Genomic DNA, 56,542 nt, shown 5'->3' with positions numbered 1-56,542 from the left:
AGGGTGCCCAGGCCGAAGGCGGCCATGGCGGCCGCGCCATTCAGGGCCGAGCCTTGCATCATGGCCGTCAGCAAGGCGCTGTAGACCATGCCGCACGGCACCCAGCCCCACAGGCCGCCCACGGCCAGCGCCTTGAACGGCGTATCCATCGGCATCAGCGGTTTCAACAGGGGGCGCACGCGGCGCCAGACGACGTTGCCGGCCGCTTCCAGGCGGGCCAGGCCGCGCCAGGCATCCATCAGGTACAGGCCCAAAGCCACCAGCATCAGGTTGGCCAGCCAGTAGCCGGCCACTTGCAGGGACGCCAGGTGCAGCATGCCGGCGCCCGCCAGGCTGCCGGCCAGGGCGCCGGCCAGCATGTAGCTGGCGATGCGCCCGCCGTTGTAGGCCAGCACGCGCAGCACGTTCGATTGCGAGGTGGTCTGCGATGCCGGGCGCGCCACGGCGATGGCGATCACGGGGCGGGCCGGCGCACTGCCGCCGCTGATCGACAGGGCGCCGACGATGCCGCCGCACATGCCGATGCAGTGCACGCTGCCGGCCAGGCCGACCAGGAACATGGGCACGAGGCTGAGGGCGTTCATCGGGCGCGGTTACACCGTTTTCGAGTAGCGCAGCGGCTGCACGGCGTCCGGCGCCGCGTTGGCGCGCGCCATGGTCAGGTAGCGGTCGAAGACCATGCAGATATTGCGGATCAGCAAGCGCCCTTTCGGCGTCACCGTCAGCCAGTCTTCCTCGATGACGAGCAAGCCGTCGCGCGCCAGTTCGCGCAGCTTTTCCAGCTCGGCGGCGAAATAGCTGCGGAATTTGACGGGGTGCGCTTGCTCGATGGTGGCGATCGACAATTCGAAATTGCACATCAGCATCTGGATGATGATACGGCGCAACAAATCATCGGTATCGAGCTTGATGCCGCGCGCGATCGGCAGCACGCCTTCGTCGAGCTTTTCGTAGTAGGCGTCGAGCGTCTTTTCATTCTGGCTGTAGACGGCGCCGACGGAACTGATGGCCGACACGCCGCAGGCGATCAGGTCCGCCTCCGCGCGCGTCGAATAGCCCTGGAAGTTGCGGTGCAGGCGGCCCTGGCGCTGCGCCACGGCCAGGTCATCCGTCGGCTTGGCGAAATGGTCCATGCCGATGTAGACATAGCCGGCGGCCGTCAGGCGCGCGATGCACAGGCCCAGCATGGCCAGCTTGGTGGCGCTGTCGGGCATGTCGGCGTCGAGGATGCGGCGCTGCGGCTTGAACAGGTGCGGCATGTGCGCGTAGTGGTACAGGGCGATGCGGTCCGGGCTGGCGTTGATCACCTTGCGCAGGGTTTCCGTCATGGTGTCCAGGCTTTGCTTGGGCAAGCCGTAGATCAGATCGATGCTGATCGAGCGGAAACCCGCGTCGCGCGCCGCCTGCATGATGGCCACCGTTTCCGCTTCCGGCTGGATGCGGTTGACGGCCTTTTGCACGTCGGCGTCGAAATCCTGCACGCCCAGGCTGATGCGGTTGAACCCTTGCGCGCGCAGCGAAAACACGCGTTCGCGCGACACCGTGCGCGGATCAATCTCGATCGAGTATTCGCCGTCTTCATCGGAAGCGAACTCGAAATGCTGGCGCAGGTGCGCCATCAGTTCGTCCATCTGCTTTTCGCTCAGGTAAGTGGGTGTGCCGCCGCCGAAATGCAGCTGTTCGATCTGGTTCATGCCGGCAAACAGCTTGCCCTGCATGGCGATTTCCTGTTTCAGATAGCTGAGATAGGTGGCGGCCTTGCTGCGGTCTTTGGTGATGATCTTGTTGCAGGCGCAGTAGTAGCACAGGGTGTCGCAGAACGGCACGTGCACGTACAGCGACAGCGGCCGGCGGCCGCCGCGCATGCGCAGCGCGGCCAGCGCTTCGAGGAAGTTGCCGTAGCCAAAGTCGGCATTAAAACGGTCGGCGGTCGGATAGGACGTGTAGCGGGGGCCGGACTGGCTCATCTTGCCGATGATGACGGGGTCGAATTCGACGACGGCGTCCAGGTCGGCGGAAGCACTGCTGAGTAGTGTAGGCATGATGTGTGTAAAGTCTTGAAAGGTTTAGGCGGCCAGGCGTTTCAGAGCGGCGGGTTTGCCGGCATTCGCGGCGCCTCCCTTGCCGCCGGGCATGGCGACGCGGCGCGGTGGCGGCATCTTGCCGAAATTGAACAGGCTCACGGCTTGCGACAGGCTGGCCGCTTCTTCCGCCAGGCGCGTGGCGGCCGCGGCGGCTTCTTCCACCAGGGCCGCGTTTTGCTGCGTTACCTGGTCCATGTGGGCGATGGCCTGGTTGACCTGGTCGACGCCGATGCTCTGTTCGCGCGAGGCGATGGAAATTTCCTGCATGATGGCCGTCACCTGCTTGACCGAGCTGACCACCTGTTCCATGGTGGCGCCGGCGCGGTTCACCTGCAGCATGCCGGCGCCCACCTTGCCGACGGAAATTTCAATCAGTTGCTTGATGTCCTTGGCCGCCACGGACGAGCGCTGCGCCAGGTTGCGCACCTCGCCCGCCACCACCGCGAAGCCCCTGCCCTGCTCGCCGGCACGGGCCGCTTCCACGGCCGCGTTCAGGGCCAGGATGTTGGTCTGGAAGGCGATGCCTTCGATCAGGCCGATGATGTCGACGATCTTCTTCGACGAGGTGTTGATGTCGTCCATGGTGGTGATCACTTCGGCGACGATCTCGCCGCCCTGCACGGCCACTTTCGAGGCGGCCACTGCCAGCTCGTTCGCCTGCACCGAGTTGTCCGCGTTCTGTTTCACCGTCGACGAGAATTCCTCGATGCTCGAGGCTGTTTCTTCCAGGCTGGCCGCCTGCGATTCCGTGCGGCCCGACAGGTCCATATTGCCGACGGCGATTTGCTTGGTGGCCACGGCCATGGTTTCCACGTTGATGCGCACGTCGCGGATGGTGGCGATCAGGTTGCTGTTCATCTGTTGCAGCGCGCGCAGCAATTGCCCCACTTCATCCGTGCTTTCCGTCTCAAAACTGCCCGACAGGTCGCCGGCGGCAATCGCCCGGGCGCCGTTCAGGGCCTTGCCCAGCGGCTTGAGCACGGACATGCGCAAGGTGTACCAGAGGAAAACGTTGATCAGGAAGCCGAACAGGGTGGCGCCGAAGATGGCGTAATTGGTGATCTTGCCGCCGCTGGCGAACAGGCTGATGATGCACACCAGCAGTTGCAAGCAGTTGACGATGGAGGTGGCGGCCCAGATGCGCAGGTTGAGCGACATGTGCGTCAGGTTGTGCAGCAGGTGCGCCAGGCCCGGGCGCACGATTTGCCCGTTCTTGATGACGATGTTGCCGCCTTCCTTGTTGCGGATGGCCGCGTAGGCTTCCTCGGCCGCTTTCACCTGATCCTTGTCGGCCTTCACGCGCACCGACATGTAGCCGATGGTCTTGCCCGCTTCGCGGATGGGCGTGACGTTCGCGCGCACCCAGTAAAAGTCGCCGTTCTTGCAACGGTTCTTGACCAGGCCCGTCCACGGCGTGCCGGCCTGGATCGAGGCCCACAGGTCGGCGAACGCTTCGGCCGGCATGTCCGGGTGGCGCACGATGTTCTGGGGCGAACCGAGCAGCTCGGCCTCGCTGAAGCCGCTGACCTGACTGAAGTAGGGGTTCACATACACGATATTGCCGTTCATATCCGTTTTCGACACGATGGCCTGATCGTCCAAGACGAGGACTTCACGGTTAGTCACTGGCAAATTTTGTCGCATGGTCGCGGCTTCCTGATCAGTTAAATAGGCAATTGGTGAGTAAGACTTGCACGATTGCAAGAATGGAGATCAGTGTAAGGATTCGCCTGCGCAAATTTATTGATGTAGATCAAAATCCTCCAGATTGGTCGTGCTTGCGCGCATTTAGCGATAGCAATGCGGCATTGTTTTAAAGCTACTGGTTGTCGGCGGCGCTTAGAGCCTATCCCGGTAGGGAGCGTCTTCTGCTGGCAGCGCATCAGGAGCGCGGACAAGGCGTGAGGAGGACGCGTGGCGAGCCACGCGACGACGAGCAACGCAGTCCCCGCTTCTGACGGGCGCCAGCAGGGGATGTATTCATCTACCGGGATAGGCGCTTAATCCACGCCCGCCGTCAGCGGGCGCAGCTTGCCCACGGCGTAGCCTTGCGCGTAGTCGACGCCCAGTTCGCGGATGACGGCCAGGGTGGCGTCGTCTTCCACGTACTCGGCCACCGTTTTCAAGCCCATCACGTGGCCCACTTCATTGATGGCCTTGACCATGGCGCGGTTGATGGCGTTGGTGGCGATGTCGCGCACGAAGATGCCGTCGATCTTCAGGTAGTCGACGGGCAGCGCTTTCAGGTAGCCGAACGAGGAAAAGCCGCTGCCGAAGTCGTCGAGCGAGAAGCGGCAGCCCATGGCCTTGAGCTGGCGCATGAACACCTGCGCCTTCGGCAGGTTGGCGATGACGGCCGTTTCCGTGATTTCAAAGCAGATTTGCTCGGGCGCAATCGCAAATTGCACGAACTGTTCGGTGATGTAGTCGTGCAAGCCGGCATCGGCCAGCGACAGGCCCGACAGGTTGACGGAATACAGGGCCGGTGCGCGGCGCCGGCTTTCCGCCAGCGCATCGAGTGGCGGCAGGCTGTCGCGCACGCTCTGGATATGCGCGCAGACGGCGCGGATGACCCAGCGGTCGATGGACAGCATCATGTCGTAGCGTTCGGCGGCGGGGATGAAGGCGCCGGGCAGGATCAAATCGCCCTTGCTGTTGCGGATGCGGATCAGCACTTCGTCGTGGTGTTCCCGACCGTCGTTCAGGTGCACGATGGGCATGGCGTACAGGCGGAAATAATCGTGCGTGAACGCTTCCTTCAGGCGTGAAATCCACAGCATTTCGCCATGCCGCTGCGCCAGCATGACATCGGACTCCTGGTAGACGTGCAGGCGGTTGCGGCCCTGCTCCTTGGCCAGGTAGCAGGCCCGGTCGGCGGCGCTCAGCAGCTCGCTCATGGACTTGCTGTCCTGGTTGATTTCCACGATGCCGATGCTCACGCCGAGCTCGAAGCTGCGTTCGTCCCAGGCGAAACGGAATTCGCGCACGGACTGGCGCAGCTGGTCGCCGATCTGGCGCGCGTGCTCGAGCGCGCAGTGGGGCAGCAGCACCCCCAGTTCGTCGCCGCCGAGGCGCGCCAGGATGTCGCTGTCGCGCATCCGCCCCTGCAGCATCTTGGCCAGCAGCTGCAGCAGCACGTCGCCGGCGCCGTGGCCGCAGGTGTCGTTGATGACCTTGAACTGGTCCAGGTCCAGGTACAGCAGCGCATGCACGTGGCCGGCCTGCTTGGCCGTGTGCAGGGCGCCGGCTACCAGGTGTTCGAATTCGCGCCGGTTGATCAGGCCCGTCAGGGTGTCGTGCGAGGCTTGCCACGACAGTTCCTGGCTCAGCTTGCGCTCGTGGCTGACGTCGCGGAACACGACGACGGCGCCAAGGATGTCGCCGTCGCTCGACCAGATGGGCGCGGCCGATTCCTCGATGGCGATGCGCCGCCCTTCGCGCGTGATCAGCTGCGAGTGGGGGGAAATGCCGATGGCCTGGCGCTGTTGCAGGCAGCGCATGGCCACGTGTTCGAGCGCTGCGCCCGTGCGTTCATCGGCCAGCGGCATGGTCAGGCCGATGTCCAGGCCTTGCGCCATGTCGTTGCTCCAGCCCGTCAATTGCTCGGCCACCCGGTTCAGGTAACGCGTCTTGCCGTGCGGATCGGTGGTGATGACGCCGTCGGCGATGGAGCTGAGCGTCACTTCGGCCAGTTCCTTGCGCTCGGCGATCATCAGCTCGCGCGCCATGTGCTCGGTGATATCCCAGATCACGCCCAGGGTCCGCTCGGGCTGGCCGGCCGCATCCGTGAAGACCTGCGCCTTGGCCGACAGCCAGTGCTCGCTGCCGTCGGGCCAGACGACGCGGTATTGCAGCGCATAGCCGTCGCCGTGCCGCATGCCTTCCTGCAGCACGGCCACCACCTTGTCGCGGTCATCCGCATGCACGCAGTCGAGAAAGGCGTGGAAGGGCTGCGTCAGGGCGCGTTCTTCCAGGCCCAGCAGGGCGGCGCCCTTGGCCGACCAGCTGACGCTGCCGTCGATGACCTGGCCATCGACGATGCGCGAATCCCAGATCGCCATGTGCGCCGCTTCCAGCGCCATCTGTAACCGTCGCTGTAGATCGCTCATCACCGTTCCCCCGCATGCATACTCGGATAGACACGCACCCAGCGGTTAGGTTCCCGGCGCCTCGGCAGGCGTGGCGGCCGTGGCGCGCGCCACGTCGCGCACGTTCTTTTGCACGGCCACGGCGGCGAACAGGCTGAGTAAAAACGCCATCGCATAGAACCCTTTCTCGCTGTCTTGCAGATTAGCGTTCCATAGGCCGACAGTCAATAACAGCAAGGCCAGCAACACGGAGATCCAGCACAGGCCAAAGTAAATTCCCGTCACGGCGATGCCCTCGGCGCGGTCGCGCACGGACTTTTGCAGCGAGATGGCGGCGAACAGGCCATACATGAGGATGGTGAAGTAATAGCCCTTTTCGTTGAGCGCCATGGTGGCGTTCCACAGGCCGGACAGGTAGGTAAGGATGCCGATCAGCAATGCCGCCCAGGAGGCGCCGATGAAGGCGCTGCTGGGACGTGGGGCGGGGGAAGTCTGCATAGGGTCTCCATGGACGGACGGCGCCGCCGGCATGGCCGGGGCGGCAGGCACGGATGCGCCTGCCGCCCCATCAGACCAGAAAGCTTATTTGGGCGATTTGACCATGCGCAATAAAGCCGACACGGCCGTGACGCCGGCCAGCACCAGGCCACCGGCGATGAGGCCGGCCACCGCGTTGATCAGGCTGGGCGTGACGGCCGCCAGCACGGGGCCGATGGCGGCCACGCCGCCGACCGCTTCCTCGACGTGGTGCAGCATGGCGCTGGCCCACGGCCAGCCATGCGTCAAAATGCCGCCGCCGACCATGAACATGGCCAGGGTGCCGACGATGGAGAGGAATTTCATCAGTTTCGGCGCCGCCGACACGAGCATGCGGCCAAAGCCGCGCACGCCGTCCATCAGCGCGCCCGCGCCCTTGCGCGCCGCCAGGTAAAAGCCCGCGTCGTCGAGCTTGACGATGCCGGCCACCAGGCCATACACGCCCACCGTCATGATGATGGCGATGCCGACGACGACGGCTACCTGCTCGGCGAAGGTGGCGGCGGCCACCGTGCCCAGCGCGATGACGATGATTTCCGCCGACAAAATGAAGTCGGTGCGGATGGCGCCCTTGATCTTGTCCTTTTCCAGCGCCACCAGGTCCACCTTCGGGTCGCGCAGCGCCTGCGCCAGCTCGGCCTTGTGGCTGTCGTCCGGGTGCAGGTATTTGTGGGCGATCTTTTCGAAGCCCTCGAAGCACAGGTAGGCGCCGCCCACCATCAGCAGCGGCGTGATGGCCCATGGCGCAAACGCGCTGATGGCCAGCGCGGCGGGCACGAGGATGGCCTTGTTCTTCAGCGAACCGACGGCGACGGCCCACACGACGGGCAGTTCGCGCTCGGCGCGCACGCCGGCCACCTGCTGCGCGTTCAGGGCCAGGTCGTCACCGAGCACGCCGGCCGTCTTCTTGGCGGCCACCTTGGTCATCAGGGAAACGTCGTCGAGGATGCTGGCGATGTCGTCGAGCAGGGCCAGCAGGCTGGAGCCGGCCATCTCAGCGCACTCCCGCGGTGGTGGCAGGGAATCGTGGAGCGAGGAAAGTGTTGTTTTTCATGATGTTATTCTTGGTTGTACGGCAAGGGGTGACGTGGGTCAGGCATGACCGCGATCTTACCTCAGGCGGGGCCGGCAGGGCCGCACGGGCCGGGTTAAAATTGCCTCTCGTCCCCATTTTTGGAAACCGCATGCCCTTTGCCACCTGGATCACCTTTGTCGTCGCCGCCTCCATCATCGCCGTCTCGCCCGGCTCGGGCGCCGTGCTGTCGATGTCGCATGGCCTGTCGTACGGGGTGAAAAAGGCCAGCGCCACGATTCTCGGCCTGCAACTGGGCCTGCTGGTGGTGCTGGGCATCGCCGGCGCCGGCGTGGGCTCCCTGCTGCTCGCTTCCGAAGTGGCCTTCAATATCGTCAAGACGGTGGGCGCCTTGTACCTGATCTACCTGGGCCTGTCGCAATGGCGCGCCAAGGTGGCCGTGACGGGCGACCTGCATGCGGATGCCGTGGTGCCGTCCATGGGCCGGCGCATGCTGACGGGTTTTCTCACCAATGTGACGAATCCGAAGGGCATCATCTTCATGGTGGCGGTGTTGCCGCAATTCATCAGCCCGACGTCTCCGCTGCTGCCGCAATTGCTGATCCTGGCCGTCACCATGTGTACGATCGACCAGATCGTCATGCACAGCTACGCCTTTCTCGCCTCGTCGATGCAGCGCTTCTTCCGCGACGCGCGCGCCGTGAAAAAGCAGAACCGCTTCTTTGGCGGCTTGCTGATGGCCGTCGGCGCCGCCCTGTTCTTCGTCAAGCGCGGCGGCCAGGCGGCCTCCTGAAAGAAGTCAATATGCAAACATTTGTAAGCCCGCTTGCGATGTCCGCCCGATGCGGATGTAATCGATAGCAATCATTGTTGTCAGTCCTGCCTGGAGCGCTGCCATGCGTCCGACCCTGTCCTCCCCTTTTCTCAACACCGTGTGCGCCGTGCTGCTGTCGTCGGCGTGCACCCTGGCCCTGGCGCAGGATCCGCCCGCCCGCGTGGGTCGCATTTCCACCGTCGAAGGGCAGGTGCTGGTGCGCGCCGGCGACGGCGAGGCGCAAAACGCCTTGTTGAACTGGCCCGTCACGACGGATAACCGCTTGACCACCCGGCGCGGCGCGCTGGCGGAGTTCCGCGTGGGCGCTGCCGCCGTGCGCCTCGATGGCGATTCCGAGCTGGAAGTGAGCGAGCTCGATGACGACAGTTTCAAATTGCACCTCGGTTATGGCACGGTCAGCGTGCGCGTGCGCAATCCCGATGCGCTGCGCGGCTTTGAGCTGACCACCGCCCAGGCCCGCGTGATCCTGACCCAGCCGGGCTGGGTGCGCATCGAGGCGGGGCGCCAGCCGGGCACCAGCGTCGTCAGCGTGCTCGATGGCGCGGCCGATGTGGATGGCGCCACGGGCAGCGTGACCTTGCGTGCCGGCAAGCGCGCCGAGTTGACGGACGAGGAATTGCGCACGGGCGCCTTGCAGAGGATCGCCTTCGACAACTGGCCCGAAGCCTTGCCCGCCGCCGCGCCGGCCTTGCGCTATGTTACGGACGATACCACCGGCTATGAAGAGCTGGACCGCTACGGCGCCTGGCAGGACGATGCGGAATATGGCCCCCTGTGGCTGCCTGCCAGCGTGCCGCTGGGCTGGGCGCCGTACAGCGACGGGCGCTGGACGTGGATCGCGCCGTGGGGCTGGACCTGGGTCGACAATGCGCCGTGGGGCTATGCGCCCTCGCATTACGGCCGCTGGGTGCTGCTGGGCCAGCGTTGGGGCTGGGCCCCGGGCCGTGAGCGCGGTCGCGTGCCCTGGGCGCCGGCGCTGGTGGGCTGGGTGGGCGGCAATCACGCGACAAATCACGGCCAGCATCCCGGCGTGGGCTGGTTCCCCCTGTCGCCGCACGAGCGTTACGTGCCCGGCTACCGCGCCAGCGCGGAGTATGAACGCCGCATCAACCGCGTGGCCGAAGGCCGGCGTTCCGTGGCGGGCGAGCGCGAACGCCGTGAGGGCATGACGATGCTGCCGGGCGAGCGTTTTGGCGGCGCCCGCACGGTCGACGTGCCGCGCCGCAACCGCACCATCATGCCGGCCCCCGTGCTGCAAAGCATGCCCTTGAGCACGCCACCTGCGCCGGCGGGCAACTGGCAGCGTCTCGTCGATGCGCCGCGCCAGCAAGATGGTTTCCGGCGCGACTGGGTCAACCGCCCTGGCCGCTTGCAGACGGACGATGGCCAGACGCATCTGGCGCCGCGTCCCATGCAGCCGAACCGGCCGCCCGTGCCCCCACAGCCGCAACAGCCGCCAATGCCGCCGATACCGGCCCAGCCCCGGATGCCGGCGGTGCCGGCCTTGCCGCCCGTACAAGACCAGGTGGCCCATCCCGGCTGGCGCGGCGAGGAGCGGCACCGTGCCGAACGGCCGCAGCCGCGACCGGACGGCAGGGAGCATGCGGAGCGCGGCGGCCGTCGCGAAGTGCTGCAGACGGCGCCGCCGCCTGCCATGCCTGCGCCACCGCCCGTGGCTCAGCCACGGCCCGCGCCGCCGATGCCGGCCCCAGCGGCGCGTCCGGCACAGGAGGCGCGCGGTGGCGAACGCAGCGGGCCGCCACGTGAGCGGGGCAATGACAGGGCCAATGAGCGCGGCGGCCCCGGCCGCAATGGCCGGATGCAGGAAGTGGAGCGTTGAAGGGGGCGCTGGCGCTGGCCGCCTGTCCGTTCGGACATGGATTATCGACGTTCAAGCCGCCAAAGCGACCGTTCATCACATGCCGGAGGTAAAGTCGCCGTGTTTTGTCTACAGTGGCGTCATTGCAGCACAGCGCAATGCCTGACTGGCTGACAGCACCGATTTTCCGGCTATTTTGTCCAAACGAAATAGTTTTCGCCAGCTGACAAAGCTGGCTTTTTTTTTCGGCTATGTCACCGTCAGATGTGGAAATGCGCCCAATGTTGCTTTCAATAGCGTTTCGGGTGAACGGATGCGCTTGGCGTCGAGTATCCAGCGCCATCCCAGGTAGTTTGGCAGGTAGCGCGTGGCCACGCCGTGAAACGGCCTTAACCATTCGCGCAGGCGGCTGTGATATGCATTGACGTTCTGCACATGCGCGGCGCCCTGCACACGGATGCCGGCGCGCAGGTTGACGGCCTCGTGGCTGATACCCGCCTCGCTGGCAAACGCCCGGTAGGCGGCATGGCCATCCGTGACCAGCAGGATATCCTGGTCGATGACAGGCAATAAACAGCGGTGCAGTTGCGCCTTCGTCAGCGCGCCTTTGCCGGTGACGAAATCGAGGGTCTGGCCCGTGCGGTCGCGCGCCACCAGGATGCAGACCTGTTCATTGGAAATGCCGCGCCGTTGCGCATGGCCGCCGCGGCGGCGGGCCGGACGCGTCATCTGCCTGGATCCCTTTTCCGATTCCAGCACGTATAGCTCGTCGGCCTCGGCGATGCCATGCAGGCCATGCGGCCGGTCCGTTTTTGCCAACGATAAAAATCGGTGGCGCCAGCGAAACGTGGTGTTGCGGTGTACGCCCAGTTGTAGCGCCGCCTTGCGCACGGAATCCGATGCAAGCAGGCAATCGGCATATTCGAGCCACAGCGATTTATGGCGCAGGCGAGCCAGCGGCGTCCCCGTCAAGGCATTGAAGGTGCGCCCGCAAGGCACGCAGCGGTAGCGCTGCAAGCCGTGCGCATGGCCATGCCGATGCAGATGGCGCGAGCGGCAGGCGGGACAGGCCAAGCGCGGCTGCGCCACGCCCTCCAGCAGCGCGACGGTCGCGTCGTGTGGCGTGTTGCCACGCAGCAGGGCCATGCCTGCCTGCCGCTGGCGCCGGTTCAACTGCGCAAACTGCGCGATAAAACGGATCCATTCGGCTGGCTGCATGATCTGCTCCCTGTGTGGTGGGTATGCAGAGTCAGACAGCACCGCCAACGGAAGATTCCGGCATTTCCCCTATTTGTCGATGACAGAGCCTTTTTTTTCCGCGCCCCTGGCGCCATGGCAACGGCGCAGGCGCTGCCAAAGTTGGCTACAATACGTCTTTACGCAGCCGCCGCGCGCCATGCGCCGCGCCGTCTGTTCTGACCGGCACTGATAGGATTTCCCATGCAAACGACCCCATCCACCGAAGTGACGATTCCTCCCAGCGAATCGCTGATCGAATATCCGAGCGATTTTCCCATCAAGATCATGGGTCCGACGCATGTCGATTTCGCCCCCACCATGCTGGAACTGGTGATCAGCCACGATCCGACCTTCCACGTCGGCCGCATGGAAGAGCGCCCATCGGGCAAGGGCAATTACACGGGCCTGACCGTCACCGTGCGCGCCATCAGCCGCGAGCAGCTCGACGCCCTGTACATGGCGCTGTCGGGCCACCCGATGGTCAAGATCGTCATGTAAGGCTGGCTGCCGCCACGCTGGCCCGGCTCTTCGTGAGCAGCCAGACGGCGGCAAAGGCGCCACTAGCCGCCGCCGTCACCCACAGCAACGGCTTTGCGCTGCCATCCGTGATGGCCGCGATGACGGCGCCGCAGGCGGCCGTGATGAGCATTTGCACGAAGAAGAACAGGCCCGAGGCGCTGCCCGCCTGGTCGCCATACGGCTGCAGCACGGCCAGCTGGCAGGCGGGGATGGCCATGCCCACCGATACCATCACCAGCAGCATCGGCGCCACCAGCGACGCCACGTGGTGCGGCGCCAGAGTCCCCGCCAGCAACAGGCTGGCCGCACCCGCCACATTGATCAGCACCGCCATGCCCAGCATGTAGTCGGCACCCAGGCGCGGTCCCAGCGCGCGGAACAGGCTCGATCCCGCGATATAGCCGCTGACCGTCAGCGCGAACACCAGCGCATACTCGTGCGACGACAGGTGCATGCCCCTTTGCAATAGCACGGACGATTCCGCGATGAAGGGGAAATACGTGCAATACACGCAGCCGATGGCCAGCGCATAGCGCAGGAAATACGCGTCGCCCAGCAGGCGGCGGTACAGCGCCAGGGTATTTCCCTGTGGTACGACGCTGGCCGGTTTGGTTTCCGGCACCCAGGCGGCGATCAGCCCCAGCGACAGCGCGCCCAGCGCACACAGCACGCCAAACACGGCGCGCCAGCCGAACGCCGCGTCAATCACGCTGCCGGCCAGCGGCGCCAGGATCGGCGACAAACCCATCACCATCGAGATTTTCCCCAGCATGCGCGCCTGCGTGGCGGGGTCGAAGCGGTCGCGCACCATGACCCGGCCGATGATGGTGCCGCTGCAACCGCCGAACGCCTGCAGCACCCGCGCGGCGATCAGCACGTGGACGTCGGAGGTCACGCTGCAGACGATGCTGGCGAGCACATAAATGCCCGTGCCGGCCAGCAGCACGGGCCGGCGTCCGTAGCGGTCGGCCAGCGGCCCGCAGGCGAGCATCGAGGCGGCCGAGCCGGCCATGAACAGGCTCAGGGTCAGTTGCAACTGGGCATCGCTGGCATGCAGGGCATCGGCCATGGCCGGCAGCGAAGGCAAATAGATATCGATGCTGATGCGCGACAGGCAGACCAGCAGCAGCACGATGCCGCCCCAGGCCCATAAAGCGAGTTGTTTTTGCATGGTGTGACACGATCCCTTCAAGCTTCCTTGCCAGCGTGCGCCCCGCTGGCGCACCGGAACGCCGAGAGTAGAATGTTTGTGGTGTAATGCGAAGTGCCAGTCATCAGAAAATTCATTGGACCACTTGGACGATCATCATGCCGCGAGGAAAATCACCGCACGCCCTGGACTTGCCTCGTCCCACCAGCTGGCTCGACAAGGCGGGCGTCAACAAGCAGGATGGCGCATATGAAGCGCTGCGCTCGGCCATCCTGACGAAGATGCTGCCGGCGGGCAGCCGTTTGCCGTCCAGCCGCACCCTGGCCGAACGGTGGGAGCTGTCGCGCGGCACCATCGAAACCGTGTTCGACCGCCTGCACGCGGAAGCGTACGTGACGCGCGTGCCCGGTTCCGGCACGCGCGTGTGCGCCGTGGTGCCGGAACGCTTCCTGATGGCGGGATTTGGCGATACCACCCCGGCCGCACCGGCCAGCGTGCCCGCGCCTGCCTCGGACACGGGCGTGCGCGACGGCTTGCCCTTCGTGGCGCGGCGCGCCGACGCCAGCCTGTTTCCCATGGCCGCCTGGTCCAAGTGCGCCACGCGGGCGCTGGCGGCCGCCACGCCGGAGCAGCTGTGCAGCGCCGATCCGGCCGGCTTGCCCGCACTGCGCCAGCAGATCGCCGATTTTCTCGCCAAGTACCGCGGCATCCGCTGCGACCCGCACGACATCGTCGTCACGACCGGCATCCGCCACGCGATCGACTTGCTGGCGCGCAGCATCGTGCGCGATGGCGACAAGGTCTGCCTGGAAGAACCCGGCTACCCGGCCGCGCGCGCCCTGTTCGCCCTGGCGGGCGCCGTGCCGGTCGACATCGCCGTCGACGCCGAGGGCATTGATTGCGCCGCCCTGGCCGCGCACGCGGACGCCAGCCTCGCCTACGTGACGCCGGCGCACCAGTCGCCGCTGGGCGTGACCATGTCCGTCACGCGGCGCCTGGCCCTGCTGGAATGGGCGAACGACCACGGCGCCTGGGTGGTGGAAGACGATTACGACAGCGAATTCAATTACCAGAGCGCGCCGCTGGCGGCCCTGAAGGCGCTGGACCAGTACCAGCGCGTGATTTATTGCGGCAGTTTCAACAAGACCCTGTTTGCCGGTCTGCGCGTGGGCTTCATGGTGCTGCCGCCCGCCTTGCGTCCGCAGTTGCTGCGCACACTGCAGTTGACGGGCCGCTCCGTGGGCGTGACGGAGCAGCTGGCGCTGTCCGCCTGGATGGAGGAGGGCGCCTTCGTGCGCCATTTGCGCCAGGCGCGGCAGGCCTACAAGGAGCGGCGCGACCTGCTGCTGGCCTGCCTCGAGCAAGCGGCGCCCGGACGCTATACGCTCACCGGCCAGCAGGCGGGTTTCCATTGCGTGCTGTGGCTGCCGCCGGACAGCGACGAGCGGGCATTTTGCGCGCGCGCGGCGCAGGAGGGGCTGGCGCTGCAGCCGCTCGGCGACTTCTGTCACAGCGCCAGGCTGGCGCCGGCCGTGCTGCTGGGCTATACGGCCCTGAATGGGGCCCAGATACGCCATGCCGCTCAAAAATTGGGCAGATTGCTGCTGTTGCCGGCGCCCGGGGCTGAATGAAACGGCAGCCTGGCTTATAATCACGGCTTCGCCGCAGCGTCCCCAGGGCGCCGGCAGCTGATTACAGAATCTGTCATGACCACCACCCGAACCGAAGCGGCGCTGATCCGCGAGCTGGGCCGCGTCGATTACGAGCCGACCTTTGCCGCCATGCGCGCCTTCACCGACGCGCGCACGACGGACACGCGCGACGAACTGTGGATCGTCGAGCATCCGCCCGTGTTCACCCTGGGCCTGGCGGCCGACCGGGGCCATTTGCTGGCCGGCGCGGAGAACGTGCCCGTGGTGCAGACGGACCGTGGCGGCGAAGTGACGTTCCACGGCCCCGGCCAGGTGGTGATTTACCTGTTGATGGACTTGCGCCGCAACAAGCCGGGCGGCAAGCTGTATGCGCGCCAGTTCGTGCATAAAATCGAGCAAGCCATCATCAACGTGCTGGCGGCGTATAATCTCGCTGGCGAGCGCATCGATGGCGCGCCTGGCATCTATATTGCCGGCGGGCCAGACAAGGGTGCGAAGATCGCCGCGCTGGGCTTGAAAGTGCGCGGCAACGGCTGCACCTACCATGGCGTGTCGCTCAACGTGGCGATGGACCTGGCGCCGTTTTCCTGGATTAACCCCTGCGGCTATTCCGGCCTGAAGACGGTGGATATGCGCAGCATGGGCGTGTCGGTGCCGCTGGCCGAGGTGCAGCGGGCCCTGGCCCATGAATTGACCGTATTACTCGATGTAAGCGAAGTACACAGCGCCGCAGGCGCGCCTCAGGCAGCGGATGCCTGAGCAAACAAACCAAACTTTGCCCCTCAAGGGCTTGCAGCCATGACTTCTGAGACCATTTCCAGCACCGCCCCCGCCGCTCCCGCCTACAACCCGAGCGAAAAGCAAAAAGGCGCCAGCAAGACTTCGCGCATCCCGATCAAGATCGTGCCGATCGAACAGATCGAGCGCCTGAAAAAGCCGGACTGGATCCGCGTCAAGGCCGCCTCGGCATCGACCCGTTTCTATGAAATCAAGGATATCCTGCGCGAAAACAAGCTCGTGACCGTGTGCGAGGAAGCCAGCTGCCCGAATATCGGCGAATGCTTCGGCAAGGGTACGGCCACCTTCATGATCATGGGCGACAAGTGCACGCGCCGCTGCCCGTTCTGCGACGTCGGCCATGGCCGTCCTGATCCGCTGGACAAGGAAGAGCCGGCCAACCTGTCGAAAACCATCGCCAAGCTGCGCCTGAACTACGTCGTCATCACCTCCGTCGACCGCGATGACTTGCGCGACGGCGGCGCCGGCCATTTCGTCGAGTGCATCCAGCAAACGCGCGCCCTGTCGCCGAACACACGCATCGAAGTGCTGGTGCCCGACTTCCGTGGCCGCCTGGAAAAAGCCCTGGACCTGTTCAAGGATGGCTTGCCTGACGTCATGAACCACAACCTGGAAACGGCGCCGCGCCTGTACAAGGAAGCCCGTCCCGGTTCCGACTACATGCACTCGCTGAAATTGCTGAAAGACTTCAAGGCCATGTACCCGGACGTGAAAACCAAGTCCGGCATCATGGTGGGCCTGGGCGAGACGGACGAGGAAATCCTGCAAGTGATGCGCGACATGCGCGAGCACGACATCGACATGCTGACCATCGGCCAGTACCTGGCGCCATCGAACAGCCACCTGCCCGTGCGCCGCTACGTGCACCCGGACGTGTTTAAAATGTTCGAGGAAGAAGCCTATAAGATGGGCTTCACCCACGCCGCCGTGGGCGCCATGGTGCGCAGCTCGTACCACGCGGATGAACAGGCGCACAGCGCCGGCGTGGAATCGGCGCTGAATTTCTAAGCACCTTGCGCCGTATCAAAAACCGTCCGCTTTAGCCGGGCGGTTTTTTTTGCCTGATTGAGGTGATGTACAACATCCTGTACAATTATCCGCATGTACTTTCAATGGGACGGTGGCACGGCATGAATATCCTGACTTTCAGCGAGGCGCGCGCGGGCCTGAAAAGCGTGATGGACGACGTCTGCAACGACCACACGCCCACGGTGATCACGCGCGTGAATGGCGAACACGTGGTGATGTTGTCCTTGTCCGACTACAACAGCATCGAGGAAACCCTGTACTTGCTGGGCACGGCCAAGAATGCCAGCCGGCTGATGGCGTCCGTGGCGCAGATCAGGGCGGGCAAGGCCAAGCCCAGGGAATTGGCGCAACATGAAAAACCGGAAGGCTGAGAACAAGCAGCAGGCGCGCGCCGCCGTGCTGGCCTGGACCGATCATGCCTGGGAAGATTATTTGTTCTGGCAAGAGAACGATCTGAAAATCCTGCAAAAAATTAATGACTTGCTCGATGAATGCCTGGCCGACCCGTTCAAGGGCACGGGCAAGCCGGAACCGCTGAAAGGCGAGCTGACGGGTTTCTGGTCGCGCCGCATCGACCGCCAGCACCGGCTCGTCTACCTTCCCGACGCGGGCTGCATCTATGTGGCGGCGTGCCGCTATCACTACGACGACAAATAGGTATTGCCCGGCCGTACCGTAACGCGGTACCGGCCATGACGCGGCTATACTGATCGATGATGTTTTAAAAACATGATTGACGGGGGAGCCATGGACGTACGCATCGACGCATCGTGGAAGGCGCGGCTGGAGGCTGATTTCGCCGACCCGTACTGGGAACGCCTGGCCGCCTTCGTGAAAGCGGAATATGCGGCGGGGCCGTGTTGTCCACCCGGTAAAACTATCTTCCGCGCGTTCGACCTGACGCCGTTCGGGCAGGTGAAGGTGGTGATCCTGGGGCAAGACCCGTATCACACGCCCGGCGCGGCCATGGGACTGTGCTTTTCCATTCCCGAAGGCACACCGCCGCAGCCGAGCCTGCAGAATATCTTCAAGGAATTACAGAGCGACGTGGGCGTGGTGCGCACGCGCACGGATTTGACCGACTGGGCGCAGCAAGGGGTATTTTTGCTCAACAGTGTGCTGACCGTGCGCGCCGGTGCGGCTGGTTCGCACGCGGCCAAGGGCTGGGAAAAGCTGACGGACAGCGCGATCCGCCACCTGTCCGCCGAGCGCGAACACCTCGTGTTCATCCTGTGGGGCGGCCATGCGCAAGCCAAGCGGACCTTGATCGATCCCGGCAAGCACCTGGTGCTGACGGCGCCGCATCCATCTCCCTTGTCGGCGAATAAAGGTTTCTTTGGCAGCAAGCCGTTCAGCCTGGCGAATGCGTATTTGCAGGCGCATGGCCAGACGGCCATCGCCTGGGGATAAGGCATGACACGGTACGGCAACCGACAGCGGCAGGCGTTGCACCCTGCCGCTGTCTTCGCGCGTAACTTTTAGAAGCTTGTGGACAGGCCTGCGTAGAAGCTGCGGCGGGCGCCATACTGCGGCGCCCCCACACCGACGCCGGAACCGTCGCGCAGCAGGTAGGACTTGTCGAACAGGTTGATCAGGGCCAAGCGTCCTTCCACCTTGCCCACGGGCGTGTTCTTCCACGTGTGCGTGAGCGCCGTGTTGACGGTGAAGTAGCTGGGCAAATGGCCGGAATTCGGTGCGCCGCCGTCCGGCGTCATGCGCAGGCCGCTGCCGTAGAGGAAGTCAGCGCTCACTTGCGAATCGCCGAAATGATAATGACCGCCACCGGACAGCGTGTATTTCTGGTCATGATCGAGGTAGACATAGTGGGAGCGGATGGTGTTCAACTCATCGGCGCCAAACAGGGCTTGCCCCGAGTTGATGTTGCGGCCCTGCGCCTTTTGCGTGCTGGCGTTGAGGAACAGGCCCCAGTTTTTCTCGCTGTAGATGGCGGACAACTCCAGGCCCTTGGCGTAGCCGTCCGCATAGTTGAACGGCGTCAAAATCAATGCCTGGCCGAACTGGCCTTCGTCGAGCAGATTGTTGATTTTTTTATAGTACACGTCCGCTGTCACGGTCAGCTTCGGACTCACCTGGTGGCTGATGCCCACGTCGTAGTAATGCGTGCGCTCGGCCTTGACGTTGTCGGAGCGGCCGATTTCCGGCGCGTTCGTCGTGTTCGCGTACAGGTCGATGCTGCCCTGCGCCGCGAGTTCCTGCGGCGGCGGCGTGAAGTAGCGTGAATAGCCCGCGTGCAGGGCCGTGCCTGGCGCCAGCTGGTACGCCAGGTTGACGCGCGGGCTCCATTGCTGCTCGCTCGTGTAGGCCGAGACCTTGTCGAAGCGCGCGCCATAGTTCAGGGTCAGGGGTTTACTGATGTGCCATTCATCCTGCAGGTAGACACTGGCCAGGGTGCCCGTCTTGCCGCTGTTGTCCAGGATGCTGACCGGCGTGGCGGCGGTTTGCGCGCCGTCCAGCGCGGGGAAGACGGCCACCGTGTTGTCGCTCGTCGTCTTTTGCCGCGTGTAGGCCAGGCCGGCGCGCACGGTGTGGTCCGGGTGCAGCTTGTAGCTGATGTCGAATTGGGCGCCGGAAGCGCTGTTCGCGCGGCGCGAGTCCGAGGCCACGCCGTTGTAGATCAGGTCGCCGATGGAGTCCGGCGTGAAGTGCAGCTCCGAATACTGGTGGAAGGCGGAGACCTGGTAATTGAGGTCGCCCAGGCTCTTTTGCAGCGACAACACGAGGAAGCGGTTCACCTCGCGCTGGTTTTCATTCAGCTGCGACGACGGCAAGGTGGACGTGCCCGCCTGGGCATCGCTGTGGCCGGCCAGCGAGAAGGCGGGCGCCTGGTCCGGATTGTTCGGAATCTGGAAGCGGCCGTTATAGGTGCCGAACATGGCGCCCAGGCGCGTGTTGTCATCGAGGAAATACGACAGGCTGCCGAACGATTTGTTCTGGCGCGTCTTGTCGTGCAGGGCGCTGCGCGTATCCTGCGGGTTTTCCACGCCCAGCGAGTTGCCCAGGTAGCTGCCGGACAGGTAGTAATTGAACTTGCCGACGCTGCCGAAAAATTCGGCACTGGGCTCCACATGGTCGTGGCTGCCGACCATGACGCCGATGCGCCCGCCCGGCGTCAAGCCGCCCTCCTTCGTTTCGATGTCGACGATGCCGGCCGTGCGCAGGCCGAACTGGGCCGGCAAGGCGCCCGTCATGAAATCCGTCTTGTCGATCAGGCGCGTGTCGATCGACTGGCCGAAGCCGCTGATGCTTTCCGGCAGCTGCACGCCATTGATGCGGTATTGCACGTTGGCATGATCGTCGCGCACGTGCAGGGCGCCCGAGCCCTTCGAATCCTGCGACACGCCCGGCAGGCGCAGCAGCACTTCATTGAAGGGCGTGTTGTCGCCCTGGCCCAGCATGTCGACCATGTGGCTGTCGATGCTGTAGATGGTGGTGCCGACTTTCGGCGACAGCTCGATGCGCGCGCTTTTCAGGTGGGCGGACGTGACTTCCACTTTTTGCATTTCTTGTGGCGCGGCATCCGTCACAGCGGTGGCTTCGGCGGCATGCGCGGAAGCGGTAAACAGGCTGGCAAGGGCGAGCGACAGCGCGCTCAGGCGTGGAGTGTGTTGCATGATAAACCTCGAAAATAGTCAACGCCAGGCGGCCCGGCGCGCATGAAAGCGCGGCAAGGGGCAGCCTGAAAAAGGGAAAACAGCGTGGGAACTACAACGAGGCGGCAGGCGGGCCGCGCACGGGCGGCAGGATGCGGGTGGCGACGGGCGCCACGGTGGCGGGCGCGATGGCCAGCAAGCGGTACGGCAATAACTGGGCGGGCGGCTCAGTGATGGCCGGCGGCACGGCGATATCGGCCACCTTGTCGATGACGGTGGCGCACAGCGCGCACTCTTCCGCGTCGAGGCTGGTCTTGTGCAGGTGCGAGGCGGCCGTCGACAGCAGCAACACGAGGGCCAGCGCACTGAACAGCGCCACGCACAGCCGCCACGGCGTGCGCGCGAGGGCGGCGGCACCGTGATGAGCAAGCTTGCGGGTGGGCTGGCGGGAAGACATGGGCGCATAGTAGCAAGAAAATCGCCCCGCTGTCAGCGCTTGTTGCGTCATTTGCGCCGAAGTGAGCTTACAGGGTGGCGCGCAAGTCGCGCGGCGACAGGCCGTAATGCTGACGAAAACGGGCCGCGAAGCGCGAGGGCGAGGCATAGCCGCAGGCGGCCGCGATGTCGCCGATGGGTAAAATGCCAGATTGCAATTCCTGCAAGGCCAGGCCCAGGCGCACGTCTTCCAGGATGGCACGGAAATGCCGCTGTTCCAGGGCCAACTGGCGGCGCAGCGTGGACGCGCCCAGGTGCAGCTGGCTGGCGACCTTGGCCACGCTCCAGTCGGCGGCCGGGTCCAGCAGCAGCACTTGCTGCACGCGCGCGGCCAGCGGATCGCGGCGGTCCAGCAGCAAGGGGCCGCAGTGCCCCCCCAATGCCAGGGCCAGCAGCAAGCCTTCGGCCTGGTGCGCCAGCAGCGCGGGCGGGCTACCGGCAGCCAGGCTGGCCATCAGCTGGTCCCAGGCCCGCGCCGCGTGGTCATCGAGCGGCACGCACAGGCTGGCCGTGGCAGCCTGGCGCAGCTGGCCATCGACGAGGCCGCCATGGCGCGCGCGGAAGCGGGCGATCAGGGCCGGCGTAAAGCTCAGCACTTCGGCCCGGTAGCCTTGCGCGCCGGGCAGATTCGCCACGCCCAATTCCTGGCCCGCCGGCATCAGCACCACGTCGTGCGTGCCGGCGCGCGCCTGCCGAGCGCCCCATTCCAGCAGTTTTACTCCCTGCCGCACGCGGCACAGGGCGCTCTGGAAGACGGGTACGCGGCGCAGGGTTTGCGCGCGGCGCGCCTCGATGGTGCCGTGGGCGATGCGCAGTTCGCTCAGGGCCACCGCTTCCATCTCATCTGCCATACAGTCCCGTCAGCTGTGCCTTGCCCAGCGCGTTGGCGTTGAGCATGTAGCCGAGCATGGCGCCGCTGGCCTGTTGATCCAGGGGCAGCTTGTCCACGCCCAAGGCCCAGACCGTGATCTGATAGCGGTGCGCCTTGTCGCCGGGCGGCGGGCAGGCACCGCCGTAGGCGCTGTCGCCAAAGTCGTTGCGTCCTTGCATGGCGCCCGCTGGCAGGGTGCCGGCCGTGGCGCCGCCCGGCAAGGAAGTGGTGCCGGCGGGCAGATTGAACACGCTCCAGTGCCACCAGCCGCTGCCCGTGGGCGCGTCCGGGTCGTACAGGGTGACGGCGTAGCTTTTGGTGCCGGCCGGCGCGCCGTGCCACGACAGCTGCGGCGCCAGGTTGCCGCCCGTGCAGCCGAAGCCCTGGAACACTTGCGCGGGTGCCAGGGGCTGGCCAGGGGCGATGTCGATGCTCGATACCGTGAATTCGGCCGCGTGGGCGCCCAGGTGCAGAGCGAGGCCCAAGGTGGCGGCGAAGAGGCGGGCAGTGGTCATGGTTGTCCTTTCGATCAAGTATAGGGGAAAGTGTATGCCTTGCAATATTCCTCCGCGATGCCGATGCGCTCGCTGATGGTGCCGAAACGCTCGTTTCCGTCCACTTCCCATGTTCTGGCGAGCGTGTTGTATGGTTCTTCCCTTTCTTGCCGCACGTGATTTTCACTGCCGGGCTTTCATGCTATCGTTCCGCAGCCCAAATTTCCCCGAGTCGCCTCCATGTCGCAACGCCCGATCAAATGGTTGTTAGCCAAGCTGCACCTGTATGCGGGCCTGTGGTTCGGCGCCCTGTTCGTCCTGCTGGGCTTGACGGGTTCCGCCATCGCCTGGATGCCGGAGATCGATGCGTATCTGAATCCTCATTTGTTGCAGGCGAGCACGCCCGCGCCCGGCCAGGTGTTCCAGGTGACGCCGCGCACGCTGCAAGCGGTGGTGGACGCACTCGCGGCCGACCCGGCCTACGGCAAGCCGAGCCAGCTCAATCCGCCCGCCGACGCGCGCGACGTGTACGTGGCGTCATACCGTCAGGCTGGCAAGCCTTCTGCCTTCAGCCAGGCCATCGTGCGCCAGGTGATGGTCGACCCCTACACCTTGCAAGTCAAAGGCGAGCGCGACTGGGGCCGCTTCGGCCTCTCGCGCCCGCTGCTGATGTCGGGCATGTTTCATTTGCACCGCTATGTATTGTCCGGCGAAGTAGGCAAGACCATTACGGGTATCTCGGGCGTGATGCTGCTACTGATGGCGCTTACCGGCATCTATTTGTGGTGGCCGCGCCTGCAGTGGACGGCGCTCAAGCGCGCCCTGACGGTGTCGCATGGCGGTTCCTGGCCCCGTTTTAATTACACGTTGCACAAGGCGGCCGGCTTCTTTGCCGCGCCCGTGCTGGCCGTGATCGCCTTTTCCGGCATCTATTTCAATTTGCCGCAATTGATCGTGCCGCTGGTGGAGCTGGTGGCGACGGTGCCGGACACGGCAAAATTGAAAAATGTGGCGCAGGACGGCGCCCTGCTCGATGCGGGCCAGGCCATGGCCGCCGCGCAACGGCTGTATCCGCAGGCGCGCGTGTCGCGCATCGTGCTGCCGTCCAAAAAGGACCAGCCGTATGACGTGCGCGTGCGCCAGCCCGGTGAGATCGCCCACGGCGATGGCGCCACGCGCATCACTCTGGACGCGCGCAGCGGCTTGCCTCTGCGCATACGCGACCCGCTGACGGCGCCATATGGCGAGCGTTTCCTGGGCTGGCAATTCCCCCTGCATTCGGGCCAGGCCTTCGGCGTGGCCGGGCGTGCTGTCATCACGGCCTTCGGCCTGATGCCCTTGCTGTTCCTGCTGACGGGCAGTTTGGTGTGGTGGAAACGGCGGCGCGGCCGGAAATAGGCGGTCGCCAAACCGCTGCGGGGAAAGTTGCTATCATCATAGTATTTTCCGGCGTATCCCGGATTCACCCGCACAAGGACCAGCATGAGCCATCCAGAGATCACCGTAGCAATGTTGAATGAACGCGGCACAGGCCGCCTGCCCGGCCACCTGGGCATCGTCATCACAGAAGTGGGCGACGGCCAGCTGACGGCGGAATTGCCCGTGCTGCCGCACCTGCTGGCGCCGAACGGCTATCTGCATGCGGGCAGCGTGGTGACCCTGGCCGACACGGCTTCCGGCTACGGCTGCATCGTCAACTTGCCCGCAGGCGCGACGAACTTCACCACCATCGAGCTGAAATCGAACCACCTGGGCACGGCCCGCGAAGGCACGCTCACGTGCACGGCCAAGGTGGAACACAAGGGCCGCAACACGCAAGTGTGGGATGCCGTGGTGAAAAGCAAGGAAACGGGCAAGACGATTGCCCTGTTCCGCTGCACGCAAATGATTCTGTATCCGAAATAGGCCGGTAGGTCGGATTAGCAGCAGCGCTGCGTAACCCGACATTTCCTTATAGCCTGACCCAGTTACCTTTATACAAAACCGGTCCCGTCGGTCCATTCGGATTCGGCGAACCGCCTTTCGGTTCCAACGTGACGGCCAGCAGGGCCACGTCGCTGCCGATGGCGCGCTGCGACAACGCCAGTTTCACATTGCCTTTGTCTGCCAGCAAGCCTAAGGAGCGCGGGTTGCCGCTCTTCGGCACGGCCCACAGTTCCAGGTCCTTATCGCTTGGCACGGGCGCGTTGCCCACCATGCGCACTTCGAGGGCGCCGTGGCGGCTGTCGGCCGTCAGCAGCAGGGCCGTTTGCGCTTTCTCGTCCGTCAGGCTGGCGACATAGCTGATCTGCGGCGCGTCCATCACGCGCGTGGCCACGACGATCACCAGCAAGGCGGCGATGGCGCTCGAAGCCATGCCCAGGCCACGCCAGAACGACAGCGAATCGCGCAACCAGGACCAGCCTCCCTGCGGCGCCAGATGCAGGCGCTGCTCGATCTGTTGCCACACGCGCTTGGGCGGCGTCACGGGCGTGGCGAATTCGGCCATCGGTTCCAGGCGCTGTCGCCATTCGGCCGTGATATTGCGCAAGTCGGCATCGCTGTGCAGCCAACCCTCGAAACGCCGTCGCGCGCCCCCTTTCAGGGTGCCCAGCACATATTCGGACGCCAGTTTCTGGCGCAGCACGTCATTGCCGCGGATATTCATGATGCCTCCCGTTTCGCCAGGCACGTGCGCAGCCGTTCCAGGCTGCGGCGTATCCAGGTCTTCACGGTGCCGATCGGCAGCGACATCTGCTGCGCCACTTCGCTGTGCGACAGGTCATGATAGAACGCCAGGGCGACCACCTGCCGGTGCAGCCCTTCCAGGGCCGACATGCAAAACGCCAGCGCCTTGGCGTCACCGCTCAGTTGCAGTGATTCGATCGGCGTGGCCTGGGGGTCTCGGAGTGCATTCATGACTTCGCTATCAAACTGTTCGGCATCGATTTCCACGGTATCGTCGCTGCGCCGCAGCACATCGAACGCCTTGTTGCGCACGATGGTGGCCATCCAGGTCATCGGCGCGGCCAGATGGCTCTGGTAAGCGGCGGCGTTGTTCCAGATGGCGACGAAACCCTCTTGCAAGGCTTCTTCAGCGAGCTCTTGCTTATGCAATATACGCAGCGCGAAGCCAAACAGTTTCGATGAAGTGGCGTTATATAGCTGACGGAACGCCGTGGCGTCCTTGTTCCCGGCGGCAAGCAGCCAGGTTTTCAGTTGTTGCGGGTCGAGCGATTGGGCGGCTGGGGACACGGCTGGCCTTCACAAGGTGAATGGGATCACGCCTGTAAAGGTTATAACAAGTTGGCAACCTTTAGCAACCAGCTTTTGTGCGGTATCAACCGGCGATGGCAGATTCGAGCAGCTTGTGCAGTTCGGCGAATTCCGGCTTGCCGACATAGCGCTTGAGGATCTTGCCCTGTTTGTCGAGCACGAAGGTAGTGGGCGTGAGGGCCACGTCGCCGTAGGCCTTGGCCGCTTCGCCCGTCACGTCGAGCGCCACCTTGAACGGCAGCTGGCGCGTCTCGGCGAAGTTCAGCACGTAGTTGGCCGGATCGTATTTCATGGCCACGGCCACGAATTCCAGTCCCTGCCCCTTGTACTTGTTGTAGGTGTCGACCATGTCCGGCATTTCCGCCACGCAGGTCGTGCACGAGGTGGCCCAGAAATTGACCATCACCACCTTGCCGCGCAGGCTGTTTGACGTGATTCTCTCGCCATGGATGCCGTGGAACGTCACGTCCGGCGCGCTTTGCTTGTCATTCAGCGACAGATAGCCTGCCGCCGCCACGCCTGCCACGAAGATGGCGATCAGGGCTGGCTTGATCCAGGACTTGCTTGCGGAGGGCGAAGTTGACATGGCGAAGTTGAAATGAGTCACTTGAAAAGCGCGACGATGCGTCCATTATAGACGCATCGTCAGTCTGGCGCCGTATGCCGGATGGGGGAGAACGCTTACTGCTGTACCGTATCGCTGACCGTGCTCGTCGTGCGCTGCTGCGGCGGATCGGGTTGCAATTGCTTCAGTTCCGCTTCCGAAATGTAGTCGAACAGCTTGACCACTTTCTGCACGCCGCCCACGCCGCGCGCCACGTCGGCCGCTACCGTGCCTTCGCGCTGGGTCACGCGGCCCATCAGGAAGACGGTGGCGTTTTCCGTGACGACCTTGAACGAGGCCGCCGAGATGGTTTTCATGTCGACCAGGCTGGCCTTGACCTTGGTGGTGATCAGCGCGTCGTTCGAGCGCGAGGTGTAGCTGGCCGGGCCGGCGATGATCAATTCATTGGCCACCGATTCCACGCCTTCGATATTGCGCACTTCGCGCTCGACGGCATTTTTCATCGCCTCGTCGCGCACTTCGCCCGTCAGCAGGACGCGGCGGTTGAAGCTGGTGACGTTCACGTGGCCCACGTCGCCGACGATGGAGGGGATGCGCGACTCGCCTTTCAGGGCGATCGACTTGTCTTCGGTCTGGGCGCCCAGAGTGCGGCGGTCCGCCGCGGCAACACCGCCCATCACGGCGCCGCCGACCATCAATTCGATGCAGCCGGTGAGCGAAGTGAGCATGGCGCCGCACAAGAGTGCGGTGGCCAGCGGGCGTTGTACGCGTTTCCAGCCTGGGCCAGTACCGAATTTAGTCATTCACGTCTCCTCCGAATAGCGCGACGTCGATGCCGTCGCAGATGCAATGTATGGTGGTCAGATGGACTTCCTGGATACGCGCCGTGCGCTCGGCCGGTACGCAGATATGCACGTCGGCGTCCGTCAGCATCTTGCCGATGGCGCCGCCGTCCTTGCCCGTCAGCGCCACGACGCGCATTTCGCGCTCGAGCGCCGCTTCCACGGCGGCCATCACGTTGGCCGAATTGCCCGACGTGGAAATGGCCAGCAGGATATCGCCGGCCTGGCCGAAGGCCTGCACCTGCTTCGAGAAGATCTCGCGGTAGCTGTAGTCGTTCGCCACGGCCGTCAGGATCGACGTGTCCGTCGTCAGCGCCAGGGCCGGCAGCGGAAAGCGCTCGCGCTCGAAGCGTCCGACCAGCTCGGCCGCGAAATGCTGGCAGTCGGCGGCGGAACCGCCATTGCCGCAGGCGAGGATCTTGTTGCCGTTGGACAATGCATAAAACATCAGGTCGATCGCCTGCGCAATGGGTTGCGCCAGTACGGTGGCGGCCTGGATCTTGAGTTGGGCACTTTCGTGGAAGTGCGAGAGGATGCGTTGATTATTCATAGTCTGCCGATTATAGTGCAGGCGCGCGGCATGGCGGACAAGCACTGTTAAAAATGCTTACATATCGAGGATGTTCTTCAGCCAGCTGATGCGTCCGCCATCGATGGCCAGCGCGTCGAAGCGGCAAGGCGGCAGCGTCTTTTGTGTCAGCAGCCAGGTTTGCGCCGCCACGACCATGCGCCGCTGCTTGGCTGGCGTGATGCTGGCCAGGGCGCCGCCGAAGGCAGTACTGCTGCGTAGCCGCACTTCCACGAAGACGACCGATGCGCCATCGCGCATGATCAGGTCCAGCTCGCCTCCCTTGCACAGGTAATTGCGTTGCAGCAACACCAAGCCTTGCAGCAGCAGATACGCGAGCGCATCGTCTTCCCCCTGCCGTCCCCGTTCCCGTTTGTTCCAGAAAGCGAAGGGCGGCATGGCGCATGTCCTTACTGTACCGGTGGCGTGGCCGGCGCGGCCGGCGGCCAGGTGCCCAGCACGCCTTGCTGGTAGGTGGCGGCTTGTTCCGTGCGTTCGAACACACTTTGATCACCGTCGAAGCGCACGGCCAGGCGGCCCGTCACGCCATCGAGGGTGAATGGCGCGTTCGGCCGCAGCGCCACTTCGCGCGCCACGCTGAAGGCATCGATGCCCAGCGCGTACAGGCGTTCCATGTCGGGCGTCAGGCGGACGTCGCCCGCCTGCGGCGGCTGCGGATACACCATCACTTGCGGATGGTCGCGCTGCACCTGCCATGGCAAGTCCAGCAGGCGCGCGCCGTCGAGCTCGGGGCCGCTGCCGCCGCGCCCGGCGCCGGGATTCAATGACGAGGTGCCATACAGCGGTAAATCGCTGCCGATGGCCACGCGCAGCTGGCGCGCCTGGTCGGCGTCGAGCGCGGCGAACAGCAGGCCCGGCGGCGTGGCGGCCAGGCGCGCGCGCAACTGCACCAGCTCGGCATCGCTCAGGTAGCCATTCGTGGCCGTCAAGTCCATCGTCTCGATCTTGCCGCCCTGGCGCAGCCATTCCTGCTTGAAGGCGGCGCTGATGCGGCGCTGCGAGGCCGAACCGGCCGACAGGACCAGCGCGCTGGCGCCCGGCTGTTCGCTGGCGGCCCAGGCGGCGACCTGGCGCGCTTCCGCCTCGATCGACAGGCCCATCACCAGCAGTTTTGCCGGCAGGCGCGCTTCGCCGCGATTGTCCGGGTGGTTCAGGGCGATCGTTGGTTTACGCACTAGGTCGCTATTCGCCACGGCCGTCACGGCCGAGCGCGACAACGGCCCCACGACGACATCCTGTTCCTCTTGTGCTTGCGCAAACTTGTTCAGGACGTCGCTGCTGCCGTCGCCCGTGTCGATCACCGTCACTTCAAAGCCGCTGCGGTCGCGCTCATAGGCGGCCATGAAGCCGGCGCGCAGCAGTTCGGCGGCCGGGCCCAGGGACGCCGAGCGCAACGGCAGCAGCAGGCCGATGTGGTGGACCTTGCCGTCGGACGGCGCTGGCGCCGTGGCGGCCGGCATGTCGAGTGGCGTGCCGGTCGCCGGTTTGGTGTTGATGGGCGCCAATGGCGCGCCGTTCCCGTCGTACGCCGTGATATCGGGTACGGCCACGGCAAAGGTCACCGGTTCGGGCGCGGGCGGTTTCGGCGGCACGGGCGGTGGCAGCGGCTTCGGTGGCGGCAGCGCCCTTGTGTTAGATTCAATAGGCGCGCACAATTGCCCGGGCGCGTCGCAAGGCGTGCTGCAAGCGCTCAGCATGCCGGTCGCGGCACAAACAAGCAGTAACTTCACACTATTAGCAAGCATTCAACCTCCAAAATGACCGTACAAGAAATCAGTTCCATCGCCAGCCTGCCCATCATGACAGAGGCGGCGCACCAGGTCTATCCTATCGCAACATTGTATATAGTGGCCACGCCGATCGGTAATGTGACCGATATCAGCCTGCGCGCGCTGCATTTGCTGAGCCTTGCCGATGCCGTCGCCTGTGAAGATACGCGCAACACGGCGCACCTGTTGACGCGCTTTGGCTTGAACAAGCCATTGATTGCGGCGCATCAACATAACGAACGCGAAGTGGCGCAAACCCTGATTGCCCGCCTGCACGCCGGCGAGCGCATCGCCCTCGTCTCCGACGCCGGCACGCCCGCCGTGTCCGACCCCGGCGCGCGCATCGTCGACGCCGTGCGCGCGGCCGGCCTGCGCGTGCTGCCCCTGCCCGGCCCGTCGGCGGCGATCACGGCCATTTCCGCCAGCGGTCTGCTGAATGACCAGTTTTACTTCGTCGGCTTCCTGCCGGCCAAGGCCAAGCAGCGCGAAAACATGCTGCACAGCCTGCGCGGCGTGACGGCCATCATGGTGTTCTACGAGGCGCCGCACCGCATCCTCGATTGCGCCACGGCCCTGGCGGCAGCGTTCGAGCCGACGCGCCAGGTGGTGTTCGCGCGCGAACTGACGAAACTGTTCGAGGAAATCCACCGTTGCCCTCTTTCCGAAGCGGAAAGCTGGATCCGCGCCGATGCGCACCGCGAAAAGGGAGAATTCGTCGTCCTGCTCGAAGGCGCCACGGAAGCGCAGGATGCGGAAGACGTGGAAGCGGAACGCATCCTGAACATTTTATTGGCCGAATGCAGCGTCAAGCAGGCGGCGAATTTGACGGCGCAGATCACGGGCCGCAAGAAGAACGCCCTGTATGAGCGGGCGTTGCAGTTGAAGGGGCAGGAATAATCTGATGGCGGCATACCGATGATGGGGATATTGCCAAATCATCACCACTTGCAGCCGCTATCCTTCTTGTCGAGCAACATGAGCACGGGCGCCAGCAAGCCTGCGCCGGCATAGGCGGTGCGGCAATCGCCGCGTTTGCCCTGGGCGATGTCGCGTGCCAGCTGGGTTTCCGTTTGCAAGGGCTTGTCGGGGATTTGCCCCACGGCCGTACCCACCTTTGACGGGTCGCGTTCGCCCGCCATCCTGCGCGCCGTTCTTCTGGCCGCTTCCATGTCGAATGTCGGTGTTTCCGGGGTTTCTTGCCTGAATGTATCGGGACTGGCCGCCGGCGTGGCCGGTGTTGCCGGCACGACCGTGATGGCTTGCGGGCTGGATGCAGGCGCCGGCGTTTCCCGGGCAGTGGCGAGCTTTGGCTTGCTGATGGACTTGGGTTCGCGTTTCGGCTTGACCACCTCGACGGGCGGCGGTGGCGGGGGCGGCTTGGCGGCCAGCGGACGTATCCACACGGCGATCGACTCGACGCGCGGCGCCGTGTCCAGCCGTGCGGTTGGCTGCACATGGCGCCACAGAGTGATCAAGCCGCCATGCAGCAGCAGGGACACGGCGATGCCCAGCACGATGCCGCGGCGGTTCGGCATGGTTCGGCCGCCGTCGCTTCTTTCTATCCTGAACTCCATTGCCGTCGTCGCCTTCATGTCTGACCGGGAAAACTTGCCAAGCCAGTGTCGCATACTTCAATCGTTTTGAAAAATACATGAGTCAGTATGCCGCGCGTAAATAATTTACATAGAGTTTCACCTGACCCTTGACCGAAGTCGATACGGCCTGTATTATCTTGGTCTTCGGAGTGTGGCGCAGCCCGGTAGCGCACCTGGTTTGGGACCAGGGGGTCCAAGGTTCGAATCCTTGTACTCCGACCAAATTTGTAGAAAAAAACCCAAGAGTTTCGGCTCTTGGGTTTTTTTTCGTCCGTAGCGCCTGCAGCAAAAAGGGGCCGCAGCCCCTTTGCATTTACCCCAGGCGTTTCGCCGCGATGGCGTTGCCGGCGCGGCTCGATCCCTTGCGGCCCAGCTGCTGCGAGATGAATTGCCCCGCGTCCACCACCAGGTCCAGGTCGATACCGGTGGCGATCCCCAATCCCTGCATCATGTACAGCACGTCCTCGGTGGCCACGTTGCCGGTGGCGCCCTTGGCGTAGGGGCAGCCGCCCAGGCCGGAGACGGACGAGTGATAGATCGCGATGCCTGTTTCCAGGCTGGCGTAGATGTTCGCCAGCGCCTGGCCGTAGGTGTCGTGGAAGTGGCCGGACAGGCCGTCCACGTGAAAGGCCGCGATGGCGCGCTGCATCACCGCCTGCGTCTTGCGCGGCGTGGCCACGCCGATGGTGTCGGCGATGTCGATCTCGTCGCAACCGAGATCGCGCATGCGGCCCACCACGTCGGCCACGGCGTCCAGCGGCACTTCTCCCTGGTAAGGGCAGCCGAAGGCGCAGCTGATGCTGCCGCGCAGGCGCAGTCCGTGTTCCTTGGCCGCCTTGGCCACGCCTTCGAAGCGGGCGATCGATTCGGCGATCGAGCAGTTGATGTTCTTTTGCGAGAACGCCTCGGACGCGGAGCCGAAGATCACCACTTCGTCGGCCTTCGCCGCCAGGGCCGCCTCAAACCCCTGCATGTTCGGCGTCAGCGCCGAATAGATCGTGCCGGGACGGCGCGCGATTTTTTCCATCACTTCCGCGCTGGTGGCCATCTGCGGCACCCATTTCGGCGAGACGAAGGACGCCGCCTCGATGTTGGCGAAGCCGGCCAGGGTCAGGCGGTCGACCAGCTCGATCTTGACGGCGGCGCTGATGGTGTCCTTCTCGTTTTGCAGGCCGTCGCGCGGGCCCACTTCGACGATCTTGACCTGCTTGGGCAGACTGGTAGTAGGGTTCATTTCAATATCCTTGCGAACGGTTGACGATGCCGGCGACCACTTCTCCGGCGTGCAGGCGGCGCATCTTGGCGGCGATCTGCGCCACGCTTTCGCGGCGCAGGGTGGCCGCCGAAATATGCGGCGTGATGGTGATGCGCGGTTCTTGCCAGAACGGGTGCTGCAGCGGCAGCGGCTCGTTGCGGAACACGTCCAGGGTCGCGCCGGCGATATGCCCGGAGCGGATCAGGGTCAGCAAATCGGGTTCGGCGATATGCGCGCCGCGCGCCACGTTGATGACGTAGGCGCCCGGCCGCAGCATGGACAGGCGCGCGCGGTCGAGCAGGTTGTGCGTGTCGGGCGTCAGTGGCAGCATGCACACCAGCACGCGCGTGCCGCGCAGGAAGGCTTCCAGCTCCTCCTCGCCCGCGTAGCACTGCACGCCGTCGATGTGTTTCTGGCTGCGGCTCCAGCCGCACAGCGGAAACTCGAACTGCGCCAGCGCCTGCAGCACGCGGGTGCCCAGCACGCCCATGCCCAGCACGCCGACGGGGAAATCGCCCTTGTCGAACGCGGGCAGCGGCTGCCAGATGCCGGCGCGGCCCTGCGCCTCGTAGTCGTCGAAACGGCGGAAGTGGCGCAGCACGGCATGGCTCACATACTCGGCCATCTGCACGCCCATGCCCGCGTCGTCCAGGCGCACCAGCGGCACGTGGGCAGGCAGCGCCTCGCCGAACTTTAACAGCGCGTCGACGCCCGCGCCCGTGTTGAAGATGGCTTTGACGTCGCTCAATACGGGCAGCATGGCGGCGGGCGGCTGCCACACGACGGCGTAGTCGCATGGCGCCACCGTGTCGCCTTCGCGCCAGACAATGATCTCGGCTTCGGGCAGCAAGTCTTTAAAATCGGCGATCCACGCCGCTTCCTTGCCGTCCGAACGTTGTAACAGGATGCGCATGTGCTTACCTCTATGCGGCAGCCTTGAAGGCCAGCAGCGGCGCGCCATCGGCCACCTGGTCGCCGACCGCATACAGCACGTCTTCCACCAGGCCGTCGTGCGGCGCGGCGATCGTGTGCTCCATCTTCATCGCTTCCATGATGACCAGCGGCTCGCCCTTCTTGACGTCCTGGCCCTTGTTCACCAGCACGGCGACGACCTTGCCCGGCATCGGCGCCGTCAGGCGGCCGCCTTCCGCTTCCACCTCGCCCGCATGCGCCATCGGGTCGCTGTAATGCAGCGTGTGGTGCAAGCCATGGGTGAACACGTGGAATTGCTCGCCGTCGCGCAGCACGGTGCCGTGCACGGCACGTTCGCCCAGCTTGATGTGCAGCTCATTGCCTGTGTGCGCCGTCAGGCTCAAGGGCTGGCCGTTGAACAGCCAGCCATCCGTCTTGTAGGCGATGCGCGCGGCATAGGCCTTGTCCTCACCGGCCTGGATGAATTCGTCGGCAAACGCCAGCGAGCGTCCCAGGGTGCTGTTCAAACGCCAGCCCAGGGCATTGCCCCACGGGTCGGCGCGGTTGCTTGACTGCGCCTCGGCCGCCGTTTTTTCTTCCAGCAGCAGGGCGACGGACGCCAGCGCCAGGGCCGTGTCGGGCGCCGCCTGCAGGGCGGGGAACAGCGACGCTTGATTGCGCTCGATCAGACCCGTGTCGAGGTCCGCGCTGGCAAATGCCTGGCCTTCGACCAGGCGTTTCAGGAAGGCGATATTGCTGGCCAGTCCGACGATCTGGTATTCCGCCAGCGCCTGCGCCATGCGTGCCAGCGCTACGCGGCGGTCCGCGCCCCAGACGATCAGTTTGGCGATCATCGGGTCGTAGAATGGCGAAATCGCGTCGCCCTCGCGCACGCCCGAATCGATGCGCACGGCGGCGGGAACCACCGTGCCACCCAGTTCGAACGTGACGGCCGATGGCGACTGCATGTGGCGCAGGGTGCCGATCGACGGCAGGAAGCCCTTTTCCGGATTTTCCGCGTAGATGCGCGCCTCGATGGCGTGGCCGTGGATCGCCAGCTCATTCTGTTTTTTCGGCAGCGGCTCGCCAAAGGCGACGCGCAACTGCCATTCCACCAGGTCGGTGCCCGTGATCATTTCCGTCACCGGATGCTCGACCTGCAGGCGCGTGTTCATCTCCATGAAGTAGAACGAACCGTCCTGGTTGGCGATGAATTCCACCGTGCCCGCGCCCACGTAGCCGACGGCCTTGGCGGCGGCGACGGCCGCTTCGCCCATGGCGGCGCGGCGCTCCGCCGGCATGCCCGGCGCCGGCGCTTCTTCCAGCACCTTCTGGTGGCGGCGCTGCACCGAGCAATCGCGCTCGAACAGATAAATGCAGTTGCCCAGGGTATCGGCGAACACCTGGATTTCGATATGCCGCGGACGCGACAGGTATTTTTCGGCCAGCACCTTGTCGTCGCCGAAAGAGCTGATCGCTTCGCGCTTGCACGAGGCCAGCGCGGCCTTGAAGTCGGCGCTGTTGTCGATGACGCGCATGCCCTTGCCGCCGCCGCCGGCGGAGGCCTTCAGCAGCACGGGGTAGCCGATCTTGTCGGCCTGCCCGTGCAAAAAGTCCGCATCCTGATTCTCGCCGTGGTAGCCGGGCACCAGCGGCACGTTGGCCTTTTCCATCAGCGACTTGGCGGCCGACTTGGAACCCATGGCGCGCATGGCGGACGCCGGCGGGCCGATGAAGACCAGGCCCGCATTGGCGCAGGCGTCGGCGAAGTCGGCGTTTTCGGACAGGAAGCCATAGCCGGGGTGAATCGCCTGCGCGCCAGTGGCCAGCGCCACGGCGATGATCTTGTCGCCGCACAGATAGCTTTCCTTGGCCGGCGCGGGGCCGATCAGGACGGCTTCGTCGCACACGGTGACGTGCTTGGCGTTGGCATCCGCCTCCGAATACACGGCGACGGTCTGGATGCCCATGCGGCGCGCGGTAGCGGCGACACGGCAAGCGATTTCGCCGCGGTTGGCGATCAGGATTTTAGTGAACATGGTCTCTCTCTTTGCAGCTCGTGGCTGGAAGTTTTTTATCTGAGGTGTCGCGATGAAGGAATGCGCCCTGGTGGGGCGCATTCCGATGGCTGGATCAGCAGCCGCACTTCTCTTTCTGCACCGAGTCCAGCATGGCGCCGCGCGTCTGCAAGCCCAGCTTGTTCAACAGGGTGCGGTCGTCTTCCGCTTCCGGGTTGTCGGTGGTGAGCAGCTTGTCGCCGTAGAAGATGGAGTTCGCGCCTGCCAGGAAGCACATCGCCTGCACGGCTTCGCCCATCTGGCGGCGGCCGGCCGACAAGCGCACGCGCGCTTTCGGCATGGTGATGCGGGCCACGGCGATCGTGCGCACGAATTCGAACGGGTCGAGCGCTTCCAGGCCATACAGAGGCGTGCCTTCCACCTGTACCAGGTGGTTGACGGGCACCGATTCCGGGTATGGATTCAGGTTCGCCAGCTGGGCGATCAGGCCGGCGCGCTGCAATCGCGTTTCGCCCATGCCGACGATGCCGCCGCAGCACACTTTCAAGCCCGCTTCGCGCACGCGGCCCAGGGTGTCCAGGCGGTCCTGGTATTCGCGCGTCGAGATGACGTTGTCGTAGAATTCTGGCGCCGTATCGAGGTTGTGGTTATAGAAGTCGAGGCCCGCGTTTTTCAGGCGGTCCGCTTGTCCCTCTTCCAGCATGCCCAGGGTGGCGCAGGTTTCCAGGCCCAGCGCTTTCACTTTGCTCACCATCTCTTCGACTTTGTCCATGTCGCGGTCCTTCGGACCGCGCCAGGCGGCGCCCATGCAGAAGCGCGTGGCGCCGTTGGCTTTCGCCTGGCGGGCCGCGTCGAGCACCGTGTCGATGTCGAGGATTTTTTTCGCTTCCACGCCCGTGTCGTAGCGGGCCGCCTGCGGGCAGTAGCCGCAGTCTTCCTCGCAGCCGCCCGTCTTGATCGACAACAGGGTTGCCAGTTCCACGTCGCCATCGGGGAAGTTGACGCGGTGGGTTTGCTGGGCCTTGAACATCAGGTCATTGAAAGGCAGGTCGAACAGGGCCAGCACGTCGGCGACGGGCCAGGTGGCCGCTTCCGGCACGGTGATGCGCGCCGCGGGGCGGTGCAGTTCGACGGTTTTTGCTGCTTCTTGGACGTGAGACATGTGATTCCTTCGTTTCTATTTTTGAGTTCGTTTAAGTGTTTGGATGCTGCGCCGGCCAGTTGGGCAAGCCGGTGAAATCGAGATACGCCGCCGCCGCTTCCGCGCTCGGTTGCGCCAGGCGCGGCACCTTGCCCAGAAGCGGCGCCGGGATGCGCTCGATCAGCGCATCGATATTTTCGTCGAGGAAGCGCATTTCCACTTCCAGCGTGTTGGCGACCCAGCCGATCACCGTCAGGCCGCGCGCTTCGATGGCTTCCACCGTCAGCAAGGCCTGGCTGATGCAACCCAGGCGCATGCCGACCACGAGGATCACGGGCAGATCGAGCTGCTGCGCCAGATCGGCCGAATCAAAACCGGGCGACAGCGGCACGCGGAATCCGCCCACGCCTTCGACCACGACGGCGTCCGAGGCTGCGGCGATTTCCAGGTAGGCAGCCAGAATCGGTACCGACTCGATGCTGACGCCTTCGAGCGCGGCGGCGATGTGCGGCGCGGCCGGCTCCTTCAGCATGTAGGGCGTCGTCAGGCTGCGCAGCATGGTGACGTTGCCGGCGGCGATCAGGCTGTCGGCGTCTTCATTATGCAGTTCGCCGTCGCGCATCTCGGCGCCGGCGGCGACAGGCTTCATGCCGCAGGCGCGCACGCCGCGCGCGACCAGCGCGTGCAGCAGGGCCGACGAGGTCAAGGTCTTGCCGATTTCCGTGTCGGTGCCGGTGACGAAACAGGCAAAGCGCGATGGCAGGGCTGCGATGGCCGGAGCCGGCTGCACGGCCGGCGCCAGGTCCGCCAGCACTTCCGCCACGATAGGGTCATCAAGGCTCATGGCGTGTCCTTTCCAGGGTGTTGACTGCGTTGATCAATTGCGCCACTTCCAGCGTTGTATGGCCGGCCGACAGGGTCACGCGCAGGCGCGCCGTACCGACGGGCACGGTGGGCGGGCGGATGGCGCCGACCCACAGGCCCTGTTCGTACAGGGTGGCGGCGATGGCCAGCATGTCCGCATTTTCGCCGATGATGACGGGCTGGATGGCGGTCACGGACGGCAAGGCTTGCCAGCGTTGCAGCTGCAGCCCGTCGTTCCATTGCGCCACCAGCGCCGCCAGGTGGGCGCGGCGCTGCCGGCCTTCCTCGTCGGCGATGATGTCCAGGCTGGCCAAGAGCGCATGCGCGAGCGCGGGCGCGGCCGCCGTCGTGAAGATGTACGGGCGCGCCTTCTGGATCAGGGTCTCGATCACGGCTTCGTGCGCGCATACAAAGGCGCCGCCCACGCCGGCCGATTTGCCCAGGGTGCCCACGTAGACGAGGTAGGGCGAATGCAGGTCGAAGTGTTCCAGCGCGCCGCGGCCATTGGCTCCCAGCGCGCCGAAACCGTGCGCGTCGTCGACTACCAGCCAGGCGCCGTGCCGTTCGCACAGGGCCAGCAGCGCGGGCAGCGGCGCCAGGTCGCCATCCATGCTGAAAACGCTGTCGGTGACGACGATTTTTGTTTGTGCCGTGCTTTCCGCCAGCAGGGCCGCCAGGGCATCGAGGTCGGCGTGCGGATACACGCGCGTCTTCACGCGTGCCAGGCGCGTGCCGTCGATCAGCGAGGCGTGGTTCAGCGCTTCCGAGAAAATCTCCGCGTCCGCATCGCCCGCCGACAGGGCCGTCAACACGGCCAGGTTGGCCATGTAGCCGGTGCAAAAATACAGGGCGCGGGCGTTTTCCAGGTTGGCGCCCACAAAAGTCGCCAGCCGTTCTTCCAGCTGCGCGTGGGCGCGGCTATGGCCGCTGATCAGGTGCGAAGCGCCGCTGCCGGCGCCATACAGGTCGGCGCCCTCTTGCAGCGCGGCGACGATGCGCGGATGCGACGCCAGGCCCAGGTAGTCATTGCTGCAAAAGGCCAGCATGGCGCGGCCATCGACCGTCAGGCGCGGCGCGCATGGCGTGTCGACGGTGCGGCGGCGGCGGATCAGGCTGCGCTCTTCCAGCCCTTGCAGCTGCTGTTGTAGTCGCGCGATCAGTTCCATCTCAGGCTCCGATCACATGATTGAAGACGGCCAGGGTCTGCTGGCCCAGGCCCGCGATTTCCGCGTCGTCGAGAATGTACGGCGGCATCAGGTAGACGGTGGAGCCGATGGGGCGCATCAGGAGTTCGTGTTCCAGCGCCGTGCTGAAGAAGCGGCGCGAAAAGTCGGGCGCCGCGTCGACCGCGTCGAAGGCCCAGATCATGCCCTGCTGGCGGAAGTGTTTGACTTTGTCATGCCGCGCCAGCGGCGCCAGCGCTTGCGTGATCTTGTCGGCGCGCACGCGGTTGGCCGCCAGTACATCGTCTTCCTCGAAGATGGAAAGCGTCGCCAGCGCGGCGCGGCAGGCCAGCGGGTTGCCCGTGTACGAGTGCGAATGCAGGAAGCCGCGGCGCACGTCGGTGCTGTAAAAGGCTTGATAGATGTCGTCGCGCGTCATCACCAGGGACAGGGGCAGGTAGCCGCCGCTGATGCCTTTCGACAGGCAGACGAAGTCGGGCCAGATGCCGGCCTGTTCGCAGGCGAAGAAGGTGCCCGTGCGGCCGCAGCCGACGGCGATTTCGTCGAGGATCAGGTGCACCTGGTAGCGGTCGCACAGGGCGCGCACCAGCGACAGGTACAGCGGGTCGTGCATGGCCATGCCGGTGGCGCATTGGACCAATGGTTCGATGATGATGGCGGCGATCTTGTCCGCTTTTTCCTGGAACAGGCGTTCGACGTCGGCGGCGGCGCGGCGCGCCACGTCCTGGGCGGACTCGCCCTCGGCCGCCTGGCGGAAGTCGGGCGACATTACCGTCGTTGATGCGCGCAGCAAGGGGCCGTAGGCATCCTTGAACAGGGCGACGTCGGTGACGGCCAGCGCGCCGATGGTTTCGCCGTGGTAGCTGCCCTTCAGGCAGACGAATTCCTGCTTGTCACTCTTGCCACTGTTGCGCCAGGCGTGAAAACTCATTTTCAGGGCGATTTCCACGGCCGAGGCCCCGTCGGACGCGTAAAAACTGTGACCGAGCACGCCGCCCGTCAAGGCGGAGAGTTTTTCCGACAGTTCGATCACCGGTTCATGCGTGAAACCGGCCAGCATCGCGTGTTCCAGGCGGTCCAGCTGGTCCTTCAGTGCCGCATTGATGCGCGGATTCGCGTGGCCGAACAGGTTCACCCACCAGGAGCTGATGGCGTCCAGGTAGCGTCGGCCTTCGTGGTCATACAGCCAGGCGCCGCGGCCGTGGCTGACGGGGATGAGGGGAACCGTCTCGTGGTGCTGCATCTGTGTGCAAGGGTGCCACACGCTGCGCAGACTGCGTTCGACCCAGCCCGATTGTTTTTCTGCTTTCAAAACTGCTCCAATGATATTCTTAGTCCATGAGCTGTGGACTATTAACTAGCCCATGAGCCAACCCGGCTTGCGCTTGTCGAGGAACGATTGCACGCCTTCGCGTCCCTGCTCCGAGGCGCGGATTTGCGCGATGCGCTCGGCGGTGTCCGCCAGCAGCGCATCCGTGACGGGCTGGCCGACGATTTCGCGCACCAGCGTTTTCGCTTGCGCCACGGCGTGCGGGCTGTTGCCCGTCAGCGCTTTCAGTACCTCGGCCGTTTTCGCGTCCAGCGCGCCTGCCTCGACTACCTCGTGGGCAAAGCCGATGCGCAGCGCTTCCTGAGCGGAGAATCGCTCGGCGGTCAGGAAATAGCGGCGTGCCGCGTTTTCGCCCATGGCCTTGATGACATACGGTGAAATAGTGGCGGGAATCAGTCCCAGCCGCACTTCGCTCAGGCAGAAATGCACGTCTTCCGCAACCAGAATGATATCGCATGCGGCGACCAGGCCCATGCCGCCCGCATAACAGTCGCCCTGGATCTTCGCCACCACGGGCTTGGGACACAGGTAAATCGTGCGCAGCATCTGCGCCAGCTGCAGCGCGTCGGCCTGGTTTTCGGCATGCGTGTAGCCGGCCATCTTCTTCATCCAGTTCAGGTCCGCACCGGCGCAAAAGGCAGCGCCGTTCGCGGCCAGCACGATGGCGCGCACCATGTCGCTGCGTCCCAGTCCCTCGAAGGCGCGCGCCAGTTCGGCGATCGTCGTCTCGTTGAAGGCATTGCGCACGTCGGGGCGGTTCAGGGTCACGGTGGCGACATTGCCCTCGATGACCAGCTTTAAGGTTTCAAATTCCATGATCTTCTCCCTGAATGCCGCTTACATGCGGAACACGCCGAACTTCGTGTCCGGGATTTCCGCGTTGAGCGCCGCCGACAGGCCCAGGCCCAGCACCATGCGCGTGTCGGCCGGGTCGATCACGCCATCGTCCCACAGGCGCGCGGTGGCGTAATACGGGTGGCCCTGGTGTTCGTATTGCTCCTTGATCGGCTGCTTGAAGGCCGCTTCCTCGTCCGCGCTCCACTGCCCGCCCTTGCCTTCGATGCCGTCGCGCTTGACGGTGGCCAGCACGGAAGCCGCCTGGTCGCCGCCCATGACGGAAATGCGCGCATTCGGCCACATCCACATGAAACGGGGGGAAAAGGCGCGGCCGCACATGCCGTAATTGCCGGCGCCGAAGCTGCCGCCAATGATGACGGTGAACTTCGGCACGCTAGCCGTGGCCACGGCCGTCACCATCTTGGCGCCATTGCGGGCGATGCCCTCGTTTTCATACTTGCGGCCCACCATGAAGCCCGTGATGTTTTGCAGGAAGACGAGCGGGATCTTGCGCTGGCAGCACAATTCGATGAAATGCGTGCCTTTCAGGGCCGATTCGGAGAACAGGATGCCGTTGTTGGCGATGATGCCGACTTTGACGCCATAGATATGCGCGAAACCGCAGATCAGCGTGGTGCCGTAGCGGGCCTTGAATTCGTCGAAATCGCTGCCGTCGACGATACGCGCGATCACCTCGTGCACGTCGAACGGTTTGCGCGTGTCGACGGGGATCACGCCATACAGTTCCTGCGTCGGGTATTTCGGCTCGACGGACTCGCGCAAGGCCATCTGCTGCGGTTTTGTACGGTTCAGGTTCGAGACGATGGTGCGCGCCAGCGACAGCGCGTGCAGGTCATTTTGCGCCAGGTGGTCGACCACGCCGGACAAACGCGTGTGCACGTCGCCGCCGCCCAGGTCTTCGGCCGTCACCACTTCGCCCGTCGCCGCTTTCACCAGCGGCGGGCCGCCGAGGAAAATCGTGCCCTGTTCCTTGACGATGATCGATTCGTCGCTCATGGCCGGCACGTAGGCGCCGCCCGCCGTGCAAGAGCCCATCACGACGGCGATCTGCGGGATGCCTTTGGCCGACAGGTTCGCCTGGTTGTAGAAGATGCGGCCGAAATGGTCGCGGTCGGGGAAGACGTCGTCCTGGTTCGGCAGGTTGGCGCCGCCCGAGTCGACCAGATAGATGCAGGGCAGGTTGTTCTGGTCGGCGATTTCCTGGGCGCGCAAATGCTTTTTCACCGTCATCGGGTAATACGTGCCGCCCTTGACGGTGGCGTCGTTGCAGACGATGACGCATTCCTGGCCCGAGACCCGGCCGATGCCGGTGATGATGCCGGCGGCGGGCGCCGCATCGACGCCGTTGGCGTCCTGGTACATGGCGTAGGCTGCCATCTGGGAAAACTCGAGGAAGGGCGTGCCGGGATCGAGCAGCATCTGCACGCGGTCGCGCGGCAGCAGTTTGCCGCGCGCCAGGTGCTTGGCGGCCGCCGCCTCGCCGCCGCCGGCCGCGATTTTCTCGACCTTGTCGCGCAGATCGTCGACGATGGCTTGCATGGCCGCGGCATTGGCCTTGAAATCTTCACTGCGCGGATTGAGTTTGCTTTCGATGTGCGGCATTGCGGTTCCTTTTTATTATCGCCCGGTCTCTCGGGTCGCGCTATTCGGGAAAACTGCCGTCGAGATAAAACCAGCGCAGCGCGCCATCACCGCCCTCGCCCGCCTCGCGCACGAAGCGGCTCACTTCATGCAGGCGGTGCGCGCGGCCGTTGACCTTGTAGCGGGCCACGAATTCGACGGTGTCGCGGTTCATCTCTTCGGTTTGATCTGCTGATTCTGCTTTACGTTGACGTAAACGTAAAGCAGATTTTACCTCAAGTCCCAGCCAGTGAACTTTTTCTTCTTCGGCAAACAAGGCATCGGCGGGACGGGTGCTGGCATGCCAGGTGGCCCTCAGATAGGGCTCGTCGCGCAAGGTGAACGCCGTGTAGCGCGAGCGCATCAGGGCTTCGGCCGTGGGCGGCAAGGCATCGCCCGCGATGTACGGGCCGCAGCAGCTGGCGTAGGAGGCGCCGCCACAGGGGCAGGCGGCAGATGTCGAGGGTGTGGGCATGCGGTAGCGGATAGGGGAACAGGAAAGTTCCGCAATTATCCGCCATATCGGCGGTGGCGCGTGCGCGCCGCCGTGGCCTGCTATGTTTTCGGGCTGAGGAAGTCCAGCGCGAACGGCGGCGCCTTGTTTTGCATCAGGTCGGCCAGGATGCGCGCCGTGCCGGCGGCAAACGTAAAGCCCAGCGGGCCGTGGCCCACGTTGAGCCACAGATTGGCGACTTTGCTGGCGCCCACCAGCGGCGCGCTGTTCGGCGTGGCGGGGCGCAGGCCGGCCCAGGCCGTGGCCTGGTCGTAATCGGCGCCGTGCGGCATGGCTTCGCGCGCCAGCCGCGTCAGGCCGGCGATGCGGTTCCAATCGATGCTGTTGTCGGCGCCCACCATGTCGACCATGGCGGCCACGCGCAAGTCGCCGCCTATGCGCGCATACAGCACCTTGCGTTCGAAATCCGTGATGCTGATCTCGGGCGCCCGGTCTTGCGCGCGGATGGGCGCCGTCAGGCTGTAGCCTTTCAGCGGGTACAGGGGCAGGTAGATGCCCGCCGTGGCGGCCAGGTCGCGGCTCTGGATGCCGGCCGCCAGCACATAGTGATCCGCTTGCAACAGGCCCAGGCTGGTGTCGATGCCCGTGATCCTGCCCTTGTGCGTGACGAGGCGCCGCGCCTCGCCTTTCAACAGCAGCGAACAATTCGGGTGCTGCAGCAGGCGCGCTTCCAGGGCCAGGCAAAAGGCGTGGCAATCGGCCACCGCCTCGCCTTGCGTGAAGATGCCGCCGGCCAGGGCACCCTGCAAGGCGGCCAGCGCCGGTTCGCGCTGCACGGCCTCCGCAGGAGACAGCACGATGCGCGCCTCTTCCGATTCGGGCCGCGCCACGGCGCGCTGAAAGATGGCGGGCGTGCGGTAGACGATGAGTTTGCCCGCGTCACGCCAGGCATACGCTTGCGGCGGCACGCTCAATTCCAGCTGCGCCATGCCGGCGCGGCTCCATTCTCCCAGTTGCAGCAGCTTGGCCGTCGTGCGGGCATTGCTGGCGGCATTGCAATTGCGCAGGAAACTGGCCATCCAGCGCCATTGGCGCCAGTCCGCTTCGGGCCGGAAGCGCAGCGGACCATCTTTCTGCAGCAGCCACTGCAGGGCCTTGAAGGGCACGCCCGCGTCCGCCAGCGGCGCCACATAGCGATAGCTGAGCTGGCCGCCATTGCGGTAGCTGGCGGCGATCGCCACCTGTTCATTGCGTTCCAGTAAGGTGACCTTGTAGCCGGCCTCGGCCAGCCACCAGGCCGATGTCAGACCGACGACGCCGCCGCCGATGATGATGACTTGTTGCTGCATGTTGCCTCGCTGCGTTGCGCTCCCATGGTGCGGGAGCATTCGGGAAGAGCTTAGAGGCTGGCCGGTCGGGGAGCCAATGAAACATCATGGTGCAGCCATAACTTTCAGGAATGCACTGTTTCAGTGCAAACTATTCATGCTTGTCAATCGCACCACGGTATAGGGTGGTGAGTATCAATTCCTCGCTGCGCCCCATGGCGGAATACGTGCCCGGATAGCGCTCCGGATCGCTGCCCGTGCCGCCCACCAGCATCACCATGCCGTTCTTGTTCTTCACATCGAGCACGAAGGCGGAGACGAGGCCATACGCGTCGCCCAGGTGGCCGACGGCCGTGAAGCTGGCGCCCTCGACCAGGCCGTTGCCCTGCCCCGCCTGCGCATCGAATTGCTGGTTGCCCAGGCCCCAGGTGCGGTACAGGCCCCGCTCGCTGTCGCCATTGTGGGCATCGGGCGCCAACTGCCATTGGCGGCCAAACATCAGGGCGATGCTGGCCGGCTGCAAGAGTTGTTTACCCTGGTGGCGGCCACCGTCGAGCAGCATCTGCATGACCGTGCCCAGTCCCGCGGCGGAAATGCGCAAGCCGCCCGTGGGACTGAAGACGGTGGCGTTGCTGCCGATCACATACCGTTCGAGGCCGGCCGGCGCGGCGGGTGGACGCTGGTGAAAATCGTCGACCTGGGCGATCCAGGGGCTTGCTGGCCGCCACTGTTCCGTGTCCAGCGTGCGCTTGCGGTACAGGGTGGCCGTGTTCGCCACCTCGTCCGCCGAGAAGGCCGCCGGATGGTAGCCGCCGCGCACGTCGAGGGGATCGAGCAGCAGGCGCCGCATCAGCAAGTCGAAGCGCTCGCCCGTGACTTTTTCCATCACGGTGCCGATCACGCCCCAGTTCAGGTTGGAATATGTAAAGTAACTGCCGGGCGCCGCGGCGTGATCCCACATGCTGTCGCCGCCGGCTGTAAACACGTCGCGCAGGCTGCGCTCGGGGCCCCAGGCGTAGCCGCCCGTGTCGCGCAAGGACGAAGTGTGGCTGAGCAGGCTGCGCAGGGTCACGGCTTGTTGGGGAAAGTGCGGGTTGCGCAGGGAAAAGCCCAGATAGATGCCCACGTCCTGGTCCAGGCTCAGCTTGCCCTGCTCGACCAGCCGCATCAGGCCCAGCGTGGTCATCATCTTCGAGACGGAAGCGATGCGGAACAGGGTGGCCGGCGTCACGGGCAAGCTGTCCGCCGGCGTCGCGCCGATGTGCCGGTAGCCGAATTGTTGTTGATACGACACCTTGCCCTGGCGGATGGCCAGCACGGACAGGCTGGCCAGCGGATGCACGGGGTCGTCGACGATGGCGGCCAGCGCCGCATCGAGCGCGCGCTGCTGGTCGTGTGGCCCGCGCAGCTCAGTGCCGCTGCCGGGCGGGGCGGCCAAGGCGGTCCAGGTCGTCCCCAGCAACAGCAAGCCCAGTAATCCCGTCATTTTGTTGATCATGCTTTCCCTGTGTCATGGTGGATGGACGCCTTGCCAGCATAGGGCGGGATGCTTGACGACGCTAATGAAAATTGCTTATTTATCTATAATGCAAAGCTATACGTACGGTAAAACATCGTTTTTTTAAGTGTATAACCGTTATTTATGGTCATTTTCCATTTATTCATGGGTGGACGGGCTACGCGCAAGCGCCATCGCTATTACACTAGGAGGACAAGGAGAACTGTATGAGCCAGACCAGCGTAGAACTCAAGGTCGATTTAAATGACAATTCGCCTTTATATATGCAGATCGCCCGCAAGCTGAGCGATGACGTACGCAACGGCCGCTACCAGGTAGACCAGGCCCTGCCCTCTGAACGTACCCTGTCCGAACTGCTTGACGTATCGCGCGTGACTGCCCGCAAGGCCATCGACCAGCTCGTCGAGCAAGGCCTCGTCGTGCGCCGCCGTGGTTCGGGCAACTATATTGCCCCGCGCATCGAGCAGCCGCTGTCGAACCTGTCGAGCTTTTCCGAGCAGTTGCAGCAGCGCGGCTACCGTCCCGGCTCGCGCTGGCTCAAGCGCGAAGTCGTCATCGCCAGCAGCGATGAACAGCTGAGCCTGGGGCTGGCGCAGAATACGAAAGTGGCCCGGCTGGAGCGCTTGCGCCTGGCCGACGACGTGGTGATGGCGTATGAGGTGAGTGTGCTGCCCTTCAGCGTGGTGCCGGACCCGGCCGCCATGGGCGATTCGCTGTATGAATACTTGAGCAGCATCAAGAAGGCCCCCGTGCGCGCCTTGCAGCACATCCGCGCCATGAATGCGACGGACGTGCTGGCCAAGCAGCTGGGCATCCCCGATGGCCAGGCCGTGCTGTTCATCACGCGCATCGCTTACCTGGAGTCGGGCGAAGCGGTGGAACTGACGCATTCGTATTGCCGCAGCGATCATTACGACTTCGTCGCGGAAATGCGTCGCGCGCCATAAAGTTACTGCTCGAGCAGGCGGATCATGGATTCCGCCACGCCGACGGACGACTCCCAGCTCATGCCGGTCACTAAGTAGGTCGCAATAAATTATTGTGATTTCTGACTTCCATAACCGGCGCCCTGCGGCGTTGCCCGCTGCTGGCAGTGCCCGCACTGCGTCGCATCGGGCGCCTTGCAGCGCATCCGGCTCTGTTCGTCATAACTTCACAATTCCGCCGAAAAGGGATAGGCCTTGTATACCGGCGATTCCTTGTTGAGAAACGCATGATCTTGCAGGGAGTGGCAAGACGTCCGTTGAGTGCTGATAAGAGTATGGCTTCACAGGAAGGTGGCGCCAGCGAGGAGCGGTTCTACAACATTGATGGCGACTCTTTCGTGCTTCGGTACCAGGACGTGAAGACTCTTAACGTTCAGTACGTGAAGCTAACTACCGCCGAGCCGGCGGCTGAAATGTAAGGCAAAGCGGTTGTTCCTGGCCACGTGATCCCTACGAGCTCGCTGGTGCGGCATATACTGTCGACAGCAGGGTACTGGCTGTATTGGGATTTGGCACAAACAGGTTGCCCCTGCACGACCCATAAGCTCCCGTTATGCCCGCCCGCCAAGCTTTCATGGTTGATCTCGCTCGTTGGTATTAAACTGGTTTCACCTTCAACCATGTACTGAAATCATGTTGAAAACTGAAACCCCGAGCCGGCGGCATCCGGATCTGGACCTGTATCCCGTGGAGCAACTGGTGGCGGCGCTGGTCGATGACCAGTTCTGGGCCGTCGAAGCCGTGCGGCTGGCGTCGCCCGACATCGCCGCCGCCATCACGGCCGCCCTGCCCCGCATCGCGGCCGGCGGACGCCTGCTGTATGTGGGTGCGGGCACGTCGGGACGCCTGGGCGTACTCGACAGCGTTGAATTGAACCCCACGTTTTCCTGGCCGCCCGAGCGGGCCGTCGCCATCCTGGCCGGCGGCGCGGGCGCCATGTTTGTGGCCGTCGAAGGTGCGGAAGATGATTTACAGCAAGGCGAGGCGGACTTGCTGGCCCTGCAGCCGCAGATCAACGACGTGGTGATCCTGCTGGCCGCGTCCGGCGCCACGCCCTACGTGCTGGGCGCCCTGCTGGCCGCGCGCAAGGCCGGCGCCTTGACCATCGGCATCGCCAACAATGTGGATGCGCCCGTGGCGCACGAGGCGCAATGCGGCATCGTGCTCGACACAGGCGCGGAAGTCATTTCCGGCAGCACGCGTTTGAAAGCGGGCACGGCGCAAAAAATCACCTTGAACACGATTTCCAGCGCCTTGATGGTCGGTTTGCACAAGACGTACGGAAACTTGATGGTAGACTTGAAGCCGACCAACGCCAAGCTGATCTGGCGGGCGGTGCGTCTGACCATGCATGCCACCGGCGCCAGCGAAGTGCAGGCCAAGGCCGTGCTGGAGCAATGCCACTATCACGTCAAGGTGGCGATTGTTGCCTTGATAAAAAAAATCAACACAAACCAGGCACAGGCATTGTTGGCCGGCGCGGACGGCAGTGTGCGGGCGGCACTGGCGGCGTGATCCGATGGCGCGGCATTCTTCTGTCTGGGAGACAAAGAAGGATGTATGGAGCTAGTGAAACAAACCGCTGCGGCGCGCGCGAAAACCCCGTGGCTGTGGATCCCTTCCCTGTATTTCGGCCAGGGCATCCCCTATGTCGTGGTCATGACCTTGTCCGTGATCATGTACAAGAACTACGGTTTTTCCAATACGGATATCGCGCTGTATACCAGTTGGCTGTACTTGCCGTGGGTCATCAAACCCCTGTGGTCGCCCTTCATCGACATGTACCGCACCAAGCGCTTCTGGATCGTCGGCTTGCAGCTGGTGATCGGCGCCGCGCTGGCGCTGGTGGCCCTGACGACGTCGCTGCCCCACTTTTTCCAGATCAGCCTGGCCATCTTCTGGCTGATGGCCTTCAGTTCCGCCACGCATGACATTGCCGCCGACGGCTTTTATATGTTGGGCCTGGAAGAGCACCAGCAGGCAGCCTTCGTTGGCGTGCGCAGCACGTTTTACCGCCTGGCGATGATCGCCGGCCAGGGCGGCCTCGTGTATCTGGCCGGCTACCTGACGCATGCGACGGGCAATGTGCAGCTGGCCTGGTCCGTCGTGTTCGCCATTTTGGCGGGCCTGTTCATCGCCCTCTTCCTGTATCACTATTTTGTCTTGCCCAAGCCTGCGGAGGATCGCCCCAGCATCCAGGACGCCGGTATTTCTCCGTTGCAAGAATTCATCGCCACCTTTGCCGCCTTCTTCAAGAAGAAGGATATTTTCGTCATCCTGGGCTTTTTGCTGCTGTTCCGCCTGGGCGAAGCGCAACTGTTGAAGCTGGCCGCGCCCTTCCTGCTCGACCCCGTCGCCAAGGGTGGCCTGGGCCTGAGCACGGAACAGGTGGGCCTCGTCTACGGCACCATCGGCGTGATCGCCCTGACCTTGGGCGGCTTGCTGGGCGGCTTCATCATTTCCCGTTTCGGCTTGAAACGCTGTTTGTGGATCATGGTGCTGTCCGTCCACTTGCCCGACCTGGTCTTTGTTTACCTGGCCAGCGCCTTGCCCAGCAGCATCTATGTGATCGCCGGGGGCATTGCGCTGGAGCAGTTCGGCTATGGCTTCGGTTTCGCGTCCTATATGTTGTATATGATCATGGTGTCCGATGGCGCACATAAAACGGCCCATTACGCCATTTGCACGGGTTTCATGGCCCTGGGCATGATGTTGCCGGGCATGGCCAGCGGCTGGATACAGCAAATGCTCGGCTACCAGCACTTTTTCATCTGGGTGTGCATCGCCACGATTCCCGCTTTCATCATGGCCGCGCTGGTCAAGATCGATCCCGAATTCGGCAAGAAGGCCGAGGCCTGATTCTTTTGAACCGTGCGCCCGCAAGGATGGCGGGGGCACAGTAAAATGCCCGCACCGATAGACCTGCGCTTCACCACTGCAAGGAATTGTTTTGTTGACTACTTTCAAAAAACGCCTGGGCGCCACCACCGGCGTGCTGGCCGCGCTGGCCACCGCCACATTGCTCAGCAGCTGTACCAGCACCAGGATGCCTTCCGCGGTGACGCCGGGCGAAGCGGGTTTGCCGGCCGTGCCGCCCGTGCAGCACATCACGGGCGAAGTGCCGCCGGCGGCGCCGCGCGAATTTCGCGCCGCCTGGGTGTCGACGGTCGCCAATATCGACTGGCCCAGCCGCAGCAATTTGCCGGTCGCCAAGCAACAAGCCGAGGCGATCGCCATCCTCGACCGTGCCAAGTCCCTGAATCTGAACGCGATCGTGCTGCAGGTACGGCCCAGCGCCGACACGATTTACCCGTCGCAGCTGGAGCCGTGGTCGGAATATCTGACCGGCAAGCAAGGCCAGCCGCCGTTGCCCCTGTATGACCCGCTGGCCTTCTGGGTGGCGCAGGCGCATGCGCGGGGCCTGGAATTGCACGCCTGGTTCAACCCCTATCGCGCCCGCCACGCGACGGCCAAGTCGCCGCTGGCGCGCGACAGTTTCGCGTCCACCAATCCGGCATCCGTCAAGCAATACGGCCGCTACCTGTGGATGGATCCGGGCGACGCCGCCGCCTCCAAGCACACGACGGACGTGGTGCTCGACGTGGTGCGCCGCTACGATATCGATGGCGTGCACATCGACGATTACTTTTATCCGTATCCGATCGATGCGCCTGGCGCCGGTGCGGGCGCCGAAACAGCCGCGCTGGACGCGGGCAATGGCGGCGCCAAGCGCGAACTGCCGTTTCCTGATGAGCCTTCCTGGCAGCAATATCTGCTGGCCGGCGGCCAACTGGACCGCGCTTCCTGGCGTCGCCAGAACGTCAACCAGCTGATCGAAGCGTTATACACAGGTATCCACCGGGAAAAGAGCTGGGTGCGCTTCGGCATCAGCCCGTTCGGCATCGGCCGTCCCGACCGCCGCCCTGCCGGCATCGTCGGCTTCAGCCAGTACGATAAATTGTATGCGGATGCGGAACTGTGGCTGGCCAAGGGCTGGCTCGATTATCTGTCGCCGCAGCTGTACTGGCCCGTGGCGCAGGCGCCGCAAGCGTTTGGCGTACTGCTCGACTACTGGCTGGCGCAAAACCCGTATGGCCGCCACGTGTGGCCGGGTTTGTATACGAGCCGCATCGACAATTCCGCCAAGTCTTTCACGCCGCAAGAGATCATCAAGCAGATCGAAGTGACGCGCACGCGCCCCGGCGCGAATGGCCAGGTACATTTCAGCATGGTGCCCCTGATGCAGAACCGCAAGGGTGTCAGCGAGCAACTCAAGGCGACCGTGTATCAAAGCCCTGCCCTGATTCCCGCCACGCCGTGGCTGGGCAAGGAAGCACCGGGTACGCCCGTGTTGGCGCTGCGCCGCGATTCCACCAGCCTGAACGTCAAGTTGACGGCGGGCGGCGGCAAAGCCGTGGCGCAATATGCCGTCTGGGCCCGCTACGGCGAAGACTGGCGCTTTAGCGTGGTCACGGGCATGCAAAGCGAGCTGACCCTGGTTGATGATGCCGTTGGTAAAGTCAACGCGGTGGTGGTCAGCGCCGTGGATCGCCTCGGCAATGAAAGCCCCCGCGTCACCGTGCGCGCACCGTTTATGGCCCCCGCCCAGTAATGGATCACCGCTAGTCCATAACCTGCAGGCATGAAACATGCGCAAGCTTTCATGCCTGCCAGCTCCGCTTGGCTTTACACTCATGCCATGATTTCCATCCCTGCAAGCAATACTGACACCGCCGTGCTCGGACTGGGCATCGACGCGGGCGGCACGCAGACGCGCTGGGCCCTAGCCAACGTCGGCGGCGCCATCGTGGCCGACGGCGTCGTGGAAGGCTTGTCTGCCTTGCAAATGAGCAGCGATGCGGGCCGCGCAGTCGTGCACGCCACGTTTACCCGGCTGTGCCAGGCCGTGCTGGCCGTCGGCCGGCCGCGTGCCGTGGTGGCGGGCTTGACGGGCTTTGGCGGCGACGATGTTGTCTTGGCGCAAACGCTGGCCACCCTGCTGGGGCTGGACACTGCCGACGTCAGTGTCGGCAACGATATCGAGATCGCCTATCGCGACAGCTTTGAACCAGGTCAGGGCTATCTGGTCTACGCTGGTACGGGTTCGATCGCCGCCTGGATCGATGCGGATGGCGGCTTTCACCGCGCGGGCGGGCGCGGCGTGCTGCTTGACGATGGCGGCGGCGGTTACTGGATCGCGCGCGAAGCCTTGCGCCACATCTGGCGCCGCGAAGACGAGGCGCCCGGCAGTTGGCATGGGTCGCCCATGGCCCAGGCCGTGTTTGCGCAACTGGGCGGCAGCGACTGGTCGCTGTCGCGTGCCTTCATGTACGGCCAGGACCGGGGCGCCATCGGCCGGCTGGCGCTGGCTGTGGCCGCCAGTGCGGATGCCGATCCGCTGGCGCTGGACATCTTGCAGCGCGCGGGGCGGGAATTGGCAAGATTGGCGCTGGCCCTGACGGCGCGTTACGGCCCCCGTCCCGTGGTGCTGGCGGGCCGAGCGGCGCAATTGCACCCGGCCATCGCGGCTGCCATGCGCGCCGCTTTGCCTGTATCGTTGATGATGGAGCAAAAAGTTGCCCGTTCGCATGAGGCCGCGGCCAAGCTGGCGGCCCGGGCAGCCAGCCAGGACACCGGCAAAGACTGACTATTTTATTAACCCGAACATGGATCTTTCATGAAAAAAATCGCCCTCGCCCTGCTGGTGGCCCTGCTCTCCGCCTGTACCACGCCGGCGCCGCACCTCGACCACAGTTTGACGGCGCGCAGCCAGAGCCCGCGCGTGAAATTCATCGTCATCCATTACACGGTCAGCGACTTGCCCCGCTCGATCAAGATCCTGACGGAACAAGTGGTCAGCAGCCATTACTTGCTGACCGACACGGACAAGCCGAAGTTTTACGTGCTGGTCGACGAATCGCGCCAGGCCAATCACGCGGGTGTGAGTAACTGGAAGACTTATACACAGTTGAATGTCAGCTCGATCGGCATCGAGATCGTCAACCCTGGCTACAAGGACACGCCGGAAGGCCGTCTCTGGTATCCATTCCCGCAGGCGCAGATCGATGAGCTGATTCCCCTGCTGAAAGATATCCAGGCGCGCTACAACATCGCGCCGGAAAATATCCTCGGCCATAACGAGATCGCCCCGCAGCGCAAGCAGGATCCGGGTCCGCTGTTTCCCTGGCGCCAGCTGGCCGATGCGGGCCTGATCGTCTGGCCGGACGCCAATCGTGTGGCCGCGCAGCGACTCATTTTTGAGCAGCAAGTGCCGGATGCCGTCTGGTTCCAGAAGAAGCTGGCGCAGCACGGTTATGCGACGCCGAATACGGGCGTGTTCGATGAAGCGACGCGCAATGTGCTGATCGCCTTCCAGATGAAATACCGCAACACCTTGTTCGACGGCACGCCGGATGGCGAAACGGCGGCCCTGCTGGAAGTGCTGACGACACCGGCCCCAGCTGTTGCAACAAAGTAGCACGACCGTTCCAGCCCATGACTTTTTCTTATATGCTGAACGTTGACGGCCCAGGCGGCCACGGCAAGGTAAAGGAATAGCTCATGCGGCTGCGTCATATCGAAGTGTTTCACGCCATCATGCAAGTTGGCACCATCAGCGGCGCCGCCCAGGTGCTGCATATCTCGCAACCGGCCGTGACCAAGGTCTTGCAGCATTGCGAGTTGCAACTGGGCATGCCGCTGTTCGAGCGCGTGCGGGGCAAGCTGTATCCGAAGCCCGAAGCGCACCGTTTATTTGTCGAAACGGAAAAGCTCAACCGCGATTTACTGGGCATCCGTCGCCTGGCGGCCAGCCTGAAGGGCCACGCGGTGGAAACCATCCGCCTGGTGTCCACGCCCACGCTCGCCATCAGCGTCTTGCCATTCGCCATGACGGAATGGCGGCGCGACTTTCCCCATACACGTTGCCAGCTGGCCACCCACCACACGGGCGAGATCGTCAATACCTTACGCCTGGGGGAAGCGGACCTGGCCGTGTCGTTGCAAGACCCGCGCCATCCTGGCATCGTGGCCGAACCGATTGCGCAGGGCGTCATGACGGTGATCGCCCCGGCCGGCACCTGGCACGCGGCCGATTGCGGCACGCCCTTGACGGCGCATGGGCTGAATGGCGAGCTGATCGGCCATGCCGACAACGATCCGCTGGGCGAACTGGTGGTGGCCGCCTGCGAGGCGCAGGACATCCATCCCGTCTTCAGTACCGTGGTGCAGACGTATCAAATCGCCCGTTCCCTGGTGGAAGCGGGCGCCGGCATGGCCGTGGTCGACCCGTTTACGGCCGCATCCGGCTCGCCCGAGCGGCTGCAGCGACGTCCCTGGGCGCCAGCCATCCCCATCCAACTGTATTTATTGACGGCGAGCCATTCGCCGCTGTCGCATGGCGCGCGGCGCCTGGCCGACAGCATCGGCGTGGCGGCACGCAATTGCCTGGAAAGAGGAGTTTGATGTCTGTTGCAAGTTTGCAATTGGAAGCGGTCGGCAGCGATCCGCAATTTCGCCACCTGAGCAGCATCGCCGGCATCGCCGTCGACTTGCGCTATGCCACGCCCGACAATTTCGTCGGCCGCGACTTATACAGCCCCATCGATTGCGCCTGGCTGCACCGCGATGCGGCCGCCGCGCTGGAACGGGCCGTGGCGTGGCTGGCCGTGCATCGCCCCGATCACCATCTATTGGTGCTCGATGCCCTGCGCCCGCAGCGGGTGCAGCAGCAATTGTGGGATGCGCTGCAGGGAACCGAGTTGCTCGGCTATATCGCCGAACCGTCGCGCGGCTCGATCCACTCGTTCGGCATGGCGCTCGACATCACCATCGTCGGCCCGGATGGCCGGGAACTGGACATGGGTACGGGCTTCGATGATTTGAGTGAGCGCTCGCATCCGGCGCTGGAGCTGGTCTTGCTGGAAAAGGGAGAAATTACGCAGGAGCACGTGGAACACCGCCGCTTGTTGCGCGACGCCATGTTCCAGGCTGGCTTCTTCGGTATCAACAGCGAATGGTGGCATTTCGATTGCGGCGACCGGGTGCTGGTGCGCCAGACCTACACCCGGGTACTGTGATTAGAAGGCTTTCAGGCCTTTCAGCATCACGATCAGGATCAATACGGGCGAGACAAAGCGCAGCAGGAACAGCAGCACGTGCGCCAGTGTTCTGTTCTGCAATTGCCCGTGATTGCTGATCGCCTCGATGAAATGGTCCTTGCCCCAGGCCCAGCCGGTAAACAAGGCAATCGCGATGCCGCCCGCGGGCAGGAAGATATTTGACGAGACAAAGTCGAACAGATCAAACATATTCAAGTCAAACAGCTGGAAGTCCGCCAGCGTGCTGTTGCTCAGGGCGCACACGGAACCGAGCACGGCCAGCAGCAGCATGGTCACGACGGTGGCTTTGGTGCGTGTCCAGCCAAAGCGTTCATGAAAAATCACCACGGGCACCTCCATCAGCGACAGCATCGCGCCGGTGGCGGCGACGGCCGCCAGGATGAAGAACACCACCATCAGGACTTGTCCCACGGGAATTTGCGAGAACACGGCCGGGATGGTGATGAACACGAGTGACGGTCCCGCACTGGGGGCGAAGCCAAACGTGAACACGGCGGGGAAGATGGCGATACCGGCCAGCATGGACACACCGAGGTCGGCCGCCATCACGCGCAAGGTGGTGACGGGGATATTCTGGTCGTCGCGGAAATAACTGCCGTAGGTCATCATCGTGCCCATGCCGACGGACAGTTTAAAGAAGGCCAGGCCCATGGCCGTCAGCACGACGGACGCCGTCAGCTTGGAAAAATCAGGACGGAACAGAAACGCCAGGCCTTCGCCGGCCTTGTCCAGCGACAGGCTGACCGCGCACAGCAGCAGCAACAGCAGGAATAGCAGCGGCATCAGCTTCTTGGCGATCGCTTCGATGCCCTTGGTCACGCCCAGCATCAATATGCCCCCGATAAACAGCAGCACGCCCCATTGCCACAAGAGCGATTGCAATGGATTGCTGATGAGGGAGGCGAAGGCAGCTTCCGTCACCAGCTTGTCGCTGCTGAGGATGGAGCCGTCGATGGCCTTGGTAATATACGCAAACACCCAGCCCACCACCTCCGAATAGAACGCGACGATCAGGAAGGCGGCGATCATGCCGATCACCCCCACCAGCCACCAGGGCTTGCCCTTCGGTGCCAGCTGTTCCATGGTCGAGATAGGATTGACCTTGGCGCGGCGCCCCAAGGTGATTTCCGCGATCATCACGGGCAGTCCCACTAATAAGGTAGCGAGCAGATAGATGAGCAGAAAGCCGGCGCCGCCATTGGCGCCCGTCAGGTAGGGGAATTTCCAGATATTGCCGAGACCGACTGCGGAACCGAGGGTGGCGGCGAGCACGCCGAAGCCAGTGGTAAAGCCAGCTCGTTTCAGGGTCAGGCCTGATCCTTGAGCTTGTTGTTTCATGGTGAATCTTCTATGGATGGACGCGGATGTGCGTTGAGGGGGCGAAATTGTAGCAGTTGGCCGCAAATACCCGGGAAAAGCCTTGCTACTGGCGGGGCGCTTTGCTATAGTTCGCCTCCCCAATGAGACGCACTAGTTTGCGGCACAAAAGGGACGGCCTTCCGGGGCTGGGTAGTAGAAAAGAAGGAGTTGACGATTGTGCTGAAATGCTTCATACTCTTCCTTCTTCGCAGCTGACAAACACAACGCTTTGTCGATAGCGCGAAAGCAGTAACCGAATACAGTTCTTTAACAATTAACAGTCGATAAGTGTGGGCATTTGATGTAAGTGCAGCAGTGATCTTCGGATCGCTGTCAAACTTAAAATATCAAATGTTCACAAGAAATAATGAAATAGGCGCTACGAAAGTAGTGGCCTGTCAGTTTTTTGAGTGAGCGACCCATCAGCAATGATGGTGCCTGTAAAAGGGCAAAGTAACAGAGATTAAACTGAAGAGTTTGATCCTGGCTCAGATTGAACGCTGGCGGCATGCCTTACACATGCAAGTCGAACGGCAGCACGGAGCTTGCTCTGGTGGCGAGTGGCGAACGGGTGAGTAATATATCGGAACGTACCCTGGAGTGGGGGATAACGTAGCGAAAGTTACGCTAATACCGCATACGATCTAAGGATGAAAGTGGGGGATCGCAAGACCTCATGCTCGTGGAGCGGCCGATATCTGATTAGCTAGTTGGTAGGGTAAAAG

Annotated in this window: 53 protein-coding genes, 1 tRNA gene and 1 rRNA gene (1 of these 55 cut by a window edge); 22 read left to right on the top strand and 33 right to left on the bottom strand. The window is 64.1% G+C overall.

Annotated features, from left to right (window positions below; genetic code table 11):
- From GCN78_RS09320 to GCN78_RS09295, 6 genes are all read right to left on the bottom strand, one after another.
- A protein-coding gene (locus GCN78_RS09320; protein WP_152251477.1) for a sulfite exporter TauE/SafE family protein crosses the window boundary here: on the bottom strand, positions 1-584 show its 5' portion. The gene continues 181 nt to the left of window position 1, outside the view; the window shows 584 of its 765 coding nt (coding positions 1-584); it begins with the start codon at positions 582-584; its stop codon lies off the left edge, out of view.
- Positions 585-593: 9 nt separating this feature from the next.
- Entirely contained in the window at positions 594-2,042 is a 1,449-nt protein-coding gene (gene hemN, locus GCN78_RS09315; RefSeq protein WP_152251476.1) for an oxygen-independent coproporphyrinogen III oxidase, read from the bottom strand.
- Positions 2,043-2,066: 24 nt separating this feature from the next.
- A complete protein-coding gene (locus GCN78_RS09310) occupies positions 2,067-3,728 on the bottom strand; it encodes a methyl-accepting chemotaxis protein (protein WP_152251475.1) in 1,662 nt (553 codons plus the stop codon).
- A 356-nt stretch (positions 3,729-4,084) separates the two neighbouring features.
- Entirely contained in the window at positions 4,085-6,193 is a 2,109-nt protein-coding gene (locus tag GCN78_RS09305) for an EAL domain-containing protein (protein ID WP_152251474.1), read from the bottom strand.
- A gap of 45 nt (positions 6,194-6,238) precedes the next feature.
- A complete protein-coding gene (gene yiaA / locus GCN78_RS09300; RefSeq protein ID WP_152251473.1) occupies positions 6,239-6,670 on the bottom strand; it encodes an inner membrane protein YiaA in 432 nt (143 codons plus the stop codon).
- Between the two features lie 84 nt (positions 6,671-6,754).
- Positions 6,755-7,702 carry a DUF808 domain-containing protein gene (locus GCN78_RS09295; RefSeq protein WP_152251472.1) on the bottom strand — a complete coding sequence of 316 codons (948 nt, stop codon included), beginning with the start codon at positions 7,700-7,702 and terminating at the stop codon, positions 6,755-6,757.
- A gap of 191 nt (positions 7,703-7,893) precedes the next feature.
- On the opposite strand from GCN78_RS09295, the gene GCN78_RS09290 reads away from it, so the two are divergent.
- Together GCN78_RS09290 and GCN78_RS09285 are read left to right on the top strand one after the other, a co-directional pair.
- Entirely contained in the window at positions 7,894-8,535 is a 642-nt protein-coding gene (locus GCN78_RS09290) for a LysE family transporter (RefSeq protein ID WP_152251471.1), read from the top strand.
- A gap of 103 nt (positions 8,536-8,638) precedes the next feature.
- The gene (locus GCN78_RS09285; protein ID WP_152251470.1) at positions 8,639-10,417 is read left to right on the top strand and encodes a DUF6600 domain-containing protein; all 1,779 of its coding nucleotides are present in this window, start codon (positions 8,639-8,641) and stop codon (positions 10,415-10,417) included.
- A gap of 228 nt (positions 10,418-10,645) precedes the next feature.
- On the opposite strand, the gene GCN78_RS09280 is transcribed toward GCN78_RS09285, so the two are convergent.
- A complete protein-coding gene (locus tag GCN78_RS09280; protein ID WP_152251469.1) occupies positions 10,646-11,614 on the bottom strand; it encodes an IS1595 family transposase in 969 nt (322 codons plus the stop codon).
- A gap of 222 nt (positions 11,615-11,836) precedes the next feature.
- On the opposite strand from GCN78_RS09280, the gene GCN78_RS09275 reads away from it, so the two are divergent.
- Complete coding sequence (locus GCN78_RS09275) at positions 11,837-12,133, top strand: DUF493 family protein (RefSeq protein WP_152251468.1); 297 nt, start codon at positions 11,837-11,839, stop codon at positions 12,131-12,133.
- Here GCN78_RS09275 and GCN78_RS09270 read toward each other — a convergent pair.
- Positions 12,126-13,325 (bottom strand): multidrug effflux MFS transporter, encoded by a 1,200-nt coding sequence (locus GCN78_RS09270; RefSeq protein WP_152251467.1) that lies wholly within the window; start codon positions 13,323-13,325, stop codon positions 12,126-12,128. The two genes, GCN78_RS09275 and GCN78_RS09270, sit on opposite strands and share 8 nt — an antisense overlap.
- 137 nt (positions 13,326-13,462) lie before the next feature.
- Here GCN78_RS09270 and pdxR point away from each other — a divergent pair, with 137 nt between their 5' ends.
- From pdxR to GCN78_RS09240, 6 genes are all read left to right on the top strand, one after another.
- Positions 13,463-14,935 carry a MocR-like pyridoxine biosynthesis transcription factor PdxR gene (pdxR, locus tag GCN78_RS09265; protein WP_152251466.1) on the top strand — a complete coding sequence of 491 codons (1,473 nt, stop codon included), beginning with the start codon at positions 13,463-13,465 and terminating at the stop codon, positions 14,933-14,935.
- A 75-nt stretch (positions 14,936-15,010) separates the two neighbouring features.
- The gene (gene lipB / locus GCN78_RS09260) at positions 15,011-15,715 is read left to right on the top strand and encodes a lipoyl(octanoyl) transferase LipB (RefSeq protein ID WP_152251465.1); all 705 of its coding nucleotides are present in this window, start codon (positions 15,011-15,013) and stop codon (positions 15,713-15,715) included.
- A gap of 39 nt (positions 15,716-15,754) precedes the next feature.
- Entirely contained in the window at positions 15,755-16,762 is a 1,008-nt protein-coding gene (gene lipA, locus GCN78_RS09255) for a lipoyl synthase (RefSeq protein WP_101483288.1), read from the top strand.
- A gap of 122 nt (positions 16,763-16,884) precedes the next feature.
- Entirely contained in the window at positions 16,885-17,154 is a 270-nt protein-coding gene (locus tag GCN78_RS09250) for a type II toxin-antitoxin system Phd/YefM family antitoxin (RefSeq protein WP_152251464.1), read from the top strand.
- Positions 17,135-17,440, top strand: coding sequence for a Txe/YoeB family addiction module toxin (locus GCN78_RS09245; RefSeq protein ID WP_152251463.1), 306 nt, complete (start codon positions 17,135-17,137; stop codon positions 17,438-17,440). The genes GCN78_RS09250 and GCN78_RS09245 overlap by 20 nt, the downstream gene beginning before the upstream one ends.
- Positions 17,441-17,530: 90 nt before the next feature.
- Positions 17,531-18,193 (top strand): uracil-DNA glycosylase, encoded by a 663-nt coding sequence (locus GCN78_RS09240; RefSeq protein ID WP_152251462.1) that lies wholly within the window; start codon positions 17,531-17,533, stop codon positions 18,191-18,193.
- A gap of 68 nt (positions 18,194-18,261) precedes the next feature.
- Here GCN78_RS09240 and GCN78_RS09235 read toward each other — a convergent pair whose 3' ends face one another.
- The 4 genes from GCN78_RS09235 to GCN78_RS09220 form a co-directional block, all read right to left on the bottom strand.
- Positions 18,262-20,415, bottom strand: a complete 2,154-nt coding sequence (locus GCN78_RS09235; RefSeq protein ID WP_152251461.1) for a TonB-dependent receptor — start codon at positions 20,413-20,415, stop codon at positions 18,262-18,264.
- A 91-nt stretch (positions 20,416-20,506) separates the two neighbouring features.
- The gene (locus tag GCN78_RS09230) at positions 20,507-20,851 is read right to left on the bottom strand and encodes a hypothetical protein (RefSeq protein WP_152251460.1); all 345 of its coding nucleotides are present in this window, start codon (positions 20,849-20,851) and stop codon (positions 20,507-20,509) included.
- A gap of 67 nt (positions 20,852-20,918) precedes the next feature.
- Positions 20,919-21,740 carry a helix-turn-helix transcriptional regulator gene (locus GCN78_RS09225; RefSeq protein WP_226939549.1) on the bottom strand — a complete coding sequence of 274 codons (822 nt, stop codon included), beginning with the start codon at positions 21,738-21,740 and terminating at the stop codon, positions 20,919-20,921.
- Entirely contained in the window at positions 21,730-22,275 is a 546-nt protein-coding gene (locus GCN78_RS09220; RefSeq protein WP_152251459.1) for a YbhB/YbcL family Raf kinase inhibitor-like protein, read from the bottom strand. Before GCN78_RS09220 ends, GCN78_RS09225 begins: the two co-directional genes overlap by 11 nt.
- 219 nt (positions 22,276-22,494) lie before the next feature.
- Here GCN78_RS09220 and GCN78_RS09215 point away from each other — a divergent pair, with 219 nt between their 5' ends.
- Both GCN78_RS09215 and GCN78_RS09210 read left to right on the top strand, forming a co-directional pair.
- Positions 22,495-23,652, top strand: a complete 1,158-nt coding sequence (locus GCN78_RS09215) for a PepSY-associated TM helix domain-containing protein (protein WP_152251458.1) — start codon at positions 22,495-22,497, stop codon at positions 23,650-23,652.
- A gap of 84 nt (positions 23,653-23,736) precedes the next feature.
- Positions 23,737-24,159, top strand: a complete 423-nt coding sequence (locus GCN78_RS09210; RefSeq protein WP_152251457.1) for a PaaI family thioesterase — start codon at positions 23,737-23,739, stop codon at positions 24,157-24,159.
- A gap of 46 nt (positions 24,160-24,205) precedes the next feature.
- Here GCN78_RS09210 and GCN78_RS09205 read toward each other — a convergent pair whose 3' ends face one another.
- From GCN78_RS09205 to GCN78_RS09175, 7 genes are all read right to left on the bottom strand, one after another.
- Complete coding sequence (locus GCN78_RS09205; RefSeq protein WP_152251456.1) at positions 24,206-24,901, bottom strand: anti-sigma factor; 696 nt, start codon at positions 24,899-24,901, stop codon at positions 24,206-24,208.
- The gene (locus tag GCN78_RS09200; RefSeq protein WP_152251455.1) at positions 24,898-25,488 is read right to left on the bottom strand and encodes a sigma-70 family RNA polymerase sigma factor; all 591 of its coding nucleotides are present in this window, start codon (positions 25,486-25,488) and stop codon (positions 24,898-24,900) included. The genes GCN78_RS09205 and GCN78_RS09200 overlap by 4 nt, the downstream gene beginning before the upstream one ends.
- A gap of 85 nt (positions 25,489-25,573) precedes the next feature.
- On the bottom strand, positions 25,574-26,095 hold the full coding sequence (locus GCN78_RS09195; RefSeq protein WP_152251454.1) for a peroxiredoxin family protein: 522 nt from the start codon (positions 26,093-26,095) through the stop codon (positions 25,574-25,576).
- A 95-nt stretch (positions 26,096-26,190) separates the two neighbouring features.
- Entirely contained in the window at positions 26,191-26,877 is a 687-nt protein-coding gene (locus GCN78_RS09190; protein WP_077398288.1) for a BON domain-containing protein, read from the bottom strand.
- Positions 26,870-27,466 carry a phosphoheptose isomerase gene (locus GCN78_RS09185; RefSeq protein ID WP_152251453.1) on the bottom strand — a complete coding sequence of 199 codons (597 nt, stop codon included), beginning with the start codon at positions 27,464-27,466 and terminating at the stop codon, positions 26,870-26,872. The genes GCN78_RS09190 and GCN78_RS09185 overlap by 8 nt, the downstream gene beginning before the upstream one ends.
- A gap of 57 nt (positions 27,467-27,523) precedes the next feature.
- Complete coding sequence (locus tag GCN78_RS09180) at positions 27,524-27,883, bottom strand: YraN family protein (RefSeq protein WP_152251452.1); 360 nt, start codon at positions 27,881-27,883, stop codon at positions 27,524-27,526.
- Positions 27,884-27,894: 11 nt separating this feature from the next.
- Positions 27,895-29,097 carry a penicillin-binding protein activator gene (locus GCN78_RS09175; RefSeq protein WP_152251451.1) on the bottom strand — a complete coding sequence of 401 codons (1,203 nt, stop codon included), beginning with the start codon at positions 29,095-29,097 and terminating at the stop codon, positions 27,895-27,897.
- Between the two features lie 165 nt (positions 29,098-29,262).
- On the opposite strand from GCN78_RS09175, the gene rsmI reads away from it, so the two are divergent.
- The gene (gene rsmI / locus GCN78_RS09170) at positions 29,263-30,171 is read left to right on the top strand and encodes a 16S rRNA (cytidine(1402)-2'-O)-methyltransferase (protein WP_152251450.1); all 909 of its coding nucleotides are present in this window, start codon (positions 29,263-29,265) and stop codon (positions 30,169-30,171) included.
- 41 nt (positions 30,172-30,212) lie between these two features.
- Here the strand turns inward: rsmI and GCN78_RS09165 are convergent, their stop codons facing one another.
- Complete coding sequence (locus GCN78_RS09165) at positions 30,213-30,809, bottom strand: hypothetical protein (RefSeq protein WP_152251449.1); 597 nt, start codon at positions 30,807-30,809, stop codon at positions 30,213-30,215.
- A gap of 205 nt (positions 30,810-31,014) precedes the next feature.
- On the opposite strand from GCN78_RS09165, the gene GCN78_RS09160 reads away from it, so the two are divergent.
- Positions 31,015-31,091 (top strand) — tRNA-Pro (locus tag GCN78_RS09160).
- A gap of 91 nt (positions 31,092-31,182) precedes the next feature.
- Here the strand turns inward: GCN78_RS09160 and GCN78_RS09155 are convergent.
- The 12 genes from GCN78_RS09155 to GCN78_RS09100 all read right to left on the bottom strand — a co-directional run bounded on the left by GCN78_RS09155 (position 31,183) and on the right by GCN78_RS09100 (position 45,331).
- A complete protein-coding gene (locus GCN78_RS09155; RefSeq protein WP_152251448.1) occupies positions 31,183-32,103 on the bottom strand; it encodes a hydroxymethylglutaryl-CoA lyase in 921 nt (306 codons plus the stop codon).
- 1 nt (position 32,104) lies between these two features.
- Positions 32,105-33,037, bottom strand: coding sequence for a 2-hydroxyacid dehydrogenase (locus GCN78_RS09150; protein ID WP_152251447.1), 933 nt, complete (start codon positions 33,035-33,037; stop codon positions 32,105-32,107).
- Positions 33,038-33,047: 10 nt separating this feature from the next.
- Entirely contained in the window at positions 33,048-35,075 is a 2,028-nt protein-coding gene (locus GCN78_RS09145) for an acetyl/propionyl/methylcrotonyl-CoA carboxylase subunit alpha (protein WP_152251446.1), read from the bottom strand.
- Positions 35,076-35,169: 94 nt separating this feature from the next.
- A complete protein-coding gene (bioB, locus tag GCN78_RS09140; RefSeq protein ID WP_152251445.1) occupies positions 35,170-36,216 on the bottom strand; it encodes a biotin synthase BioB in 1,047 nt (348 codons plus the stop codon).
- A 31-nt stretch (positions 36,217-36,247) separates the two neighbouring features.
- Positions 36,248-37,039: a dethiobiotin synthase gene (bioD, locus tag GCN78_RS09135; RefSeq protein WP_152251444.1), complete on the bottom strand. Its 792-nt coding sequence runs from the start codon at positions 37,037-37,039 to the stop codon at positions 36,248-36,250.
- Entirely contained in the window at positions 37,029-38,225 is a 1,197-nt protein-coding gene (gene bioF, locus GCN78_RS09130; RefSeq protein WP_152251443.1) for an 8-amino-7-oxononanoate synthase, read from the bottom strand. The genes bioD and bioF overlap by 11 nt, the downstream gene beginning before the upstream one ends.
- Position 38,226: 1 nt before the next feature.
- On the bottom strand, positions 38,227-39,555 hold the full coding sequence (bioA, locus tag GCN78_RS09125) for an adenosylmethionine--8-amino-7-oxononanoate transaminase (protein ID WP_152251442.1): 1,329 nt from the start codon (positions 39,553-39,555) through the stop codon (positions 38,227-38,229).
- 45 nt (positions 39,556-39,600) lie between these two features.
- Complete coding sequence (locus GCN78_RS09120; protein ID WP_152251441.1) at positions 39,601-40,389, bottom strand: enoyl-CoA hydratase/isomerase family protein; 789 nt, start codon at positions 40,387-40,389, stop codon at positions 39,601-39,603.
- A 21-nt stretch (positions 40,390-40,410) separates the two neighbouring features.
- Positions 40,411-42,033 (bottom strand): carboxyl transferase domain-containing protein, encoded by a 1,623-nt coding sequence (locus GCN78_RS09115; RefSeq protein ID WP_152251440.1) that lies wholly within the window; start codon positions 42,031-42,033, stop codon positions 40,411-40,413.
- A gap of 40 nt (positions 42,034-42,073) precedes the next feature.
- Positions 42,074-42,526: a YchJ family protein gene (locus GCN78_RS09110; protein WP_152251439.1), complete on the bottom strand. Its 453-nt coding sequence runs from the start codon at positions 42,524-42,526 to the stop codon at positions 42,074-42,076.
- An 80-nt stretch (positions 42,527-42,606) separates the two neighbouring features.
- Positions 42,607-43,893 carry a D-amino acid dehydrogenase gene (locus tag GCN78_RS09105; protein ID WP_152251438.1) on the bottom strand — a complete coding sequence of 429 codons (1,287 nt, stop codon included), beginning with the start codon at positions 43,891-43,893 and terminating at the stop codon, positions 42,607-42,609.
- Between the two features lie 91 nt (positions 43,894-43,984).
- Complete coding sequence (locus GCN78_RS09100) at positions 43,985-45,331, bottom strand: serine hydrolase domain-containing protein (protein WP_226939548.1); 1,347 nt, start codon at positions 45,329-45,331, stop codon at positions 43,985-43,987.
- A 227-nt stretch (positions 45,332-45,558) separates the two neighbouring features.
- On the opposite strand from GCN78_RS09100, the gene GCN78_RS09095 reads away from it, so the two are divergent.
- The 8 genes from GCN78_RS09095 to GCN78_RS09060 all read left to right on the top strand — a co-directional run bounded on the left by GCN78_RS09095 (position 45,559) and on the right by GCN78_RS09060 (position 54,416).
- Complete coding sequence (locus tag GCN78_RS09095; RefSeq protein ID WP_096232721.1) at positions 45,559-46,299, top strand: GntR family transcriptional regulator; 741 nt, start codon at positions 45,559-45,561, stop codon at positions 46,297-46,299.
- Between the two features lie 672 nt (positions 46,300-46,971).
- Positions 46,972-47,853: an N-acetylmuramic acid 6-phosphate etherase gene (locus GCN78_RS09090; RefSeq protein WP_152251437.1), complete on the top strand. Its 882-nt coding sequence runs from the start codon at positions 46,972-46,974 to the stop codon at positions 47,851-47,853.
- 45 nt (positions 47,854-47,898) lie between these two features.
- Positions 47,899-49,197: an MFS transporter gene (locus tag GCN78_RS09085; RefSeq protein WP_152251436.1), complete on the top strand. Its 1,299-nt coding sequence runs from the start codon at positions 47,899-47,901 to the stop codon at positions 49,195-49,197.
- A 91-nt stretch (positions 49,198-49,288) separates the two neighbouring features.
- Positions 49,289-50,950, top strand: coding sequence for a glycoside hydrolase family 10 protein (locus tag GCN78_RS09080; RefSeq protein WP_152251435.1), 1,662 nt, complete (start codon positions 49,289-49,291; stop codon positions 50,948-50,950).
- Positions 50,951-51,037: 87 nt separating this feature from the next.
- Positions 51,038-51,985, top strand: coding sequence for a BadF/BadG/BcrA/BcrD ATPase family protein (locus GCN78_RS09075; protein WP_226939547.1), 948 nt, complete (start codon positions 51,038-51,040; stop codon positions 51,983-51,985).
- 30 nt (positions 51,986-52,015) lie between these two features.
- Positions 52,016-52,816, top strand: a complete 801-nt coding sequence (locus GCN78_RS09070) for an N-acetylmuramoyl-L-alanine amidase (RefSeq protein WP_152251433.1) — start codon at positions 52,016-52,018, stop codon at positions 52,814-52,816.
- An 83-nt stretch (positions 52,817-52,899) separates the two neighbouring features.
- Positions 52,900-53,802 (top strand): LysR family transcriptional regulator, encoded by a 903-nt coding sequence (locus GCN78_RS09065; protein ID WP_152251432.1) that lies wholly within the window; start codon positions 52,900-52,902, stop codon positions 53,800-53,802.
- Positions 53,802-54,416, top strand: a complete 615-nt coding sequence (locus tag GCN78_RS09060; protein WP_152251431.1) for a M15 family metallopeptidase — start codon at positions 53,802-53,804, stop codon at positions 54,414-54,416. Before GCN78_RS09065 ends, GCN78_RS09060 begins: the two co-directional genes overlap by 1 nt.
- Here the strand turns inward: GCN78_RS09060 and GCN78_RS09055 are convergent, their stop codons facing one another.
- Positions 54,417-55,796: a sodium-dependent transporter gene (locus GCN78_RS09055; RefSeq protein ID WP_152251430.1), complete on the bottom strand. Its 1,380-nt coding sequence runs from the start codon at positions 55,794-55,796 to the stop codon at positions 54,417-54,419.
- Positions 55,797-56,282: 486 nt separating this feature from the next.
- Here GCN78_RS09055 and GCN78_RS09050 point away from each other — a divergent pair.
- Positions 56,283-56,542, top strand: a 16S ribosomal RNA gene (locus GCN78_RS09050); the annotation flags it as partial.

The organism is Janthinobacterium rivuli, from assembly GCF_009208735.1.
GTDB lineage: Bacteria > Pseudomonadota > Gammaproteobacteria > Burkholderiales > Burkholderiaceae_D > Janthinobacterium.
This window is presented reverse-complemented; position numbering and strand designations above follow the sequence as displayed.

Coding starts and splice junctions, on each gene's coding strand:
- hemN (WP_152251476.1), bottom strand. CDS start 2,042: ATGCCTACACTACTCAGCAGTGCTTCCGCCGACCTGGACGCCGTCGTC.
- GCN78_RS09310 (WP_152251475.1), bottom strand. CDS start 3,728: ATGCGACAAAATTTGCCAGTGACTAACCGTGAAGTCCTCGTCTTGGAC.
- GCN78_RS09305 (WP_152251474.1), bottom strand. CDS start 6,193: ATGAGCGATCTACAGCGACGGTTACAGATGGCGCTGGAAGCGGCGCAC.
- yiaA (WP_152251473.1), bottom strand. CDS start 6,670: ATGCAGACTTCCCCCGCCCCACGTCCCAGCAGCGCCTTCATCGGCGCC.
- GCN78_RS09295 (WP_152251472.1), bottom strand. CDS start 7,702: ATGGCCGGCTCCAGCCTGCTGGCCCTGCTCGACGACATCGCCAGCATC.
- GCN78_RS09290 (WP_152251471.1), top strand. CDS start 7,894: ATGCCCTTTGCCACCTGGATCACCTTTGTCGTCGCCGCCTCCATCATC.
- GCN78_RS09285 (WP_152251470.1), top strand. CDS start 8,639: ATGCGTCCGACCCTGTCCTCCCCTTTTCTCAACACCGTGTGCGCCGTG.
- GCN78_RS09280 (WP_152251469.1), bottom strand. CDS start 11,614: ATGCAGCCAGCCGAATGGATCCGTTTTATCGCGCAGTTTGCGCAGTTG.
- GCN78_RS09275 (WP_152251468.1), top strand. CDS start 11,837: ATGCAAACGACCCCATCCACCGAAGTGACGATTCCTCCCAGCGAATCG.
- GCN78_RS09270 (WP_152251467.1), bottom strand. CDS start 13,325: ATGCAAAAACAACTCGCTTTATGGGCCTGGGGCGGCATCGTGCTGCTG.
- pdxR (WP_152251466.1), top strand. CDS start 13,463: ATGCCGCGAGGAAAATCACCGCACGCCCTGGACTTGCCTCGTCCCACC.
- lipB (WP_152251465.1), top strand. CDS start 15,011: ATGACCACCACCCGAACCGAAGCGGCGCTGATCCGCGAGCTGGGCCGC.
- lipA (WP_101483288.1), top strand. CDS start 15,755: ATGACTTCTGAGACCATTTCCAGCACCGCCCCCGCCGCTCCCGCCTAC.
- GCN78_RS09250 (WP_152251464.1), top strand. CDS start 16,885: ATGAATATCCTGACTTTCAGCGAGGCGCGCGCGGGCCTGAAAAGCGTG.
- GCN78_RS09245 (WP_152251463.1), top strand. CDS start 17,135: ATGAAAAACCGGAAGGCTGAGAACAAGCAGCAGGCGCGCGCCGCCGTG.
- GCN78_RS09240 (WP_152251462.1), top strand. CDS start 17,531: ATGGACGTACGCATCGACGCATCGTGGAAGGCGCGGCTGGAGGCTGAT.
- GCN78_RS09235 (WP_152251461.1), bottom strand. CDS start 20,415: ATGCAACACACTCCACGCCTGAGCGCGCTGTCGCTCGCCCTTGCCAGC.
- GCN78_RS09230 (WP_152251460.1), bottom strand. CDS start 20,851: ATGTCTTCCCGCCAGCCCACCCGCAAGCTTGCTCATCACGGTGCCGCC.
- GCN78_RS09225 (WP_226939549.1), bottom strand. CDS start 21,740: ATGGCAGATGAGATGGAAGCGGTGGCCCTGAGCGAACTGCGCATCGCC.
- GCN78_RS09220 (WP_152251459.1), bottom strand. CDS start 22,275: ATGACCACTGCCCGCCTCTTCGCCGCCACCTTGGGCCTCGCTCTGCAC.
- GCN78_RS09215 (WP_152251458.1), top strand. CDS start 22,495: ATGTCGCAACGCCCGATCAAATGGTTGTTAGCCAAGCTGCACCTGTAT.
- GCN78_RS09210 (WP_152251457.1), top strand. CDS start 23,737: ATGAGCCATCCAGAGATCACCGTAGCAATGTTGAATGAACGCGGCACA.
- GCN78_RS09205 (WP_152251456.1), bottom strand. CDS start 24,901: ATGAATATCCGCGGCAATGACGTGCTGCGCCAGAAACTGGCGTCCGAA.
- GCN78_RS09195 (WP_152251454.1), bottom strand. CDS start 26,095: ATGTCAACTTCGCCCTCCGCAAGCAAGTCCTGGATCAAGCCAGCCCTG.
- GCN78_RS09190 (WP_077398288.1), bottom strand. CDS start 26,877: ATGACTAAATTCGGTACTGGCCCAGGCTGGAAACGCGTACAACGCCCG.
- GCN78_RS09185 (WP_152251453.1), bottom strand. CDS start 27,466: ATGAATAATCAACGCATCCTCTCGCACTTCCACGAAAGTGCCCAACTC.
- GCN78_RS09180 (WP_152251452.1), bottom strand. CDS start 27,883: ATGCCGCCCTTCGCTTTCTGGAACAAACGGGAACGGGGACGGCAGGGG.
- rsmI (WP_152251450.1), top strand. CDS start 29,263: ATGACCGTACAAGAAATCAGTTCCATCGCCAGCCTGCCCATCATGACA.
- GCN78_RS09165 (WP_152251449.1), bottom strand. CDS start 30,809: ATGCCGAACCGCCGCGGCATCGTGCTGGGCATCGCCGTGTCCCTGCTG.
- GCN78_RS09155 (WP_152251448.1), bottom strand. CDS start 32,103: ATGAACCCTACTACCAGTCTGCCCAAGCAGGTCAAGATCGTCGAAGTG.
- GCN78_RS09150 (WP_152251447.1), bottom strand. CDS start 33,037: ATGCGCATCCTGTTACAACGTTCGGACGGCAAGGAAGCGGCGTGGATC.
- GCN78_RS09145 (WP_152251446.1), bottom strand. CDS start 35,075: ATGTTCACTAAAATCCTGATCGCCAACCGCGGCGAAATCGCTTGCCGT.
- bioB (WP_152251445.1), bottom strand. CDS start 36,216: ATGTCTCACGTCCAAGAAGCAGCAAAAACCGTCGAACTGCACCGCCCC.
- bioD (WP_152251444.1), bottom strand. CDS start 37,039: ATGAGCCTTGATGACCCTATCGTGGCGGAAGTGCTGGCGGACCTGGCG.
- bioF (WP_152251443.1), bottom strand. CDS start 38,225: ATGGAACTGATCGCGCGACTACAACAGCAGCTGCAAGGGCTGGAAGAG.
- GCN78_RS09120 (WP_152251441.1), bottom strand. CDS start 40,389: ATGGAATTTGAAACCTTAAAGCTGGTCATCGAGGGCAATGTCGCCACC.
- GCN78_RS09115 (WP_152251440.1), bottom strand. CDS start 42,033: ATGCCGCACATCGAAAGCAAACTCAATCCGCGCAGTGAAGATTTCAAG.
- GCN78_RS09110 (WP_152251439.1), bottom strand. CDS start 42,526: ATGCCCACACCCTCGACATCTGCCGCCTGCCCCTGTGGCGGCGCCTCC.
- GCN78_RS09105 (WP_152251438.1), bottom strand. CDS start 43,893: ATGCTCCCGCACCATGGGAGCGCAACGCAGCGAGGCAACATGCAGCAA.
- GCN78_RS09100 (WP_226939548.1), bottom strand. CDS start 45,331: ATGATCAACAAAATGACGGGATTACTGGGCTTGCTGTTGCTGGGGACG.
- GCN78_RS09095 (WP_096232721.1), top strand. CDS start 45,559: ATGAGCCAGACCAGCGTAGAACTCAAGGTCGATTTAAATGACAATTCG.
- GCN78_RS09090 (WP_152251437.1), top strand. CDS start 46,972: ATGTTGAAAACTGAAACCCCGAGCCGGCGGCATCCGGATCTGGACCTG.
- GCN78_RS09085 (WP_152251436.1), top strand. CDS start 47,899: ATGGAGCTAGTGAAACAAACCGCTGCGGCGCGCGCGAAAACCCCGTGG.
- GCN78_RS09075 (WP_226939547.1), top strand. CDS start 51,038: ATGATTTCCATCCCTGCAAGCAATACTGACACCGCCGTGCTCGGACTG.
- GCN78_RS09070 (WP_152251433.1), top strand. CDS start 52,016: ATGAAAAAAATCGCCCTCGCCCTGCTGGTGGCCCTGCTCTCCGCCTGT.
- GCN78_RS09065 (WP_152251432.1), top strand. CDS start 52,900: ATGCGGCTGCGTCATATCGAAGTGTTTCACGCCATCATGCAAGTTGGC.
- GCN78_RS09060 (WP_152251431.1), top strand. CDS start 53,802: ATGTCTGTTGCAAGTTTGCAATTGGAAGCGGTCGGCAGCGATCCGCAA.
- GCN78_RS09055 (WP_152251430.1), bottom strand. CDS start 55,796: ATGAAACAACAAGCTCAAGGATCAGGCCTGACCCTGAAACGAGCTGGC.